The sequence below is a fragment of the Streptomyces sp. NPDC005931 genome (assembly GCF_042871235.1).
In the GTDB taxonomy this organism is placed as follows: domain Bacteria; phylum Actinomycetota; class Actinomycetes; order Streptomycetales; family Streptomycetaceae; genus Streptomyces.
The window spans coordinates 1-57,671 of record NZ_JBIAIG010000014.1 but is presented as its reverse complement, the minus strand read 5'-3'; the positions used below and the strand labels follow the sequence as shown (position 1 = coordinate 57,671).

The following is a 57,671-nucleotide window of genomic DNA, read 5'->3' as shown; positions in this document are numbered from 1 at the left end:
CAACACACAGCCCTGGTTCTTCGTCGCCCACAGCAGGGACCGGTGCATCGAACTGCACGCCGATCCGGCCCGGCGGCTGCCGCTGACCGACCCGTACGGCCGGGAGATGGTCATCAGTTGCGGCGCGGCCCTGTTCAACATCCGGCTGGCCATGCGGCACCTCGGCTTCAACCCGCTCGTCGAGCCCTTCCCCCGCCCCACGGACCCGGCGTTCCTCGCCCGGGTGACCTGGGGCTCCCACCTGCGGCCCACCGAGGACGAGGAGCGGATGTACGGGGCGCTGCGCCAACGGCACACCGTGCGCGGGCCGTTCCTCACCGAGCCGGTGCCCGCGGCGCTCGTCCAGTCGCTGCGCGAGCACGCCCGCTACGAGGGCGCCGTCGTGCAGACCGTCGACGAGGGCCCGAGCCGCCGGCACCTGGCCGCCCTGGTGCACGCCGCCGAGGACAGTCACCGCGCCCACTACGGCTACGCCGCCGAAGAGGCCCACTGGACGCGCCGGTTCGCCCGACCACGGGCCGGGATCCCACGCGGCGACGTCGGTCTCCTGCACCCGTACCACACCGACGTCGCGGTGCGGGAGCGCCCGGGTGCGGCCCGCCGGTTCCCCACCCCCACGCAGCGCTGGTCGGCCCGCACCGGGCGCATTGTGCTGCTGACGACCGAGCGTGACGGCCCGTCGGACTGGCTGCGCGCCGGCCAGGCCCTCGAACGGATCCTGCTGTACGCGGCGGCACAGGACGTCAGGGCCGCCTTCCACACCGAGCCGCTGGAGATCCCGCGCCTGCGCACCGAGATCCGCACCGGGCTGAGCGCCGGACAGTACCCGCAGATGATCCTGCGCCTCGGATACGCGCCCTCCCCGCCGGCCCCGCCCCGCCGCCCGGTCGCGGACGTGCTCACCAGGATCGGCTCCCGCCCACCCGCCGAACCGGCCGCCGAACCGGCCGGTGGGGACCGCCGGTCCTGACGGGCCCCGCACCGCCCGACCGCCCTTCCTTCACCGACCGCCCTTCCCGAACAGGCCCGTCACCGACCGGCCTGCCGAGCCGGCCCCGTCCCGGGACCGGCTCCGACGGGTTCCCGCCGCTTCCGTCGCCTCCACCGGATCCGCCCGGGTGCCCCGACCGCCCCCACCGCCCGGCGCCGGCAGCCCCGCACGGCTCCCCCGTACGTGAAGGACCGAAAAGGATGCGCATCGTCATCTCCCTCGGCGGCAACGCCTTCCTGCTCAGGGGCGACCGCCCCGACGCGGAGGTCCAGCGGGCGAACGTCGTCCGGGTGGCCACCGCGATCGCCCCGCTCGCCCACGACCACGACATCGTGATCACCCACGGCAACGGCCCCCAGCTCGGCCTGCTCGCCGGCGAGGGGGCGACCGGCCCCGATACGGCCGGCCCGTCCCCGCTGGACCTGCTCGGCGCCCAGACCCAGGGCATGATCGGCTCCCTGCTGGTCCGCGCCCTGCGCGACGCCCTGCCCGGCCGCCGGGTCGCCGCGCTGCTCACCCACACCCTGGTACGGGAGGACGACCCCGCCTTCACCCGCCCCACCACCCCGGTCGGGCCGGCCTACCCCCGCAAGGTCGCGCAGCACCTCGCCCGCACCCACGGCTGGCACCTGGCCCAGGATCCCGGCGGCGGCTGGCGCCGCATGGTGCCCTCGCCGGTCCCCGAGGACGTCCTGGAGACGGACACCGTCCAGGCGCTGCTGGACAGCGGCACCCTGGTCGTCTGCTCGGGCGGGGGAGGCATCCCGGTGACCACCGACGCCGGGGTCCTGCACGGCGTCGAGGCGGTCGTCGACAAGGACCTCGCCGCGGCCCTGCTGGCCGAGGACCTCAAGGCCGACTTCCTGCTGATCCTCACCGACGTCCCCAACGTCTACGCCCACTTCGGCACCCGGGACCAACGGCCCGTCCACGACGCCACCCCCGCCGAACTGCGCAACGGCCACCGCCCCGGCGGCCCCATGCGGGCCAAGGCCGAGGCCGCCGCACGCTTCGTGGACCACACCGGGGGCCTCGCGGCGATCGGCGCCCTCGACGCGGCCTACGACATCGTCCACGGCAGGTCGGGCACGCTCGTACGCCCCGACTTCGCCCTCGGCTGAGGCCGCCCGGCGCGCCACGGCAGGCCGATGGTCCCCCCGGAACGGGGCCGGGCGGAAGGACCGCGTGCCCGGTCGGCACTGCCCGCGCCCGCCCGGACGGACGATGATCGATCGTGGAGAAACACTCACGGAGAGGACCTGTGATGACCGCGACGGTGACAGCAGGCAGCAGGACCGCCGAAGCCTGGCGGGGATTCGCCGGAACCCAGTGGCGCGAGGGCATCGACGTCCGTGACTTCGTCCAGTCCAACTACACGCCCTACGAGGGCACCGCGGACTTCCTGGCCGGCCCGACGGAGCGCACCCGCGCCGTCTGGGAGAAGGTCAGCGCGCTGTTCCCCGAGGAGCGCCGCAAGGGCATCTACGACGTGGACGCCGCCACCCCCTCGACGATCACCTCGCACGCCCCCGGCTACATCGACCGCGACCGGGAACTGATCGTCGGCCTGCAGACCGACGCCCCGCTGAAGCGCGCGATCATGCCCAACGGCGGCCTGCGCATGGTGGAGAACGGACTGCGGGCCTACGGCTACGAGCCGGACCCATTCGTCACCAAGGTCTTCGGCACCTACCGCAAGACCCACAACGACGGCGTCTTCGACGCCTACACCCCCGAGATGCGCGCCGCCCGCAAGGCCGGCATCATCACCGGCCTGCCGGACGCCTACGGCCGCGGCCGGATCATCGGCGACTACCGGCGCGTGGCGCTGTACGGCACCGAGCGGCTGATCGAGGCCAAGCTCGCCGACCGCGCCCGGCTGGACGCCGTCCCGTCCACCGCGGACGTCATCCGGGACCGCGAGGAACTCGCCGAGCAGATCAAGGCGCTGGGTGAGCTGACCCGGATGGCGGCCTCCTACGGCTGCGACGTCACCCGGCCCGCGGCCACCGCGCACGAGGCCGTACAGTGGCTCTACCTCGGCTACCTCGCCGCGGTGAAGGAGCAGAACGGCGCCGCGATGTCGCTGGGCCGCACCTCCACCTTCCTGGACGTCTACCTCCAGCGCGACCTGGACGAGGGCCTCCTCGACGAGACGCGGGCCCAGGAACTCGTCGACGACTTCGTCATCAAGCTGCGGATCGTGCGGTTCCTGCGCACCCCCGAGTACGACGCCCTGTTCTCCGGCGACCCGACCTGGGTGACCGAGTCCATCGGTGGCATCGGCCTGGACGGGCGCCCGCTGGTCACCCGCACCTCCTTCCGCTTCCTGCAGACCCTGTACAACCTCGGTCCCGCGCCCGAGCCCAACCTGACGGTGCTGTGGTCGCCGCGGCTGCCCGCCGGGTTCAAGGAGTTCTGCGCCCAGGTCTCGATCGACACCAGCGCCGTCCAGTACGAGTCCGACGACCTGATGCGCCCGCGCACCGGCGACGACACGGCGATCGCCTGCTGCGTGTCCGCCATGGCGGTGGGCAAGCAGATGCAGTTCTTCGGGGCGCGGGTCAACCTCGCCAAGGCGCTGCTGTACGCGGTCAACGGAGGCCGGGACGAGATGACCGGCGAGCAGATCACCCCCGAGATGCCCGCCCTCACCGGCGACTACCTCGACTACGAGGAGCTGGCGGCGGCCTACGACCGCGTGCTGGACTGGCTCGCCAGGACCTACGTCGACGCGCTCAACGTCATCCACTACATGCACGACAAGTACGCCTACGAGCGCGTCGAGATGGCGCTCCACGACTACCCCGTGCACCGCTTCATGGCCTGCGGCATCGCCGGTCTCTCGGTCGCCGCGGACAGCCTGTCCGCCGCCAAGTACGCGAAGGTCAAGGTGTTCAGGGACGCGACGGGAGTGGCCGTCGACTACCGCACCGAGGGCGAGTTCCCGGCCTACGGCAACAACGACGACCGCGCCGACGCCATCGCAGTCGACCTGGTGGAGTCGTTCATGGCGAAGGTGCGCCGGCAGCCGACCTACCGCAACGCCGAGCACACCCAATCGGTGCTGACCATCACCTCCAACGTGGTCTACGGCAAGCACACCGGCAACACCCCCGACGGCCGCCGCGCCGGACAGCCCTTCGCACCGGGCGCCAACCCGATGAACGGCCGCGACCGGCACGGGGTGGTCGCCTCCGCCCTGTCGGTGGCGAAGCTGCCGTACGAGCAGGCGAGCGACGGCATCTCGCTGACCACGACGATCACCCCCGAGGGCCTGGGCCACGTCCCGCAGGAGCGGGCGGGCCACCTGGTCGGCATCCTCGACGGCTACACGGCCGCCGGCGGCTTCCACATGAACGTCAACGTGCTCAACCGGGCCGTGCTGGAGGACGCCATGGAACACCCGGAGAAGTACCCCGAACTGACCATCCGGGTCTCCGGATACGCGGTCAACTTCGTCCGGCTGACCCGTGAGCAGCAGCTCGACGTGATCAGCCGCACCTTCCACGGAACCCTGTGAGCGACACGATGAACGATGCGGTGAACGGCACGGTGGGCGCCGCGGTGAACGGCGTGGTGAGCGGTCCGGCGAACGCCGCCGCGAACGGCGCGGTGACCGGCGACGGGCACCGCGCCGTCACCGGCCGGATCCACTCCTGGGACCTGTCCACCGGCGTGGACGGTCCCGGGACCCGGTTCGTGCTCTTCGTCAGCGGCTGCCCGCTGCGCTGCCTGTACTGCGCCAACCCCGACACCTGGCACATGCGCGACGGCAGGCCCGTCACCGTCGACGAGGTGATGGCCGAGATCGAGAAGTACCGGCCCTTCATCGCCTCCGCCGGCGGGGGAGTGACGATCACCGGCGGCGAGCCCCTGCTGCAGTCCGCGTTCACCGGGGCGGTGCTGCGCCGCTGCAAGGAGGCCGGACTGCACACCGCCCTGGACACCTCCGGTGCCCTCGGCATCCGCGCCACCGAGGAGATCCTGGCCGACACCGACCTGGTGCTGCTGGACATCAAGTCCTTCGACGTCGCCACCTACCGGAGGCTGACCGGCGGCGACCTGACCCCCACGCTCAACTTCGCCACCCGCCTGGACCGGCTGGGCGTCCCGGTGTGGCTCCGCTACGTCCTGGTCCCCGGCTGGACCGACGACCCGAAGGCGGTGGACGGCCTGGCCCGCTTCGCCGCCGGCCTGACCAACGTCCGGCGCGTCGACGTCCTGCCCCTGCACAAGCTGGGCACGGCCAAGTACGACGCCCTCGGCATCCCCTACCCCCTGCGCGACACCCCGGTCCCGGACCACGCCCTCATCGAGCGGGTACGGGAGCAGTTCCGCGAGCGGGGCCTCACGGCGTACTGAGGACCGTACGCGTCAGGCCCCGGGACGGCCGTGCCGCCGAGCCGCCGAGGAAGCCCGACAGGGCGTCGCGGCGCCACCGCTGCCGAACGTTCGCCCCGGCTCCGGCACGTGATCCGTCAAGGTCGAGATCTTCGGGGGTGTCGGCCCCCGGAGTCCACGAGGCGACCGTTCCTGATGACGCGTCATGCATCAACTGGTCACGCCGATGCCGCTGTGCACGAGGCGCGGCGTCTGCCCGCTGCCGATGTCTCGCGAGGACACGAGCCGCTGTGGTGGACCGTCGGGCCGACCGGGGAACTGGCGGTCATGCTGGTCCACCGGCGGTACTTGAGGCGCAGCCCCTCCGTGAAGGGGCGGGTCGGACGGAGCCCGAAGGGCCACCGTACCGGTGAGCTGGTGACCGTCACGGAGCTGGGGGAGCGGCGCGTCCCGGTGGAGGACGTACGGATCCGGCCGAGTCACCTGGCCCCGCTTCCGGACTCGCGTCTCCTGCTGGTGAGCGGTCGTAGTCCTGGACGGTCACGGACCGCCGCACCCTCGACGTCCCCGGCCGGGTCCCCATGCGCTGCGGCCAGGGCCGGGACGGCATCCTCTGGCTCCGCACCGGCGACACCTGGCTCCGCATCGAGGCGTGAACCTCCCGTGCCGTCGGGGACGGCCTGCACGATCACCGAGGGCGTGCCACACCGCTTCCCGCACCGCACCCCGAAGGGCGGGCCGCGTGCCCGCACCCGGTGCTGCGGGCACGCGGCCCGGCGGCGAAATCCCGTCGAGGTCGACGGTGTCGCCCGCCTACCCTGGTGGCATGCCTCCCGCGAAGACCTCCTTCGTCTGCCTGCCCTGCCGGGCTGCGTACAAGCAGCCGTACCCGTCGTACGAGCCGCACGGCGGGGACGGGCGGCGGATCTGTCCGCGGTGCGCGGAGCCGCTGATCCACGTGGGGTCGGCCTTCGCCGCGCCGCCGCGCCGGGACACCGAGGCATGGAGGGTGCTGTCGGTCCTGCTGCACGCGGGCATCCGCTTCCACAAGAGCTGCTGCGGCGGGCCCGGGTACCGTCCGCGCACGCTGAGGGAGGTGCGCGAGCGGATGGCGTACGCCCGCCGTACCGGCGAACCCCTCGCCCGGGCGCTCGTGCGCCGCGAGGTGTCGTGACGTGGGACGCGGCGGGGCTGTGTAGGCCGCGAGGGCCGCGGTCGCGGGCGCTCCGGCGGGCCGGACGCCCAGCGCGGTACGGCTGCCGGCAGGCCGGTGCCCCAGCGTCGTCCGGTCGGGCAGGTCGAGGGTGTGCGGGGCGCAGCGCCCGTGTCGCCGGGCAGTGAATAGGCGCCCTCCGGCGTCACGGTGCCGCCGGAAGGCCCCCTCATGCCGTGCGGGTCAGGACGCCGTGCAGGTGCCGACCACCGGATCGGCGTTGCTGCCGTTCTTGTTCACAGTGCAGCCGAAACCGGTCGAGGCACCGGCGCCCAGCGCGCTGTTCCAGCCGACCGGCCGCACGGTCACGACCTGGCCGCTCGTACTGGGCGTGCCGTTCCAGACGGCGGCCACCTGCCGGCCGGAGGGCAGGGTCAGGGTGACCGTCCGGGAACTGATGGCGCAGTCGCCCGCCTTGACGGTCACCCGGCCGTTGTAGCCGGTGCTCCAGTCCGCGGTGCGGGCGTACGTGGCGGTGCAGGCGCCGGTGCCGCCGCTGTCGTCCGGGGTGCCGCCGAGCGCGGCGATGACCGCGTCGTACTCCGGCCTCTTGTCGTAGTCGCCGTCGAACAGCAGCCGTGTGCCGCTCGCCCGCCACGAGTACGTGTCGGTGACGCCCAGACGGTGACACCCCAGACGGTTTCGAAGCCGCCCTGCACGTGGAAGTCGCCGAAGCGCACCAGGCGCGGGTCGTTCTCCAGGCCCGCCGTCGCCATGGCCGAGCGGTAGCCGTCGAGGCGGGCGAGCGAGCACAGCATGTCCTCGGGACCGGTGATGATCGCAACCCGCTCGTGCCCCTGTTCGGTGAGGTGGCGGGTGGCGGCGAGACCGTCGGACCAGATCGCCGAACCGACCGACGGCACATCCGGGCCGGGGCCGCCCGCCGGGTCGATGACGACGAAGGGGAGGGCGCGCGATCCGAGTTGGTGCTCGACGTCCTACGGGAGCGAGGAGAAGACCAGCACGACACCCAACGGCCTGCGCCGAGCACACCCTCGAGCCACTCCGGCGCCGGCGCGTGCCGGGTACCGCTCCCGGTGAGCGCCACCGTCGCCCGGTTCTCCTCGGCGACGTTCTCCACGCCCCGAACCAGCTCCACCGCCCAGATGCTGTCCAACTCGTGGAGGACGAGCTCGATGAGCGAGGAGCGGGACGCGTGCCCGGGGCCCTGCGGCGACAGCCGTGGACCTCCGGGAGCCGCTCGACCTTGGCGCCGGTGGCGTCCGAGACATCGAACGGCCATTGAGCACCTTCGAAACTGTCGGGAGGGAAACCCCCGCGTCTTTCGCCACCTCTGTCGGCGTCACTCGCGCTCTCACCTCGTCTTCATCATGCATGCCCGCAGGAATGGCCCGCGCGGCCCGGTAACGGTTCGGGCGAGTGCCTGCACGACCGTTGACCGAAACTCCCGTAGCCCACCGTCTCGATGGTGCGCTACCTGCCGGACGGCGTGATCCGCCTCTACGCCAACGCCTCCTTCATCGGCACGATCCTGAAGGACGCGGGCGTCCCGCGCCCGAAGAACCAGGACATCAACGACCTGGCCGCCGAGGTCAGCGCCGAGAACATCGACCAGGCCGACGCCGACTACATCTTCACCGGCGTCTACGGCGACCCGAGGGCCACCGACAAGTCCAAGGCCCAGGGCAACCCGCTGTGGAAGAACCTGAAGGCGGTGAAGGCCGGCCAGGCCTACGACGTGCCGGACGAGACCTGGTACCTCGGCCTCGGCGTGACCGCCGCCGAGGAGGTCGTCGCCGACCTCGAGCGCTACCTCACCCAGTAGGCCGCTCCGGCGTCCCCGCGCGGACCGGCGATCCGGGCCGGTCCTCGCGAAGTGGCTGCGGGGTCGCTCACAGGCCGAGCGCCAGACGGGGGTACGCCTGGTTCCACCGCAGGTCCCGCCGGAACCCGCGGGTGGCGGTCACCGCGTCGATGAGGGCGAGTTCCACCTTCAGCATCTCGGCGAGGTCGTGCAGGTGCTCCGAGGAGAGCGCCGTGCTCAGGACGGTGCAGTGGGGTTCGCCGGCCGTCAGCCGACACTCGGTCGACGTACGCAGGTCGGGCCCGGGCCGCCACACGGCGCGGGCCACCGGCAGCGCGGGCAGCGGCTGCGGCACCACCCCGACCTCGTTGGCCACCATCCGGAAGCGGTCACCGAGGTCGCTCGGGCCGATGACGACGGCCGGCGAGGAGGTGCCCGGGGCGCTCGTCTCCCGGCACGGTCCGTTCACCTGGGGGGCGACCGCGACCGCTTCGCCCGAGAACGCCGTCGTCTGCGAGGCGGTCGCCGAGATGGCTCTGCACATGCTCGCCCCGCGCTCGCCCCACGACCTCGGCGGGCCCCCGCGACACCTGCTCGACCGGCACTTCACCCGCAAGCACGGTCCGGACGCGTACGACGGCCCGCCCGACGCCGGCGACCCGGTCGCCGAGGGTCCCCCCGATTCGGTTGCCGCCGTACCGGCTTCCCTGTCCGTACGGTCGGCCACGGTCTCACGGCGTAGGAAGAACGCCGAGTTGCCCCAGTACGCCGGCGAGGTCCCAGTACAGCGCTTCACGCTGGATACGGCCGTCCGCGGAGAACCGGTAGAGCGTCGCCCCCTGCATGGAGAACTGCTTTCCCACCGCGAGCGCGGCGATCTCCGGCGGCAGGCCCTCGACAGCGCCGTGCAGGGTTCCGGACATGGTCCACTCACACGATCCGAAGTGGTCGTTCGTGTGCAGGGAGAGGATGTCCATCCGGGTGTCCGGGATGGCCTTCAACCAGGACCGCACACCGTCCTCGAGTGCGGTCCTGCCCTTCCAGACGGACCTGAACGGCACGTCCTCGGACACGGCGTCCGCGGCGTAGCAGGACAGCCAGGTCTCCACGTCACCGGAGCTGATGGCGGTGAGGCAGGTGCGAACGAGCTTTTCATGTGGATGCATCGGGGCTCCGCAGGATGGAGGAGAGGGTGCGGTCGAGGATGTCGGGCACGTTCTTGGTCTTGAGGTGACGGGCGTCGGCTTCCGCCGCCGCGGCGTGCAGCAGGCTGTAGAAGGTGGTCACCAGCCAGCCCATGGGGAGGTCGGAGCGGAACACTCCTTCCTCCTGGCCGCGGGCCAGGATGCGCTCCACCCGCCCCAGCACCTTCTCGTGGTGCCGGCGGCGGCGGGCCGGGGCGATGACACCCTCGGACGCGGCGAGCAGGAACGCGTGGCGTTCGAGGATGCGCCAGCTGGACCGGATCAGGCGCGAGAAGGCTTCGTCGGCCCGCCCCTCGTCGAGGCGCTGGCCCTGGAGGACGGCGTCCGCCTGCTCGACCGAGTGCGCGAGCACGGCGTCCAGCAGTGCTTCGCGGGACGGGAAATGGGCGTACAGGGTGACGCGGCTGACCCCGGCCTCACTGGCGATCTTGGTCATGCTGACGTGCGGGTCGTGGATGAAGCAGTTCAGCGCGGCGGCCACGATGGTCGCGATGCTGCGCTCTGCGTCGGCGCGGCGGATCCTCTGAGGCTGCGTGGGCATGATGGGAGCGTAGGTCACCTCCTTCACGTGGTGCCACGTCGGCCGAGACCGTGTGGCACCACGGGTTTCGTATGGTCAGCGGGGGGAGCGGGCGCCGGCCGGCTGGGTGGGGACGCTGTCGGTCCCCCCGGTTCCGGTGGTGGTCCGGTCACCCACCTTTCCCTTGGGGAAGAGGAACAGCGACACGAGGATGCCGGCGGCGGCGACAGCGGCGCCCGTCAGCATGGAGGGCGCCATGCCGGAGACGTACGCCGAGCGCGCAGCCGCGGCGAGCGCCTGACCGGCCTCCTGGGGGAGGTGCTCCGCGACGGCGAGCGCCGCCCCGACGGAGTCGTCCGCCGTGTCCATGGCCGAGTCCGGCAGCGCGGCGCCGGGTGCGCTCGCCGCGAGGTCGTCCCGGTACGCGCCGGACAGCAGGCTGCCGAGCACCGCGACACCGAGGGCGGAACCGAGCTGCACGGCGGCGCTGTTGGTGGCGGAGCCGACACCGAGGTCGTCCTCCGGGAGCGAGCCGACGATGGCGTCACTGGTCGGGCCGATGATGAAGCCGGCTCCGAAGCCCAGGAAGAGCATGGCGGCCAGCACGCGTCCGTAACCGTCGCCGCTCTCGGTGGTGGCCAGCAGGAGCAGGGACACCACGGCGAACGCGAGCCCGACGGCGGTCAGCCACCGTGTACCCACGTGCTGGCCGAGGAAGGAGGCCAGGGGTGCGGCGACGAGAATGATGAGAGCGGTGGGCGCGATGCGCATGCCGGTTTCGCCGGCGTCGTACCCGAGGACGAACTGGAGGTACTGGACGAGCACGAACAGCGCCCCGAGGAGGGACAGCAGGCCGAGGAACACCAGGATGTTGCCTACGGCCAGGCGCCGGTGGGCGAAGATGCCCAGGGGCAGCATCGGCTCCCTGGCCGTGCGCTGCCGCCCGAGGAAGCCTGCGAGCAGTGCCGCCGCGACGGCGAAGGCGGCGAGGACCGGGGTGCTGGTCCAGCCCTTGGCCGGGCCCTCGATGATCGCCCACAGCAGCGTGCCGATGCCGAGGACCGAGAGTGTCGCGCCCGCCAGGTCCAGACGCCGGGCGACGGCCGCGCGTGAGTCCGGCACCATCTTGAGCGCCGCGGCCAGGGCGAGGATCCCGATGGGGACGTTGATGAGGAAGACCGATCCCCACCAGAACTCGCCGAGGAGCCAGCCGCCGACCAGCGGACCCATGGCGAGACCGACGCCGATCATGGCGGACCACAGGCCGATGGCCTTCATGCGTTCCGCGGGGTCGGTGAAGACCGTGCCGATGATCGACAGCGTCGCCGGCATGATCAGGGCCTCGCCGACCCCCATGACGCCTCGGGCGGTCATCAGTGAGGCCGTGCTGTCCGAGAAGGCGGCGACGGCCGAGGCGCCGGTGAACAGGACCAGCCCGGACAGGAAGACGGGCTTGCGTCCGAACCGGTCGGCGAGGCTGCCGGCGAAGAGCATCAGACCGGCGGCCATGAGGCTGTAGATGTCCACCAGCCACTGCAACTCACTGGTCGAGGCGCCCAGTTCGTCGACCAGCGTGGGAAGGGCCACGTTGAGAATGGTGACGTCGAGCCCCACGATCAGCAGGCTCAGGCACAGTACGGCCAGGATGGGCCAGCGCAGAGGGTGGCCTTCCCCGCGTGCAGCGGCGGTGCCTGGGGAGGGCGACGGGACGGAGGGCACGGACGTACTCCTTAAGTTGAACACTACTGTTCGGGTTCAGGGTAGTGCCGGGCCCCGCGCAAGTCGAACAGTGCTGTAAAGAAAATGAGTTCGGGCTAGCGGCCGGACAGCGGCACGAGCGTCCGGGAGATGCTGCGCAGCTTCTCGCAGGTCTCCTCGAACTCCCGCTCCGGCGACGACTGCTCCACGATTCCGGCGCCCGCCCGCAGCCAGGTCCGCCCCTGCTGCCGGAAGACCGTGCGGAGCACGAGCGCGGCATCCAGGAAGCCGTCGCTGCCGGCGGTCAGGACGGCGCCACTGTAGAGCCCCCGAGGGCCGGCCTCGAGATCACGGATGGTCCGGTACGCGGCGTCCTTGGGTACGCCGGAGGCGGTCACCGCCGGGAAGACCGCGGCGAGCGCCGGCCACGGCCCGCGGTCGGTGACTCTCAGCTCCCCGGTCACGCGGGAGGCGATGTGCTGCACGCTCCCACGCTCCTTGACGGTCATGAACTCCTCCGCGCGCACCGATCCCTCACGGCACACCGTGGTCATCTCGTCCCAGGCGACCTGCACCGATATGGCGTGCTCGTAGATCTCCTTGGCATCCGTAAGCAACTCGGCCCGGCGGGACGCGTCCTCGGCCGGGTCCCCGCTCAGCGCACGGGTGCCCGCCAGCGGCTGCGTGGAGACCCGGCCGTTCGCGGACACCTCCACGACCGTCTCGGGGCTGAAGCCGACCGCCTCCACCCCGCCCAGTTTCAGGAGGAAGGAGCGGGCAGGGGAGTTGGCCGAACGGCCGGCGACGTAGGTCGCGGGGAAGTCCAGTTCCCGCTCCACGGGCACGGTGCGCGAGAGGATCACTTTCTGGAGATCCCCGCGGCGGATGCCCTCCACCGCGCGTGCGACGGACCCGTGATAGGCCCCCTCGCTCCGCTCCCTCAGGTCGACGTGCAGCAGTTCCCGCTCGCCGCCGTCCCCGTACGCCGGCGCCCCCCGCAGTAAGGCCCCTATCGCCTCCCGGTCGTCCGGGTGACCGCACCGGATCTCGGCGCTGCCGGGCGACAGGCGCACCTCGGTCTCGGGGACGACCAGGTGGATCAGTGGCTCCTCGCCGAGTCTCCCCGCATCCCCGGCGAGGGCGTACGACAGCTCGAAGGCCGCCCAGCCGTAGGCGCGCCAGTCGCCGAACGGAAGTGACGACAGCAACTGGTGGAGCGTCTCCAGGGGGTCCTGGTGCCACGGGGTGCGCGTGCGGGCACCGCCGTGGTCCAGCGTCACGTGGGATCGGTCCACGACCAGAGTCGCCCGTGCGCCACCCGCGTACCACCACGAGCCACTGCGCTCGTAGACCAGGTACTGCTCGTGGGGTCCCTCGGCCGCCAGCCGGGCGGCGGCCCGGGACGGACTGCCGTCGAAGGGGACGAGGGTGGTCCCCGCCGACACGGTGGAGGTGGGCATGTGCGGTCTCCTTACCTCAGGATTCGATGGCTGACGCAGGGTGCGGGCGTCGGTCATGTCTCGCGGGGGGCGGGCTCGGCCGCGCGCTGCGCGAGGGCCCGTTTGTCGACCTTCCCCACTCCGGTGAGGGGGAGGGCGTCGACCACCCGGACCAGGTCCGGCTTCTTGTACGAGGCGACGCCGCGCTCGTCGAGGAAGGTGTCGAGGCTCGGGTCGCCGAGGCCGGCGTGCCCCTCGCGGAGGACCACCCAGGCACAGGTGCGCTCGCCGAGGTACTCGTCGGGCACGGGCACCACGGCCGCGTCGAGCACGGCCGGGTGCGCCCGCAGATGCCCCTCGAGTTCGTCGGAGGAGACCTTGTCGCCACCCCTGTTGACCAGGTCCTTCTTGCGGCCCTCGATCACGATGTCCCCGCCGGGGAGCACCCGCACGAGGTCACCGGTGCGGTAGAAGCCGTCGTCGGTGAACGCAGTCTTGTTGTATTCCTCGGCCCGGTAGTAGCCGCGCAGGGTGTACGGCCCTCTGGTCAGCAGCTCCCCCACGGTGCCGGGCGGCACGTCCGCCCCTTCGGCGTCGACCACCCGTATTTCGTCGTCGGGACTCAGCGGCCGGCCCTGGGTCGTCGCCGTGCGCTCCTCGTCGTCCCCGGGCCTCGTCATGCTGAGCAGCCCCTCGGCCATGCCGAAGACCTGTTGCAGCTCGCATCCCAGGGCGGAGCGCACTCGGCGGGCCACCTCGGGAGCGAGACGCGCGCCGCCCACCTGAAGCAGCGTCAGGCTGCCGAGGTTCTCGGTGGCCCACTCGGCGGCCTGTGACCACAGTGCCGCCAGCGGCGGCACCACGGCCGTCGTGGTCACGCCGTGCCGCTCGATCAGGGGGAAGACGGTGTCCGGGTCCGGGGACGGACTCAGGACGACGGTGCCGCCCGCCTGGAGGGTGCCGAGCACACCGGGGCAGCCGAGCGCGAAGTTGTGGGCGACGGGCAGCGCCGCGAGATAGACGGTGTCACGGCCCAGGCCGCACAGTTCCGCGCTCGCCCGGATGTTGTACGCGTAGTCGTCGTGGGTCCGCGGGATGAGTTTCGGAAGCCCCGTCGTACCGCCGGACACGAGCAGGATCGCGGCGTCCTGCGGATCCGGCGCGGCGAACGTCGTGGGACCGGGCCTGTCGCGTCCGGTCCTCTCCACATCGGCCAGTGAGGTGTACGGGCCGGCCTCGCCGGCCACCAGGACGTGACGGAGGTCCGGCGCCTGTGCCACCACCTCGGCGGCGAGCCCGCGGTAGTCGAAACCGGACGCCGGGTCGGTGGCGGGCACCGCGTAGGCCACGGCCCCACTGTGGCCGCAGAGGTGAACCGCCTCGCTGCGGCGGTAGGCGGGCAGGCCCAGCACGGGTGTCGCGCCGGCCCGCAGGGCGGCGACGAGAAGGACGAAGAAGTCCGTGGTGTTCGGCAGCTGGAAGACGATCCGGTCACCCGGCGCGATGCCGAGGTCGGTCAGCCCGGCGGCCATGTGCAGGGACCGCTGGTCCAGCTCACGGTAGGAAAGCCGCCGATCGCCCTCCACGACGGCGGTGTCCGCACCGAGTGCCCCGGCGCGCTCGACGAGGAGGTCGCCCAGCGCCCGTCCCTGCCAGTACCCGGCCTTCCGGTACCGCTCCTCGTCCTGCGCCGGCCATCGAACCATGTCCACGTGAATCCCCGCTCCCGTCCCCAGTGCGCTCGTGGGAAGTATTTATGACGCACCCACAGCCTTGACGCCGCCGTAAAGACTCCCTTGTTCGAAAAGGCGAGGGCAATCGGGATTAGATCACCGTTTCACAAAATCCGGGAGAGCGGACGGCGGAAATCCGTACGCTGATGTCTGTATTAATACCCTTATGTCTCCCGTGTTCGAGGCGGGTATTGCCCCTTCGGCTACGCACCTTCCGGTGGCGGTGCCTTTCACGTACGTTCGAATCCGTCACCGCTGGATATGTGAGATCGACGCATCGGTGGTGGCGTGGAATTGGCGCTCGACATATCTTCTCGTTCGCTCGAGTCCGGGCATGCTGTGAAAGGGCGACCCCCTTGGTCAGGAACGGGCTGACGCCGCACGACCCGGCGACGGGGCCGGCGCGGTCCGGGTTGCGCATCCCGCGGCCCCGGCGGAACCCCGCCCTGCGCCTGGTGTGCTTTCCGCCCGCCGGGACCACGGCACGCTTCTTCCACCCGTGGCAGGCCGACCTGACGGACCACATCGAACTGGCCGTCGTGCAGTACCCGGGGCGGGACGACCGCTCCGGTGAGCCGATGCCCGACCACGTCGAAGGACTGGCACAACCGGTCGCCCGTGCCCTGGCAGGGCCGACGGAGGTTCCGTTCGTGCTGTTCGGACACGGGCTGGGTGCGGCGGTCGCCTTCGAGACCGCTCGGTCACTGGCCCGGATGCGGGCGCCCTCGCCGCGTGCCCTGTTCGTGTCGGCCCATCCCGCCCCGATGGAGAGCCCGCGCGGCACACCGCTGCCGCACGCCGACGAACCCGTCATGGCACCCCGGCACCTGAACGGGTTACGTCCGCAGGCCGTGGCGCCGAGCACCGTCCACGCCGATCTCCGGCTCGCGGACCGCTACCGCTACCGTCCGGGCCCGCCCCTGGACTGCCCGCTCACCGCGATCGTCGGCACCCGCGACACGACCGTCGCCGCACGACACGCCGAGGGCTGGCGCTACTGCACCACCGGCCCGTTCACGCTGCGGGCGATGCCGGGTGACCACTTCTACCTCGTACCGCGCCGTTCCGACCTCGTGGCCTTCCTGCTCACCAGCCTCGGGGCACGCGAGGGACTGACGGCCGAGCCGTCCCGGCGCACCGCCCCTTGACCGCCCCGACCTGCTAGGAGATCACTCCATGGCGGCTCCCGCCCCCACCGACCCGGACGTCGAGGTCCTCCAGGACGTCCACACCAAGGTCCTGACCGAGGTCCCCTACAACAGCGCCGCCCAGTACCACGTGCACTACGGGACGGGGACGTCGCCCGAGCGGTTCGGCACGGCGTGCGCCTGGCAGACCTTCAGCGCGGGCGAGCAGGTGGCCCGGCGCACCGGTGTCCAGGCCGAGTACCGGGTCGGCGGCCGGCACGTCTGCGCGCTGTACGACGACGGTGAGACGCTCACGGTCCTCGACCCGTACCTGATGCACCGGACGCCCCTGCGGCTCTCGCGCACCGACGCCGTCGACGGCACCGTACGGGTCGACGCCGATGCCTACCCGCTGCGCCGGCGCCCGGACGGTACGCCCGCGCCGTCCACGCTGCGAGCCGTCTGGAACACCGGCGACGGGGTGCTGAGGCTGCGCTACCTCCGCTACAGCCCCCGCCTCGACGAGACCGTCACGTATCGCGCCTACACCATGCGCCCGCAGGACACGGTCCGCGAACTGCCGGTGCCCGCACCCCTCGTACGGCAACTGCTGCTGCACCCCGAGCAGAACAACCTGTCGCTGCGCGCCGTACACCCCGCAGACGAGGGACTGGCGGAGGTCGCCCTGCCCTTCTCGGGGCGCCCCCGCGGCACCCTGGCCGACCGCCGGGCGCTCATCGGCCGCGACAACCAGGGAGCGGTGAGCACCTGGGGCAGTGCCGCATTCGACCGCGAGCTCGAACGCGTGGCCGAGGCCGTACGTGCCGCGCCCCAGGACGTGGTCGACCACCTGGTGGAGGCGGCCGCGCTGTACGACGCGGCGGCCCCGGCCTCCGTCGTGGTCCCCGAGTACTCGCTGGAGGACGCGTGACCGCGGCCCGCCCCCGCTCGTACTTCCTGGCCGGCGTCATGCAGGGCGCGCGTCCCGGGGCCCGACTCGCCGACCAGAGCTATCGGGACCGGCTGCGCCGCGGCATTCTCGAGCGGCACCCGGATGCCGTGGTCCACGACCCGCACGCACTGATGCGGGAGTGGATCGGCGCACACGAACAGGCCATCAGGCAGCAGCACGCCGCGCTGGCCGACGCCTCCGTGGTGTACCGGAGCGCCCACGATCCGGCCGTCACGGCACTCGTCGACACCTTCCACCGACTGACCCGGGTCGCGGCGGACAGCGATGTGTGCGTCGCCTGGCTGCCGGACCACGAGCCCAGCATGGGCACGGCCGCGGAGATGCTCAGCGCGCACCGCGCGGGCACCACGGTGGTCGCCGTCACCGCGATGCGCCAGAACCTGGCCGTGCTGGCCTGCTCCGACGTCATCCTGCCCGACATCGCGGCGTTCGAGCGGTGGTTGTGGGAGGAGGAGGACGCCGGTGCCCTCGGCCCCTCCACCGCATCGAACCACAGGAGAGACCTGCCTTGACGACGACCGTGGACGACAACGCTCGGCTCGAGAGCCGCAGTGGGAAGTTCTTCGCCCGCTACTACGACGCGATGACACAGCGGGCGGAGGAGAAGTGGGGGCGCCCCTTGCGCACCCTGATGTTCGGCGAACTGACCGGCCGCGTCCTGGAGGTCGGTGCGGGATCCGGCGCCAACCTGCCCTACTACGCCAAGGCCGACTCGCTGGTCGCCGTGGAACCCGCGAGCGAGATGCGCAAGAAGCTCGTCCGCCGCGCGGAGGACGTACCCCTCGACGTGCAGGTGGTGGACGCCCGGGCGGAACGGCTCCCGCTGCCCGACGACGCCTTCGACACCGTCGTGTGCACACTCGTGCTCTGCACAGTCACCGATCTGCCGGCCGCGCTCGACGAGATCCGGCGCGTCCTCAGGCCGTCCGGGCAGCTCGTCTTCTTCGAGCACGTCAGGTCACCGGGTGCGGTCGGACTGGTCCAGGACGTCCTGGCTCCGCTGTGGCGGCGGGCAGCGGGCGGGTGCCATGCCAACCGGCGCCTTCTCACCGCCTTTCGGGACGCCGGCTACCAGGTCCGGATCCACGAGGTCGTCCGCCCCTGGCCGCGCTACCCCACCAACACGCCGTACGTGCGCGGCACCGCCGTGCCCCTGCCCCGGCCGGCCACCCGCGACTGATCGGAAGCACCATGCCTGTGAACCCCTCGCCCGAACCCGTCGGCCCCGCCGCCGCACTCCGTGACGCCGCGCGCCGCCACCCGGACCGTACCGCCCTGACCTTCGTCGACTACTCGGTCGACCGCGCCGGAGTCGCCAGGACAGTGACGTCCGGGCAACTGCACAGCAGGGCGAGGGCGGTGGCCGCGGAGCTGTGCCGGGTCACCGTGCCCGGCGACCGCGTGGCGATCCTGTGCCCGCACACGGCCGACTACGTCGCCGCGCTGCTCGGCTGCCTCCACACCGGCGTGCTGGCCGTTCCGCTCTACGCTCCGGAGGCGTTCCGCACGGACGAACGGCTGCGGGTCACCATGGCCGACTGCTCCCCGAGCGTCGTCCTCACGACCACCCCCTTCCAGCAGTCGGTGAGGCACCTGCTCGCCGAGGCGCCCGAACTGGGAGAACCCGGCATCGTCTGCGTGGACGCGCTGGATCCGGCACTGGGCCGCAACGTCGTGCTGCCCCCCGTGGAACGGCCGCACGACGTCGCGTATCTCCAGTACACCTCCGGGTCCACCCGCACGCCGGCGGGAGTCGAGGTCACCCACCGCAACCTCGCCGTGGCGGCGGACCAGTTGCGGGCGGCGCTCGACGTCGGCGAGGACTCGCGGATCGTCGGATGGCTCCCCTTCTTCCACGACATGGGGCTGGTGATGATGATCGCCCTGCCGCTCGCCACGCAGACCCCCGCGGTGCTCATGTCACCGTTCTCCTTCGTGCAGCAGCCCGTTCGCTGGCTCCGCGCGATCGGCGAGCACGGGGCCACGCACACCGTGTCGCCCAACTTCGGCCTCGACCTCTGTGCCGACCGGATCCCCGAGCGCGCCCGCGAGGGTCTCGACCTGTCGTCCCTGCGCGTCCTGGTGAACGGATCGGAGCCGGTACGCCCGGCCACCCTCGACCGCTTCACGGCCGAATTCGGCCCGCACGGCTTCCGTCACGAGGCCCACCGCCCCGGCTACGGGCTGGCCGAGGCGACGCTCGCGGTCACCGTCTCCGCGTCGGCCCCCCGCGTCCTCACCCTGGACAGGGAGGAACTGGCCGCCGACCGCGTGCGGTTGCTGCCCGAGGGAGCCACCGGCGGTTACCGGGTCGTGGGCTGTGGCACCCCGGTCGAGCAGGAGGTATGCATCGTCGACCCGGCCGGTGCCCGTGTACTGCCCGAGAACCGCACGGGTGAGGTGTGGGTCCGGGGGGCGAACGTGTGCGCCGGGTACTGGGACCGGCCGGAGCGCACGGCCGAGGTCTTCGGCGCCCGGCTCGCCGGGGCGGGCGAGGGCGACCGGCCCTGGTTGCGCACCGGGGACCTGGGGTTCCTCCGTGACGGTGAGCTCCACCTGACCGGGAGGCTCAAGGACCTGATCGTCGTCGACGGCCGCAATCACTACGCCTCCGACCTCGAACTGACCGCGCAGGAAGCCGATCCCCTCGTACGGCACGGCCATGTCGCCGCCTTCCCCGTCGGGCTCCTCGACGACAACGGCGAGCGCGCGGTCGTCGTCGCCGAACTCGAGCGGCGCTGCGACGGCGCCCGACTCGAGACGATCCGCACCGCGATCCGCTCGGCGCTCCTCGCCCACCATTCCCTCGATGTACGGGACGTGGTGCTGATCCGGCGCGGGACCCTGCCGAAGACGACCAGCGGGAAGATCAGGCGCTCCGCCTGCCGCGACCTCCACCTCGCCGGTGCGCTGGCCGTGGTGCGGACCGATGCCGTGGGTGCGCGGTGAGTGAGGACCTGCACGCGCTGCTCGTCGGCCGAGTCGCCGAACGGGCCGGGATCCCCGAGGACCGGGTCGACACGGACCAGCCGTTCCAGGCGTACGGCTTCACGTCCCGTGATGCCGTCGCTCTCTCCGGCGAGCTCGAGGAACTCCTCGACCGGACGCTGTCACCCACCATGCTGTTCGAGCACCCCACCGTCCGGCAGCTCGTCGCCCATCTCACCGGCGAGCCACCGGCGCCGTCGACCGCACCACCGGCCGCGGCCGGGCACGACACGACACGGCAGCCGGACGTCGCGGTCGTGGGGATCGGCTGCCGGCTGCCCGGAGGGGCGCACTCACCCGACGCCTTCTGGGAGTTGCTGCGCTCCGGCGCGGACGCCGTGGGAACCCTCCCCGCCGGGCGCTGGAACGACTACCGGCAGGCCTCACCCGCGCACGCGGCGGTCGTCGACCGGGTGATCCGGCACGGCGGCTTCCTCGACGACGTGGAAGGGTTCGACGCCGAGTTCTTCGGCATCTCTCCCGCGGAGGCCGCCGAGATGGACCCGCAACAGCGGATCCTGCTCGAGGTCGCCTGGGAGGCACTGGAGCACGCGGGGCTGCCGGCCGACCGGCTGGCCGGCACGCGAGCGGGCGTCTACGTGGGGGCGTGCGCCGACGATCACGGCCGGGCAGCCCTCGAGGACCTGCCGTCGATCGGCGCCCGCACGGGCACCGGCGCGGCCATGAGCATCATCGCGAACCGCCTGTCGTACGTGCTCGACCTGCGCGGGCCCAGCATGACCGTGGACACCGCCTGCTCCTCGTCACTCGTGGCGCTGCACCTGGCCCGCCGCGGGCTCGTCACGGGGGAGTGCGACACCGCGCTGGTGGGCGGCGTGAACCTGCTGCTCTCACCAGGTGTGACGATCAACTTCGGCGAGAGCGGGGTGCTGTCGCCCGACGGCAGGTGCAAGCCCTTCTCGGCCGCCGCGAACGGATACGTACGCAGCGAGGGCTGCCTTGTCGTCGTCCTGCGCAGACTCGACGACGCACTGCGCGACGGGGACCGTGTCCTCGCCGTGGTGCGCTCCTCCGGCACCAACCAGGACGGCCGCTCCAACGGCCTGATGGCACCGAACCCCGCAGCCCAGGAGGCACTGATCCGCGAGGTGTGGGACGACTCGGGACTCGACCCGGCCGCGGCGGGCTACCTGGAGGCGCACGGCACCGGCACCCCGCTGGGCGATCCCATCGAAGCCACCGCACTCGGTGCCGCCCTGGGCCGCCGCAGGCCCTCCGGCTCCCCGCTCACCATCGGATCGGTCAAGTCCAACCTCGGGCACCTGGAAGGGGCGGCGGGACTGGCAGGGCTGGTCAAGTGCGCCCTGTCCCTGCACCACGGGCTGATCCCCGCGACACTGCACCACGCTGCCCCCCATCCCCGCATCCCGTTCGCGGAACTGGGCCTGGCCGTGGCCGACCAACCCCTGACCTGGTCACGCGGCGACCGGCCGCGGACCGCCGGCGTCAGCTCCTTCGGATTCGGCGGGACCAACGCCCACGCGGTGCTCGTCGAGGCCCCCGTGCACCACACCGCGACGATCACCGACTGAGAGTGGAATACCGCACATGAAGCACGGAGAAATGCACTTCGCGCTCTCCGCCCGCACACCTGCGGCTCTCCGGGAGAACGCCGGCCGGCTCGCCCGCTGGCTGACCGCCGAGGGCGCCGCAACCCCGCTGGCGGACGTGGCGCACACCCTCGCCCACCGCCGCGCCCACCTCGGTGAGCGCCTCGTGGTACGCGCCGCGGACCGTGAGACGCTCACGCGGCTGCTCCGCATCGTGGCCGACGGCGGAGAACCGGGCCCGCTCGCCGCTCGGGGCAGCGTGCGGGACCCCAAGGGCACGCAGCCGGTGTTCGTCTTCTCCGGACACGGCTCGCAGTGGGACGGCATGGGTGCCCGGCTCCTGGCCGAGGAACCCGCCTTCGCCTCGGTCGTCGACGCGCTCGAGCCCGTTGTCCGGCAGGAGACCGGCCTGTCCCTGCGGGCGCTCATCAGTGAGGACGGTCTCGCCGCGTCCGGAATGGACCGCGTGCAGCCCGCCATCTACGCCCTCCAGGTCGGCCTTGCCGCAGTGTGGCGTGGTCGGGGGATCCGCCCGGGCGCCGTGATCGGTCACTCGCTGGGAGAAGTGGCCGCGGCCGTGGTCGCAGGGGCGCTGACGCCCGAGGCCGGAGCCCGCGTCGTGTGCCGGCGCTCGCGGTTGATGGAGGAACGGCTCGCCGGGAGCGGCGCCACCGCGCTCGTCGGCCTGAACGCCGCCGAGGTCCGCCGGCGCCTGGACGAAAGACCCGGTGTCTCCGTGGCCGTGCACTCCTCCCCGCGCGCCTGCGTGGTGGCGGGCGTGCCAGCGGCGGTGGAGGAGTTCGTTGCCGAGTGCCTTGAACAGGAGCTGATCGCACGGCTGGTGCCGGGCGTGCGCATCGGCGCGCACAGCCCGCTGGTCGACCCCCTGCTCGACGAGGTGCGTGCCGCGCTCGCCGATGTCACCCCCGGGCCGCTGGACCTCCCGTACTACAGCTGCACCCTCGACGATCCCCGGGAACGCCCCGCGTTGGACGCCGACTACTGGGCGGTGAGCGTGCGCCGCCCGGTCCGGCTCGCGGAGGCGGTGCGAGCCGCCGCGCAGGACGGACGGCATGTCTTCCTGGAGGTCTCACCCCACCCCGTCGTCGCCCAGTCGGTCCTGGAGACCGTCATGGAGGCGGACGGCGCCCACCGGGGGCGCAGCACGGTACTGGGCACGCTCGGCCGGGGTGCGGAGAGCGCAGACGCGCTGGCAGAGACGCTGGCCGCGCTGCACTGCGCCGGAGTCACCCTGCCGCGGGAGGCGCTGCCCGACGGCGGACACGCCGATCTGCCCGTGTACGCCTGGCAGCGCCGGCGCTTCCCCAGGCCCCGGCGCACGGCCGTCGCCGCTCCCGGCCACCCCCTGCTCGGCTCCCGCATCACGCTGCCCGGCACGCCCGTCCGGCACGTGTGGCAGAACCAGGTGGGCGCCGACGCGCTGCCGTGGCTCACCGACCACCGCGTCCACGGCACCGCCGTGCTGCCCGGCACGGCGTACGCGGACATCGTGCTGACCGCCACCTGCCAGGCGTTCGACGCCGCACCCGAGGACGTGGTGATCTCCGACCTTGCGCTCTCCCGGCTGCTGCCCCTGACCGAGAGCGCGACCCTCACCACGACGCTGGAGGAGGACGCGGAAGGAGCCGGCGGCGGGATCCGCGTCGTCCTCGGGTCCGGTGCCACGACCACGGTCCTGGCCACCGCCGCGGTGACCGTCGGACAGGAGTCCTTCCCGGCCGGGCCCCCCGGTTCCGCGGAGACACCGGATTCCCCGGACGCCCCCGCCGACGGCACACCGCGCGAGCCGGGCGACGTGTACGCGGCCCTGCGCGCCCTGGGCCAGGAGCACGGCCCGGCCTTCGCGGGCCTCACGGAGGTGCGGGTGTCCGGCGACACCGCCGTCAGCCGGGTGTCCCGTCCCGCCTCACTGCCCCCGGACGGGCGTTTCGCCGTCGAGCCGGCACTGCTGGACGCCTGCCTGCACGGACTCGGGGCCCTGGTCCCGGAAGGAACGGTGGGGACGTACCTGCCGACCGGCGTGGACAGGCTGCGCTTCACGGGACGGCCACCGGGAGCGTCGCTGCTCTGCCGGGCCCGGCTGCGCGCCGCGTCACCGGAGCGCGGACTGAGGGCCGACGTGAGGATCACGGACGACACCGGCGCGCCCGTCGCCGAACTGACCGGGGTGCGCCTCGACCGCGTCGGGGAGGAGGCGCTGCCCCTGGACGTCACGCCCCTGCTGCACCGCCTGGACTGGGAACCCGTCCCCGCTCCGGCGCACCAGCGGGGCGACGGACGGCGCCTGCTCGTCATCGGCGGATGCGAGGGCGACGTCAGGCGTACGGCGGTCGTCGACGCCCTGTCGATGGCCGGCGTCGCCTGTGACACCGCGGGCCGGGACGAGCCCTGGGACTCCCGCTCGTTGCCGAGCGGTGTGGTGCTGGTGGCCTGGGAGGGGCCGATCGAGCCGGCCGACGTCGTGGAGTGCGCCGAGCGGCGGGTGCGATCGGTGCTCCTGTCCGTGTCCGGTCTGCTGCGCGCCTGCGACGCGGCGAGGACGTCCCCGCCGCCGTTGACCGTCGTGACGGTCCGGGGCCGGTCGACGCGCGACGACGAGGCCCCCGATCCCGTGCAGACGGCGCTGCGCGGGCTGGTGCGTGCGGTGCGGATGGAGCGCCCCGAGCTGCGTGCCCGCATCGTCGATCTGGACGGGACGGGCGGCGGCGTTCCGCTCGCCGACGAGATCCTCGCGACCGACGGCCCCGACGAGGTGGCGTGGCGGGACGGAGTCCGCCTCGCGGCCGCACTCGTCCCCGGGGCACCGGCCGCTCCCACACGCGAGCGGGTGGTCGTGCGGCCCGGAGGCGGCTACATCGTCAGTGGGGGCACCCGCGGCCTGGGGCTCGCCACCGCACGCTGGCTCGCCGAGAAGGGCGCGGGGGCCGTGGTGCTGGGAGGGCGGGGAGAGCCCGCACCGGAGGCCCTGGAAGAGCTGGCGCGCGTACGGGCGTTGGGCATCCGCGTCGAGCTGGTGCGCGGAGACGTCGCGGAGCCCGGCACCGCCGAGCGGATGGTCGCCGCGCTGGCCGCCACGGGAGCGACGCTGCGCGGGGTGCTGCACACGGCCGCGGTGATCGAGGACGCCCTGGTGACCGACGCCGACCCCGGACGCCTCCACCGCGTCTGGGCCCCCAAGGCGGCAGGCGCCTGGAGACTGCACCGAGCCACGGCGGGCATGGCTCTGGACTGGTGGGTCGGCTACTCCTCGCTGGCCTCGCTCGTGGGGTCCCCGGGCCAGAGCGAGTACGCGGCCGCCAACGCCTTCCTCGACGGTGTGGTGGCGCTGCGGCGGGCGCGGGGGATGCCCGCCCTCACGGTCAACTGGGGCCCCTGGGGCGAGGTGGGGGCGGTACGCGGACGGACCGTTCCCGGCCTCGGCATGCTCACCGTCAAGGAAGGGTTCGCGGCCCTGGAGACGCTCCTGGCGCGCGGAGCCGGGCGGAGCGGTGTCGCCCGGCTCAGCGCCCGCGACTTCCTGCACGCCCATCCCGCGGTTCGCCACTCCTCGTTCTTCTCGGCCCTCGTAAGCGAGGAGCGGCAGGACGACACCTTCGACCGTGCGGTGCTCGCCGGTATGCCGAGGGACGCGCGGAACGAGGTGGTCAGGGCCAGGACCCTGCTGAGCGTGGGCCGGGTACTGGGTTTTGCCGATATGAGCCCGGTCGCTGACCGGCCGCTGGTCCACCTGGGTCTGGACTCACTGGCCGCCGTACGCATCAAGAGCGCGCTGTACGACGACTTCGCGGTGGACGTCGCCGTGGCCGGGCTGCTCCAGGGCGCGAGCGCCATGGAATTGGTGGAGCAGGTGACGCAGGCACTGGAGTGCGGCGACGAGCCGCGGCGGGGCGGCGCGGCGGACGTCGTGCGTGAGGCCGCCCGCAGGGCCGCGTCCCGCACCGCAGTCGCACGGCCGCGCCGACGCGGCGTACACGGGAGGAAGGCATGACCCACGACGGCGCAACGGACGGGGCCGGCGAGGCGGTGGCGGTCGTCGGACTCGCCGGGCGGTTCCCCAAAGCGCGGGACACGACGGAACTCTGGGACAACCTCGAGGCCGGTCGGGACTGTCTGGACGACCTCGAGGACGAGGAGCTCCTGCGCGCCGGTGTCCCCAAGTCCGCTCTGCAGCACCCGGGTTACATCCGCAGAGCCGCCGTCGTCGACGGGTACCAGGAGTTCGACGCCGACTTCTTCGCCCTGCCACCGGCGACGGCGGCCGCGATGGACCCGCAAGCGCGGCTGTTCCTCCAGAGCTGCTGGCACGCCCTGGAGGACGCGGGGCACGATCCGGCCCGCCGGGACGGCGCGGTCGGGGTGTTCGCCGCGCCCTCGTTCAGTGGCTACTTCGGCTACAACCTGATGTCGCACCACGACCCGAGGACGTTCCTCGGCGCGGGTACGTCGACGGCGCTGATCCACTCCCTGACGTTGACCGACCCGAACTTCTTCGCCACCCGGGTCGCCCACGCTCTCGACCTGCGCGGCCCGGCCCTGACGGTGCAGACGGCATGTTCCGGTTCCCTCGTGGCCGTGCACCTCGCCTGCCAGAGCCTGCTGAGCGGAGAGAGCGATCTCGCGCTCGCCGGTGGCATGACGGTGAAGGTGCCGCACCGGGTCGGCTACCTCCACGAGCCACAGTCGATGATGTCGGCCGACGGTTACTGCCGCCCGTTCGACGCGGCGGCGAACGGCACCGTCTTCGGCAGTGGTGGGGGAGTGGTCGCGCTCAAGCGCCTGTCCGACGCGCTCGCCGACGGCGACCGGATCCGTGCCGTCGTACGCGGAACCGCCGTCAACAACGACGGTTCGCTGAAGATGGGCTTCACGGCGCCCAGCGTGGAGATGCAGGCCGCCGTCGTCGCGGAAGCACTGGCGGTGGCGGGTGTCGACCCGCATCACGTCGGGTACGTCGAGGCACACGGCACGGGCACGGCCCTGGGGGACCCCGTCGAACTGGCGGCCCTGAAGCAGGCTCTCGACCCGGACGCGGAGCGCACGACCCCCTGCCTCATCGGGTCGGCGAAGGGCAACGTCGGACACCTGGAAGCGGCGTCCGGAGTGGTGGGCCTGATCAAGACCGTGCTCGCCCTGGAGCACCGGACGCTGCCGGCGACGGCCCACTACCGGGAACCGAATCGCGAACTGCGCTTGGAGGGAACCCCCTTCCGGATCGTCGACGGGACCCGTGCGTGGACCTCCTCGGGACCACGGGTCGCCGGCGTCAGTTCCCTGGGGGTGGGCGGCACCAACGCTCATGTCGTGGTGACCGAGGCGCCGTCACCTCCTCCGCGGCAGCAGTCACCCGCACCGCTCCCGGCAGCGCCGGTACTGCTGGTCAGCGCCCGTACGGCCGAGGCGCTGCGGGACGCCCGCCGACGGCTCGCCGACGCTCTTCGGCCGGACACCGACCTCGCGGACGTCGCCCACTCGCTCGAGCGGGGACGCAGAGCCTTCGCGTACCGCACGGCGGTCGCCGCCCGTGACCCGCGTGAGGCGGCACAACTGCTGCGCCGCGACGTGACACCGCCCGCGGCGCGGGAGACCCCGCCCGCGATCGCGTTGCTCATGCCGGGACAGGGTGCGCAGCACCCGAGGATGGGCATGGGGCTCCACCACGGCGGTGACGGTGTCTTCGGCCGGGAACTCGACCGCTGTGCGCGGCTGTTCCTGGCCGAGACCGGCACGGACGTCCGCGCGGCGCTCCTGGGGGACGACGACATCGCGCTCCGCCGTACGGACGTCGCTCAGCCCGCCCTCTTCGCCGTCGAGTACGCGATGGCACGTACGTTGCACGAGTACGGCGTACGCGCCACGGCACTCGGCGGACACAGCGTCGGCGAGTTCACCGCGGCGTGCCTGGCCGGGGTCGTGGAACTCGGCGACGCCGTACGCCTGGTGGCGGCACGGGGCCGGCTGATGCACCAGGCACCCGCCGGAGCGATGCTGCACGTGCGGCTGGGGGAGGACCGGGTGCGGGAGAGCCTCGCCGGCACCGGCCTGGACGTGGCCGTCGTGAACGAGCCCGAGGCGTGCGTGGTGGCCGGCGCTCCGCAAGCCGTCGGCGATTTCGCGGCCCGCATGACAGCACTGGGAGTCGAGACGGCCCTCCTGCGCACCGCGCACGCCTTCCACAGCGCGGCGATGGAGCAGGCGGCCGAACGCTTCGCCACCGTGGTCGCCGCTGTCCGGCTGTCCGCGCCGAAGATTCCGCTGGTCTCGAACGTTACCGGTGGATGGATGACGGACGCCGAGGCGACCGACCCGGACCGCTGGGCGGTCCAGATGCGTGCCACCGTGCGGTGGGCGGACTGCGTCCGGACGTTGCTGGGGGACCCCCGGCGCGTGCTGGTCGAGACGGGACCGGGGCGCTCCCTGGGTTCGGCCGCCCGCCGAAGTGACGCCTGGTCGCCCGGGCATCGGGCGGTGAGCGCCATGCGGCACCCGGAGGAGCCGCCGGACGACGGAGAGGCCCTGTCCGGAGCGTTGGGAGCGCTGTGGGAGACGGGTACCGACGTCGACTGGTCCGGTACGCGGCACGGCGGCGAGCGGTGGGTGTCCCTGCCCGGCTACCCATTCCGCCGGGACCGGCACTGGACGGACCCTGCTCACCAGGAGCCGTCCGCAGCGGCGCCGGCGGCGCCGTCGCCTCCGTCCGCGGCGCCCCGTGCGGCGGACACGGTGACGATGCTGACCGGGATCTGGTCGGAGGTACTGGGCGTGGTGCCGGTGCGGCCGGACGACGACTTCTTCGACCTGGGCGGTGACTCGATGCTGGCCTCCCGGGTGGCGGCACGGGCGTTGGAGCGCGGTCTGCAGTTCCGGCCGAAGGACGTCTTCGAGAACCCGACCGTGTCACGGCTGGCGGCCAGAGTGACCCCCGACCTCTGAGCAACCTGAACAGCGCTGTTCAAATTAAACAAGGGATGCCCTATGGTGAACCTTGACAGTGTTGTTCAAGTTAAGGAGTTCGGGTGAGCTCGGAGAGTCACACCCACGCGGAGTCGGCCGGGGCGGGGCAGCACCACGCCACGCGATCCGATTCCGGCCCGCACCGGACCGCTCCCCACGGCGACGCGCACGGCCCCGGGAGCGGTCACGGTCACGAACATGGGCATGGGCACGGGCACGGGCACCACGGTGAAGGGCCCGCCGGCCCGCCGGACCCGCGCCGGTGGCTGATCCTGACGCTGCTGTGCATGGCGCAGTTCATGCTGATCGTCGACGTGACCGTGGTGAACGTGGCGCTCCCCACGATCGGTGAGGAACTCGCGCTCGGCGCCGGTGCGCTGACCTGGGTCGTCACCGCGTACACCCTCTTCTTCGGCAGCCTTCTGCTGCTCGGTGGCCGGGTGGCCGATCTGCTCGGTCGTCGGCGCATGTTCCTGGTCGGCCTGTCCGTGTTCACCGCCGCCTCGCTGGTGTCCGGGTTCGCGGAGAGCGGCGGTGTGCTGATCACCGCCCGTGCCGCCCAGGGTGTGGGCGCCGCGATCATGTCCCCGGCGGCCATGGCCCTGATCGTGTCGGTCTTCCACGGTGCGGAGCGCAACCGCGCCCTCGGTGTCTGGGCGGCGATCGGCAGCACGGGTGCCGCCTTCGGTGTCCTTCTCGGCGGCGTACTCACCTCCGGCCCGGGCTGGGAGTGGGTGTTCTACATCAACGTCCCGATCGGAGTCCTGGTCCTCGTCGCGGTCCCGGCCCTGCTCAAGGAGCAGACCGTCGGCCACGGGCACGGCCACGGGGCGGCGCCCGGGGTGGACATTCCCGGTGCGCTCACGATGACCGCCACGCCCGCCCTGCTCATCTACGGCCTGGTCCAGGCACGAGATCACGGGTTCGGCGACGCGTCCGCGTGGATTCCCCTCGTCGGCGCGCTGGTCGGAGCCGCGCTGTTCTTCGCCGTCGAGCGGTCCGCGACGGCCCCGCTGGTACGGCTGCCGTTCCTGGCCCGCCGCTCGCTGCTGGGGGGCTGTCTCGTCATGCTCGCCGCGTCGGGCGTGCTGATCTCGGCCTTCTTCCTGTGTTCGTTCTACCTCCAGCACGTGCTCGGTTTCTCCGCGCTGAAGACGGGACTGGTGTTCCTGCCGGTCGCCGTGGTCACCACGATGGGCGCCCACCTCGGTGGCCAGGCGGTTGCCCGACTGGGCTGGCGGGCGACGGCCGCGGGTGGGCTGGCGGTCGCCGCGGCCGGTGCGCTCCTGCTGACGGGGCTGGAGCGGGACAGCGACGCGTGGACCCAACTGCTGCCCGGCTTCCTGCTGCTGGCCTTCGGACTGGGCGCCGGCTTCGTCTGCGCGATCACCAGCGCCATGCACGGCGTGGAGCACGCCGACGCGGGCCTGGGCTCCGGCCTGGTGAACACCAGTCACGAACTGGGGGCCGCCCTCGGCATCGCGGTCGTCGCGGCCGTCGCCGGTGCGAGCCTGGAGGGAGGCGGTGGAGCGGGTGTCCCGTCGGTCGACGGCTTCGGAGCCGCATTCCTGACCTGCGCGGCCATTTCCCTCGTCGCTGCCCTGGCGAGTCTCGTGCTGCTGCCCAAGGGACGACCGGACCCGTCCGCAGGACCGGTGTTCGCACACTGAGACGCCGGTTGCCCGATGGGTGAGACCGGGTGCCCCTCCCAGAGGACCTCCTGCCGGGGTCCCCGGTCGCCCACTGTGAGTTCTCATAAGCAAATTTTGGCAACTCTTAACGAAAAAACATTGCTTGACTCCCTCGCTACGATGGTCAATAGTAGGCGCGGTTCTTGGCTGAAGTTGCCGACCTAGGGGGAGGAATCGTGCAAGGTGAACGCCAAGGTGCGGAAGAGGACTGTAGTAACGTTCTGATTGTCGATCCGGATCCGGTGTCCCGGGCTTTGGTCCACCGGTTTGCGGAATCCGGTGCGAATACGGTGAGCGTGGTGTCGGCTGCGGCTGCGGCGGATATTCCGCTCGATCGGACGGCCCGGCCGCTCGGCATCTTCCTTTCTTCGGACGTCGGTGTACGGGATCTGTCGCTGCTGGGCCCATTGCTCGCCGACCCGTCCACTCACGTGATCCTTATCGTGCGCTCCCTGATGCACGGGCAACTGGACACGGCGCAGTGGGTCCTCGCCGACGTCGTACTGCGCCTGGAGGATCTTCAGCGCTCGAAGCCGGACGACGTGCTGAGCAGGCAGTGCCGGGGGACGGTCGCGGTCTCGCCCGAGGCGCTGCGTCAGGTGGTCCGCATGGCCTCCACCGCGGCGGAGGCGGAACCGCGGCCTCCCAGGCTCACCGAACGGGAGACCGAGACGCTGTGGGGAGTGGCGCAGGGGCTGAGCAACCGCCAGATCGCCCGCGGCATGGGCATCACCGAGCACGGCGTCAAGCGCCACCTCGCCAACGCGATGGGCAAGCTGAATTGCCAGAATCGCGCTTCGGCGGTTGCCGTGGCGCTGCGCAGCGGTCTGCTGCGACTCAGCGACGTCGCAACCGGCGTCTCCTGACGTCCACGGGACCGGCGGTGCGCAATTCGCGGTCACGAGCCGGGTGGCTCGACATCCAGAACAATCATGCGTCGGCGTCAAGAAGCGCCGGACGCGAGGAACAGTAGGGGGCAGGTTCCAAGATGGCACGGAATAGCTTTTCTGAAATGCGTGGTGGAGAAGGAGTCCGGCTGTGGCTGGACATCCGTCCCTCGGCTCCCGAAATTCCCACCCTGACCCAGGCGGACCCGACGGTTGCCGGTGAGCTCACGCATCTCCTGAGCGAGGTTCGCGACCGTGACTGGGAATCCTTTGTGAACATATCGTGCGGGCGGGATGCCGATCCCGTGGCCGCCGTCACCGCGGCCGTCGCCGATGTACTGCGGCTGTGGTCCAAGCGCCCCGACTTCTCGCTCGGCATCGCCCTCCCGGGCCGTGCCCCCGCGACGCTCGGCTTCGACGTGCAGCCCCCGGACTCCTTCGCGGTCCGTGCTCGGCGGGTTCGCCGCCGGCTGGACGAGGAGCCCCCGGCGGCGCCGGACGCGTCCGCCCCCGCCCCACGGCTCATGAGCTGCCTCATCACCGAGAAGGACGGCGGCCTCACGGTGACGTGGGAGGTACCGCGAGGGGCCCTTCCCGCCGGCCTGCCGGAGGACCTCGCGGGCGTCTGTACGGACGTGCTCACCCGGCTCGCCCGCGAGCCGGAGTTGTGGGACGCGCGGGGACGGATCGTCGCGCTGCCGCGGTGGCAGAGGGACGAACGCGACCGGGTCAACGACACCGCGGCCGAGATCCCCGCGGAGACCCTGTGCGGCCTGGTGGAGGCCCGGGCGGCCGAGGCGCCGGACGCCGTGGCCGTCCTGACGGAGGACGGCCGCCTCACCTACCGCGAGGCCGTGACCGGCGCCCGGAAACTGGCCCGCCGCCTCGTCGAGCTCGGCGCCGCGCCGGGCCGCCTCGTCGCCGTGGTCGTCGAGAAGAGCCTTGCGCAGGTTCCCGCCGTCCTCGGCGTCACGCTGTCCCGCGCCGCCTACCTGCCCATCGACGCGCAGTGGCCCGCCGCCCGCCGCGCCCAGCTGATCGAACAGGGCGAGGTCCGCATTGTCGTCACCACGGCGAAACTCCGCGACGAACTCGACTGGCCCGCCGGCCTCCACGTCGTCACGCCGGACGACCCCGAGGTACGCGACGCCGACGCGGGACCGCTGGACCTGGCGCCCACGCCCGACGACCTGGCCTACGTCATCTTCACCTCCGGCTCGACCGGACAGCCCAAGGGCGTGGTCATCGACCACCGCGGAGCGGCCAACACCGTCCAGGACATCAACAGGCGGTTCGGCGTCGGCCCCGTCGACCGCGTGCTCGCCCTGTCGTCCCTCAGCTTCGACCTCTCCGTGTACGACATCTTCGGCGCACTCGCCGCCGGTGCCGCGGTGGTCATGCCCACCCCCGGCCGAGTCCACGACCCGGAATACTGGTCCCAGCTGGTCGAGCGGCACGGCGTCACGGTCTGGAACTCCGTACCGGCACTCATGCGTGTCTGGCTGGAGGCCCCCACCCCGCCGCCCGCCAACGCGCCCCTGCGCCTGGTGATGCTCAGCGGCGACTGGATCCCGGTGTCCCTGCCGGACGCGATCCGCGCCCCCTACCCCGACGCCCGGGTCATCAGCCTCGGCGGTGCGACCGAGGCGTCGATCTGGTCCGTCCACCACCCCGTCGCCGAGGTCCCCGCCGACTGGAGCCGCATCCCGTACGGCAAGCCGCTCGCCAACCAGACCCTCCACGTGCTCGACCACGCGCTGGACCCCTGCCCCGTATGGACCACCGGCGAGATCTACATCGGTGGTGTCGGCGTGGCCAAGGGCTACTGGGCCGATCCGGTGCGCACGGCCGAGCGGTTCATCGTGCACCCCGCGACCGGGGAAACGCTCTACCGCACCGGAGACCTCGGCCGCTATCTGCCCGGTGGCGACATCGAGTTCCTCGGACGGGAGGACACCCAGGTCAAGGTCAACGGCTATCGGATCGAACTCGACGAGATCGCTGCCGTGCTCCGCCGGCAACCCGGAGTGCGCGAGGCCGTCGTCACCGTCGACACCAACCCCGCGACCCGGCGCGGCCAGCTGGTGGCCTACGTGCTCCCCGAGGACGGTACGGCCGAGCCGCAGACCGGACCCGATGCCGCGCACGCCTGGCCGGCGGTGCTCGAGGCGGCCCAGGACGAACTGCGGCAGGCCACCGGAGACCTTGCACCGGCCATCGAGTCGTTCCGCGATCTGTGGCACCGCCTGGAGGCCGTCGCCCCGTCCGTCATGGCGCGCAACCTCGCCCGCCTCGGCGTCTTCACCACCGCGGGGGAAGCCGCCACCGCGGACGACGTCGTCGAGCGGTGCGGCGTACGGCCCCTGTACCGCGGACTCCTCGACCAGTGGATGACCCTGCTCGCCGGCCGGGGGGATCTGCGCGCGACGGAGCAGCCCGGGCGGTACCGCACCGAGCGGGCGCTCGACGCCGCAGCGCTGGACCGGGAGATCGACACGGCGCTCGGCGACATCAAGGCCGACGGCGCCGACCAGGTGCTGCTGGAGTACTTCACCGCGTGCATCGAGCGGCAGCTGCCCCTGCTGCGCGGCGAGATACGGCCGCTCCAGCTCCTCCTGCCGGACGGGGACTGGCGCGTCACCGAGGCGCTGTACGCGGCGAACCCGGCCGCGCAGGTGCAGAACCGCATCGCGGCGCGGGCGGTCCGCCGCTTCGTCGAGCAGTTCCCGGCCGGCCGGAAGGCACGCATCCTGGAGGTGGGCGCCGGCACCGGCTCCACCACGGACCGCGTCCTGCGCGAACTGCCGGCGGATCGGGCGGAGTACCACTTCACCGATCTGTCGACCGCCTTCACCGAGTCCGCGAAGAGGCGCTACCGGGACGCCTATCCCTTCGTCACCTACGGGCTGTTCGACATCGACGACGACCCGGGAACACAGGGGCTCGCCCCTGGGTGCGCCGACGTCGTCGTGGCGGCGAACGTGCTGCACGACGCCAAGAACCTCACCCGCAGCCTGGCCGCCCTCCGACGGCTCATCGCGCCGGGAGGCATCGCCGTTCTGATCGAGGGGACGTTCAACTCGCCCCTCAACATGATCAGTTTCGCCTTCCTCGAGGGCTTCGGGAACTACCAGGACCAGCGTGAGGCCACGCTGCTCTCGGTGCCCGAGTGGCGGGAGCACCTGACGACGGCAGGCTTCTCCCGGACCGTCCCGGTGCCCGACGGCGATCCCGCGGTGGACGCCCTGATCCAGCACGTCCTGATCGCCGGTACCACGTCCGGCGGCGGGCCCCTGGACCTGACGCTCCTGGGCAAGGTCCTGGGCGACCTGCTGCCCGACTACATGGTCCCCAACCACTACCTGGTCATCGACGAACTGCCGCTGAGCGCCAACGGCAAGGTCGACCGTTCCGCGCTTCCCTCACCCTGGCGGGAGTCGGCACCCGACGAGCGGACCGAACCGCGCACCGAGCTGGAGGAGCGCCTGTTCGAGATCTGGCGCGACGCACTGGGGCACGACGGCTTCGGTGTCGAGGACAACTTCTTCGACCTGGGCGGCGACTCGCTGCACGCCGTACGCATGGCCGCCCAATTCCGTACCGAACTCGGCGTCGAGAAGACGGGCGACGAGGCCATCGACATGCTCTTCGAGGCACCCACGATCAAGGAACTCGCGGCGCTCCTGTCCCGCGACGCGGAGGCCAACGGATGACCACCGCCCACGCACCGTTCCCACTGACGCCTCTTCAGGAGGCGTACATGGTCGGCATGTCCCGCATGGTGGAGCTGGGCGGCTTCCGTCCCGGCTACTACGTCGAACTCGACATGGTCGACCTCGACCCGTCCCGCGCTGAGCGGGCCGTCGACCAGTTGCTGCGTCGCCACGACCACCTGCGGACGGTGGTCGACGGAGCGGGTCGGCAACGAGTCCTCGACGAGCGCGGGACCACGCGGTACCGGATCCCGGTCGTCGATCTGACGGGCCTTCGCCGGGACGATCAGGAGAGCGAGATCCTCGCGACCAGGCGGCGCATGTGCGAGTCGGGCGTCGACCCCGCCCACTGGCCGCTCTTCGACGTCGTCGTCCACCGCGTCAGGCCCCGGCGGTTCCGCGTCCACATCGCGATGAGTCTGCTGCTGCTGGACGGCCGTGGCATCCGCCAGGTCATGGACGAGTGGCGGGCGTACTACCACGATCCGGACACCGAGCTGCCGCGGCCCGGGCTCACCTATCGCGACTGCCGGATGAAGCTGCTCGAGCACGAGAGCACGCCGGAGTACCAGGCGCAGTGGCAGTACTGGGAGGAACGGCTGGAGAGCCTTCCGGACGCCCCCCGGCTCCCCCTGGCCGTACAGCCGTCGGCGATCACCACCGTACGGTTCACCCGGCGCACACACCGGCTCACCCCGGCCCAGTGGCAGCGGCTGTGCACCGCGTTCCGCAGGCACCGCATCCTGCCGACGACCGCGCTGCTGCACGTGTTCGCGGAGGTCCTCGGCGCGTGGGCCGACACCCCCCGCTTCGCCCTGAACATGCTGCACCAGAACTGGGCGACGACCCGTCCGGAGATGGCGGGTGTCATGGGGCAGTTCGGCGCCACATTGCCGCTGGAGGTGGACCTCGCGCAGCCGGGTGACTTCTGGCAGCGGGGCCGGAACCTCCAGAAGCAGGTCCTGCGCGACCTGCAGAACGCCGATGTCGCCGGCGTACGGATCACACGGGAACTGGCCGCCCGCCGCGGCTGGTCCTCGCGGGCGGCACTGCCCTACGTCTTCACCAGCATGCTCAAGGCACAGGCCCGCCCGGGCGGAGGGGCGGAGCAGCCGCAGCAAGGTGCACGCCCGGCCTGCCGGGAGGTTCACAGCGACCTGCGCACGCCGCAGGTCCTCATCGACAACCAGCTCCACGACGGCGTCTACGGAGGAGTGAACTGCGTCTGGGACGTCGTCGACGACGCGTTCCCGCCGGGCCTGCCGGACCTCATGTTCGAGGCGTACGGGCGCATGCTCGACGTCCTCGCGGGCCCGGACGGCGCACAGCGCGAGCCGGATCCGGTGCCCAGCACGCACCGCGCCGTGGTCGCCGCGCTCAACGACGACGTGCGGCCCGCCCCCGACGAGCGCCTGGAGGACGGCTTCCTCCGCCGGGCGGCGGCGCGACCGGACGCCCCGGCCGTCATCTCCGCCGAACGCGTCCTCACCTACGGGGAGGTGGAGGCCCTCTCCAGGAGCGTGGCCGCGTGGCTCTCGGGCCGGGGAGTGGGACGCGGCGACGTCGTGCCCGTGGTCATGAGCAAGGGCTGGGAGCAGGTGGTAGCCGTCCTCGGCGTGCTGCGCTCGGGAGCGGCGTACTGCCCCGTCGACGCCGCGTTGCCCGGTGAGCGCATCCGGCACCTGATGGAGTCGTGTTCCGCACGGGTGGTTCTGGTGCAGTCCCACACCGGTCCGGACGGTGAGCCGCTCGGTCACCGGCCGACCCTGGCCGTGGACCTGGCCCGGCCGGCCGAGGAGCCCCTCGGCGCCCCCGCGGGTGACCCGGGAGACCTCGCCTACATCATCCACACCTCGGGATCGACGGGCCGGCCCAAGGGCGTCATGATCGAGCACCGGGCGGCGGTCAACACCGTCGCCGACATCAACCAGCGTCTCGCGCTGGGACCCGAGGACCGTGTCTTCGGCATCTCGTCCCTGAGCTTCGACCTGTCGGTGTGGGACGTCTTCGGGTCGCTCGCCGCCGGCGCGGCCCTCGTGCTGCCGACGGCGACGTCCCGGCCCGACCCCGTGGGCTGGGCGCGGGCCGCGGTCACCCACGGGGCGACGGTGTGGAACTCGGTGCCGGCGCTGGCCCAGATGCTCGCCGAAGTCGTGGAGAAGTGGCCGACGGGGGCCCCGCCCGTGCGGGCCTTCATGATGAGCGGCGACTGGATCCCGCTCGCCCTGCCCGACCAGCTGCGTGCCGTGTGGCCCGGCGCGCGGCTTATCGCCATGGGCGGGGCGACGGAAGCGTCCATCTGGTCGAACATCCACGAGATAGGGAAGGTCGAAGAGGGCTGGCAGAGCATCCCTTACGGCGTTCCCCTGCGGAACCAGACCATGCGGGTGCTCGATCACCGCATGGGCCTGCGTCCTCCCTGGGCCGTCGGCCGCATCCACATCGGTGGGGCCGGCCTGGGCAAGGGGTACTGGCGGGACGAGGAGCGCACGACGGAGCGCTTCGTGCGGCACCCGGAGACCGGTGAACGCCTCTACTGGACGGGCGACCTCGGTCGCTACCGCCCCGACGGCACCATCGAGTTCCTCGGCCGGGAGGACCGGCAGCTGAAGATCCAGGGCTTCCGCGTCGAGCCCGGAGAGGTGGAAGCGGCGGCCCGCGAACACCCCGCCGTGCGGGAGTGCGTGGTGAGCGCGGTGGAGAGCTCCGGGGGCCAGCTGCGCCTGGTCGCGCTTGTCGTGCCCCACGAGGACGGTGGGCTCGACCACCGGGCGGTACGCACACACCTGGCCGCACGACTGCCGCACTATCTGGTTCCGGGCCAGATCCATGTGGTGAGCCGACTGCCGCTGACACCGAACGGCAAGGTGGACGTCGCCGCGGCACTGGCCGCCGTCGCCCGGCAGCCGCAGTCCGCGCCGGACGCGACCGGGAGGGCCGGCGACGGCACCCCCTCCGGCGAGCACCTCACACGGCTCAGGGCGATGTGGGCCGAGCTGCTGGACCTTCCGGCCGTGGAACCGGACGACGACTTCTTCGCCCTGGGCGGCAATTCCCTGCTCGCCCTGCGGCTGATCGGCAGGATGGAAGCGGAGCTCGGGGTCGAGTTGCGGTTCGGTGAGATCTTCGAGGCGCCGACCGTACGGGCGCTCGCCGAGCGCATCGGGGACAGGGACCGGATCGCGTCCTGCCGCGTGACGCTGGCCGGCGGCCACGATGCGGACGGCGGCACCGAACTCTTCCTCTTCCACCCCGTGGGCGGCTCGGTGACCAGCTACACACCACTGGCCCGCGTGTGGCAGGGACCTGTTCACGCCTTCCAGAGCCGGGCCCTCGCCGAAGGGACGACGACGGCTCTGGAACCGGATCTCAAGTCCATGGCCGCGGCCTACCGGGAGGAAGTGCAACGCGTTCGGCCCCACGGCCCGTACGTGCTGGGCGGCTGGTCGATGGGTGGAGTACTCGCCCACGAGGTCGCCGGGCAGCTCGCCGAGCAGGGGCACGAGGCCGCCGTCGTCATGATCGACAGTGATCTCACCGAAGTACGGGCGCCGGCCACCGAAGCGGACCGGCACCTTGAGTTCCTCGCGGATCTCGCCGGCGGGCGCCTTCCCGAGGCCGTGCGGGACGCCGTCCGCAACGCCGGTCCGGACCGGCTCGTGGCAACCGGGACGAGGATCGCCGTCGAGTCCGGCTGGCTCCCCCCGGAGACGGCGGCCCGTCAGTACGAGCGGCTGATGCGCGTCCACGCACACAACCTGGCCGTCCTCGCCGATCACCAGGTGGGCCCGTCGCCGGTGCCCACCCTCCTGCTGGTGGCCGGTGAGGTGGACCGTGCCGATCCGATTCCGGCCTGGCGCGCCGTCTGCTCCTCCCTCGACGCGGAGATCTGGCCGCACGATCACTACTCGATCGTCGGTCCCGGACTGCTGCCGTCCATTGCGGAGCGGGTCACCGCGTGGCTCGGGGACCTGGGGTCACGGCGGGCGCCCACGAGCCGTTCCGCTCACGGCCTCCCTCACGCAACGGCAAGGACTGCCCATGAATGACACCACGAAGGACGACATCCGGCGCGCGGTCGCCGAGGTACTCGATGTGGACGCCGCATCGATCTCCGACTCGGCCGATCTGATCGGGCACGGCATGGACTCGATCCGGATGATGAAGCTGGCGGGGGAGTGGCGGCGGACCGGAGCCGCCGTGACGTTCCGCGCACTGGCCGAACAGCCCACGGTGGAGCACTGGCACGCGTTGCTCACGGCCACGGCCGTCGCCGGCCCTCGGACGCAGCCGGCCGGGCGGCCCGGGGAGCAGCGCCGGACGGTCGACGCGTCGGCCGCGTTCGATCTCACACCGGTTCAGCGGGCGTACTGGATCGGGCGCCGCGAGGGAATGGCCCTCGGCGGCGTCGGCTGCCACGCCTATCTGGAGCTCGACGGCGACGCTGTCTCCCCGGACCGGCTGGAGACCGCCGTGCGGCGGATTCTCGGGCGGCACGACATGTTGCGCGCCCGGTTCCTGGACGACGGCCGGCAGATGATCCTCGAGAAGAGCCCGTGGAATGGCCTCGTGGTGCACGACTTCACCGGCGCGGACGACGTCGACAGGAGCCTCGCGGACCTGCGGTCACGGCTGTCCCACCGGGTGCTCGACGTCGCCACCGGTGAGGTGTTCGACGTCCAGTTGTCACTGCTTCCCGGCGGCCGGACGCGGATCCACGTCAACATCGACCTCCTCGTCGCCGATGTGGCCAGCATCGAAATCGTACTGGCCGATCTGGCGCGGGCCTACCGGGATCCGGAGGACCTGCCCCCGGCACCCGCCTACGGGTTCGCCCAGTACCTCCAGGATTACCGTGCCTCGTGCGGAGCGTTGAGCAACCCGGACAGTCCGCTGGCAACGGCCCGCGCCTACTGGCGCGGCCGGCTCGACCGGCTCCCCCTCTCGGGTCCGAAGCTGCCCCTGGCCGTGCCGCCGGAGCAGATCACCAGGCCCGTCTTCTCCCGGCGCGGCTTCCGGGTCGGGGCGCGCGACTGGGAGCGCGTCACCGCACGTGCGCGCCGGCTCGGTCTCACGCCCGCCATGGTGCTGGCGACCGCCTACGCCGAGGTGCTGGGCGCGTGGAGCGAGGAGCAGCACTTCCTGCTCAACGTGCCGTTGTTCGACCGGCAGCCACTGGACCCGGCCGTCCACGACATGGTCGCCGACTTCACCAGTCTGGTGCTCCTGGCCGTGGACCTGCGGCAGCCTGCTCCCTTCGCACAGCGGGTCAAGGACCTCCAACGGCAGATCCAGCAGAACGTCTCGCACGCCCAGTACTCCACCCTGAACGTGCTCCAGGACCTGCGCCGGGCCAACGGTGGCCGACGCGTCGGCGCACCCGTGGTGTTCGCATGCAACCTGCACTCGGCGTTCGTCCGTCCCGAGGTCCGTGCCGAGCTGGGCGAGTGGACGGGGATGCTCTCCCAGACCCCCCAGGTCTGGCTGGACCACCAGGTCTACACGGTGGACGGTGCGGTGCTGCTGGCCTGGGACGCCGTGGACGAACTGTTCCCCGACGGGCTGATGGACGACATGCTCCGCTCCTACGAGGGCCTCCTGAACCGGCTGGCGGCCGAGGACGACGCCTGGTCGCGGCCGGCGGCGGTGCGGTGACCCGGGTGATCGACGAGACGACGGAGATTCGGACATGAACGCATCCGCCCCGACCGACACCCGCTGGCTGCGGCGATTCCATGCCGCGGACCGGGCACCCGTCCGCCTGGTGTGCTTCCCGCACGCCGGTGGCGCGGCGGGCTTCTACCACTCGTTCTCCAGGGCGCTCTCGCCGGCCGTCGAGGTGGTCGCGGTGCAGTATCCGGGGCGCCAGGACCGCAGATCCGAGCCGGCGCTCGACGACATCGCCGCGCTGACCGACGGCATCATCGACGCGCTCGGTCCGATCCTCGACGAACGGCCGTTGGCGCTGTTCGGCCACAGCATGGGCGCCGTGCTCGCCTACGAGACGGCCAGGCGGCTCGAACACGAGGTGCAGACGCCCTGCGCCCTGCTGTTCGCCTCCGGCCGGCGCGCCCCCTCGCGGCGGCGGGAGGAGTACACACACCTGAAGGACGACGACGGGCTCGTGGAGGAACTCCGGTCGCTGGACGGCACCGACGCGGAGCTGCTGGACGACGCCGACGTGCTGCGCCTGGTGCTTCCCGCCGTACGCGTCGACTACCGGGCCGTCGAGACGTACCGCCACCGTGCCGGTCCCGAACCGAGCTGCCCCGTCGCCGTGTTGAGGGGCGCCGACGATCCCAAGGTGACCCGCGAGGAGGCCGAGGCGTGGCGCGACCACACGACGGGCCTTTGCACGCTCGACACCTTCCCCGGCGGGCACTTCTTCCTGCGGGAGGCGCAGGCGGACGTCGTCGGCGTCGTCCGGGCGCGCCTGCGTCCGTTGTCGCCGCTCGGGGTCGGTCGCACCCGTCCCCAAGGGGCAACCGGACGGCCTCGTGGGGTGTGAGTCGTGCAACGGTTCCTTCTGACACCCCGCTGGTGGGGGATCAACCTCTTCGTCCTGGTCTCCGTGTCCTTCTGCCTCTTCATGGGCAGTTGGCAGCTCGACCGCTTCGCGGCGCGGGTCGAGGCCCATGAGGCGAGGGAACGCACCGAGGGCGTGTTCCCCACCGGCCAGGCCACTTCGTCCGTGGACGCCCTGGTGCCGGTCACCACGCGCACGACGGGGCGCCTCGCGGTCGTCACCGGCCGCTACGACGAGCAATTCCTGGTACCCGACCGATGGTTGGGCGACAGGCGTGGTTTCTACGTCGTCACCCTGTTGCGCCCGGAACGCGGCGACGCGGTGCCCGTCGTCCGAGGCTGGCTGCCCGGTGACGCCCACGGCGCCCGCGTCCCGGCTGCGCCGCGCGGCGAGGTGACCGTCACCGGTGCCGTCCAGCCCCCGGAAACCCGGGGGACCAGGGGCGCCCACGAGGAGGGCGGGTTGCCCGCCGGCCGGCTCGGTGTCCTCAACGCCGGTTCCTTGGTGAATCTCGTGCCGTACCCGGTGCACGATGCCTGGCTCACACTTCCCGACGCGCCGGGGGACCTGCGTCCCGTCCCTCCGGCCGGTGCGCCGGGCACCGGACTGGACCTCAAGGCCTTCCAGAACCTGGGCTACACCGGAGAGTGGTTCGCCTTCGCGGGCTTCGTCGTCTTCATGTGGTCCCGCTTCTACCGCCGTGAATCAGAGCTCCACCGCGCCCGGCAGGGCGACGCCCCGGTGGGCACACCGCGGCCCGTGCCCGCTGCGGCCGTTGCCACGGTCCGGCACGACCCGACCGCCGACGCGCGCAAGGACCGCGTCCTGAAGGTCTCGGGAGCGGTCCTGGGCGCGGGGCTGCTGGCCCTGATCGTCTGGAGCGGCACCGCGTACGTCGCGGGTGAGGACGTCAACAGCAGACTGGTCGCCTTCGACGTCGTCTCCGACCGGGCGGTCGAGGCCAGGATCGAGGTCGAAAGGGCCTCCAGTGCGTCCCCCGTGGTCTGTACGCTGCGCTCCCTCGCGCAGACGGGCCAGGAGGCCGGCCGCAAGGACGTGCGGATCACGGAGAGCGGTCGGCGGGTCGAGGCCCGGGTGACACTGCGCACCGCGCAACGGGCCACCTCCGTGGAACTGGTCGGCTGCCGTTAGCGGTGGTGCCGGCGGCGGCCGAGGACCGCCGTCGTGCCGGTTTCCGATGGTGGACGTGGTGGCAGTGCACCATCCCCGGACCGGGACGGTCCGCGTCGAAGTCGACGACGAGGATCCTGCCGGGCGGGACGACGGCGGTGTCCTCGCGGGGACCGTGGTCCGGGAGGGCGAAGGGTGTGGCCGCGCAACGGCACGGGGTGCCACAACTGCGTCGTGTTCGTGGACACCAGGCGCGCAGGTTCGCCGCCCGGTGCGAGTGCGGGCGTGTCGGGGTGCCCCGGGTGACCCCCGCGGCCCGCGGCGCCGGAACGGGCTCCCAGCAGGTTCACTCCTGCTGCGACGGCTCCCGCGCGGAGTGCGGCGCGGCATGTGGCGGCCGCGCGCACGGCGCATCACCCCGTGTCGACGCAGAACAGAGAGCCCCGGCACCGCTGTGCGTGCCCCGGTCGTGATCGGGGGGCGGTGCACCGGGAGACGGGCATCCAGCTCCCTGCCCGGTGCCGGGCCCGTCCGCGCAGCGTTCGGAGGAGTGCCCGGCCGAGGAGTAGAAGTCCAGCAGCAGCCAGCCCGCGACGAGGAGCAGCACAAGCGCGGCGGCGATCAGAAGCCATGCGGGAGCTGTCCGGCTGGATCTCCTGCGAGTAAGTGGTGACCAGGGCACCTCGGCGTGCCTCCCATGAAGCGGACTGGGGGATCGCCGCCCACATTAAGCGGTGGCTGTGCAATGGCCGGACAGTGGTGGTGCAGGAAAGTGCGAACCGGCGAAGTGGTCCGTTCGCCGCTTGTCAGCCGGAGTGCAGGGCTTTTCAAAGATTCCGCTTCCCGAGTTTCCTGTCCGGAACCCTCTTGTAGGCCGGTTGTACGGTCGAACGAAGTCATGGCGTGGTGTCGTGTACAGGAGGAGAAAGTGATGGGAATCGGAAGGCGTGGGGCCCTGTGGGTGGGCGGAACCGTTCTCGTGGTGGGCGGTGCGACGGCCGCGGGAGTCGTGGTGGTCACGGGTGGGGATTCCTCCGCCCGGCAGGAGGCGATTGCCGAGAAGGGCCGGTCGGTCATGCCCTTCGACCTGGAACGGACGACGCACCGATTCACGGAAACGGCGACGGGCGGAACCCAGGACGTGGTCGCAGACCGGGAACAGGATGCGGAACAAGTGCGCCTGATCCGTTCACACTTGAAGAAGGAGGCTGCCGCGTTCGCTCGCGGTGACTTCGCGGATCCCGCAAAAATCCACGGCTCCGCCATGCCCGGCTTGAAAGAGTTGTCCGACGGGCACGAGAACATCGAGGTGCGGTACTCCGAACGGCCCGACGGGGCCACGCTGACCTACACGACGACCGACCGGGCCCTGGTGAACGCGCTGCACCGCTGGTTCGGGGCACAACTCGGCGATCACGGTGCCCACGCGCAGCACGGCGCCGGGTGACGACGCCCGGACGTCCGACCTGTGACCATTAGTGCGCAAGCGGCGGACGCACAGTCACGTTCAGCGGTTTTCATCTAAGATCCACGCGGTGGAGGCGGGGGCCTCCGAAGGGGATTCGGTGGACGTTCGTGCGCATACTTCTGGTGGAGGACGACGAGCACGTGGCTGACGCGCTCTCCGAGGCTCTCCGGCAACACGGCCACGCCGTCAGCTGGGTGCCCTCGGGGACCCGTGCGGTGAACATGGCCCCGGAGACCGAGTTCGTCCTGCTGGACCTCAACCTCCCGGACCTCGACGGGTACGAGGTGTGCCGCCGGATCCGGACCTTCTCCGCGGTGCCCATCATCGCGGTGACCGCGCGCTCCGAGGAACTGGACCGGGTACTGCTCCTGAAGGCCGGCGCCGACGACTACGTCGTCAAGCCGTACGGCATCCGTGAACTCCTGGCGCGGATAGAAGCGGTGACGAGACGCAGCGGACCCTCAACGCCCGTGGCCGGCCCTACTCCGCCGCTGATGGAGGTGGGGCCGCTGTCGATCGACGTCCGGGCGCGCCAGGTGACCCTTGCCGGACGGCCGCTTTCCCTCACCGCCAAGGAATTCGACCTGCTCACGATGCTGATGGAGGAAAGCGGAGCCGTACTGACCAGGGAGTCGATCATCGAACGGGTGTGGGACGAGAACTGGTACGGCTCCACTCGCACCCTGGACGTCCACATCTCCGCCCTGCGCGCCAAACTCGGGGACAGGAGGTGGATCGAGACGGTCCGCGGTGTGGGTTTCCGCCTCACCGACCCGAACCAGTGAGGCGCACGGCGTGCAGATACGGCTTCTGATCACGTACCTGTCACTCACCCTCCTGATCCTGCTCATGCTGGGCGCTCCCCTGGCGCTCAGCTACTCGATGAACGAGTACCACCACCTGGTGACCGTGCGGCACCAGGCCGTGCAGGAGTTCGCCAAGGACGCGGGCCAGGTACTCACCGGAGGGTCCCCGGACGACCTCGAGGACCGGATGCGCGCGTACGACAGGCGCTACGACACCACCATCGTCGTCGTCGACCACGACGGCCGCACCGTCCTGTCGTCCCGGGACGGCGCCGACCGCGTGGCCAAGAGGCTGAGCGCGCGCCTCGTGAACGCGGTGCGCGGCTCCGCCACCGGCGTACCGCACCGCCCCAGCCCCACCCTCCGCCCGGAGCCGGTGATCTTCGCCGAGCCGGCCTACCGGGGTGAGACGGTGGTGGGCGCCGTCGGTGCCGTCGCCTCCACCACCGCCCTGCGGCACGACATCGTCCAGCGCCTCCTCGTGCTTCTGGTCGTGGGAGCCCTGGCCCTCACCGCCGTGGGCCTCGCCGGCATTCCGCTCAGTCGCTGGCTGCTTCGGCCCATCGAGCGACTGAACAGGACGGCTCAGGCCATAGCCGACGGGGCGTACGACGCCCGGGCACAGTGCGCGGGGGGCCCACCGGAGATACGAAGGCTCTTCCACGCGTTCGACCTGATGGCGGACCGGCTCGTCACACTGCTGAATGCCCAGAAGGCCTTCGCCGCCGACGCCTCGCACCAGATGCGCAATCCCCTGACGGCCCTGAGACTGCGGGTGGAGGCACTCGAGCCGTGGATCAGGCCTGAAGGGGCCCGGCAGTTGGAACAGGCCGTCACGGAGGCCGAGCGACTGTCCTCCATCCTCGACCAGATGCTCCGCCTGGCACGAGCCCAGGGCCTGGACCAGCCCGCGGAGCCCGTCGACGTGCGGACGGTGGTGTCGGGACGGATCACCGCCTGGAGCGAGGCGGCCGTTCGCAAGGGCGTGAAGCTCGTCGGCCCCGAGGGGAACGCCGCCGTGTGCGCCTGCGTCCCCGGACACCTGGAACAGATCCTCGACGTCCTCATCGACAACGCCCTGCACGTGTCCGACGCGGACACCCGCGTCGTCATCCGGCTCGAGACCTCCGGCGACACCGTCCGGATACATGTCCGGGACGAGGGACCGGGCATGAGTGCGGAGGAGTGCCGGCGTGCCCTCGACCGGTTCTGGCGGGGCAGCAACTCCGCCGGCCGTGAGGGGTCCGGTCTCGGCCTGGCGATCGCCGACGCCCTGGCGCAGTCCAACAGCGGATCGCTGTGTCTGGTACCGGTCCCGGCACCCGCCCACGGCGTGGACGCCCGGCTCACCCTGCCGCTGTGGGCTCACCGCGAAGCGAAGTGAAGCGGACGCCTGCCAGTTCCTTGAAGTTTCTTAACGCTGCTCTGCGCCCCTGCTGACCTACGCGCCCATACGGTCGGTTCGCCATCGAACAACGAGGCGATCTCGTCAACACACGGGGGTAGCGTTGACTTTGCAGGCACCTGACTTCACTCAGTTCCAGCTCGAGAGATACTCGCGGCAGATCCGCCAGGACGGCTTCGGCATCGAGGGGCAGCGGCGGCTGCGGGACGCGCACGTCGTGATCTCACGCGGCGGCGGCGTCGGCGGAACGGTCGCCGCACACCTGGCCATGGCCGGTGTGGGCCGCCTGACGGTCGCTCACGGAGGCACCGTCGTCCCTGAGTTCCTCAACCGCTGGCTTCTCGCCACGGCGGACGACCTGGGGCGGCCGTGCGCGGACGCGTTCGCCGACACCCTCCGGCGCATCAACCCCGAGGCCGACGTGGCGACCGTCCCCGAGTACGTCAATCCGGACAACGTCCGTTCCATCGTCGGCGACGCCGACCTCATCGTGGACGGCGCCCCCCTCTTCGAGGAGCGCTACGCCCTCAACCAGGCCGCGGTCGACCTGGGCATCCCCCTCGTCTCCGGAGCGATGTACGACACCGAGGGCTACGTCCTGACCGTCCGGCCCGGCCGCACGCCCTGCCTCGCCTGTGTCTACCCGCAGAAGCCGGACTACTGGAACGACATCAGCGTCTTCCCGGTCATGAGTCCGGCGTCCGGCTTCGTCGGAACGATGGCCGCCATGGAGGCGATCAAGGTGATCACCGGCTTCGCCGAGCCCCTCGCGTCGCAGCTCATGTACTTCGACCTGCGCACGAACATGACCCGACTGCTCAACGTGGTACGGCGACCCGACTGCCGGACCTGCGGCAGCCTCGTCGACGCCCGCTCCTGAACCGAACGGAAGACTGGTCATGCCCAAACTCTTCATTCCGACCATCATGCGACGCCACACCGACGGCAAGGCCGTGGCCGAGGTCTCCGGTGTGACGGTGGCCGAGGCGTTCGCCGACTTCGCGGCCCGTTACCCGGGTGTCGAGAGCATGCTGCGCGACTCTTCCGGACGGATGCTTCCGCACATCAATGTGTTCGTGAACGGTGACGACATCCGAGTGCTCGACGGTGAACAGACCGCTGTCGCCGCTCGCGACGAGGTCCACGTCATCCCCGCGATGGCCGGGGGTGCGCTATAGCCGGCATCACGCGGCGAGGCATCCTCATTGCCGTTGCCACAAGTGTCCTGGGTTCGTCCCTCACGGCGTGCTCGAACACGGCCTCCGCGGGGGACGGGAAGACCGTCACGGTCTTCGCGGCCGCTTCCCTGGGGAGCGCCCTGGAAGAGGTGAAGCAAGGCTTCCGCAAGGAGCATCCCGACCTCGAGGTCCGGCTGAACCTCGGCAGTTCCTCCACACTCGTGACGCAGTTGGCGAACGGAGCCCCCGGTGACGTCTTCGCCTCCGCCGACGAGCACACCATGCAGAAGGCCGTCGACGGAAAGCTGACCGAGGACAAGCCCGAAGTCTTCGCCCGCAACACGCTCGCCCTCCTCGTCCAGAAGGGAAACCCCGAGAAGATCAAGGGACTCGAGGATCTCGACCGGCCCGGCCTGACCGTATCGATGTGCGGACCGCAGGTCCCCGTCGGCCGCTATGCGCGACAGGCCCTGCAACGATCGGGAGTGTCCGTACCGAAGGGCGGCGAGGAACTCGACGTCAAGCAGGTCGTGAGCCGCGTCACCATGGGTGAGGCCGACGTGGGCGTGGTGTACGCCACCGAGGTGCTGGGCGCCAGGGGAAAGGCCGACGGAATCGCCGTGCCTCCCGCCCGGAACGTCGAGGCACGGTACCCGGTCGGTCTCCTCAACACCGGAAGGAACACGGCCGGTGGCCGGCTGTTCGTGGACTACCTGCTGTCCGCGGAAGCCCAGAAGGTCCTGCGTCGTCACGGCTTCCTGGCGCCGGCATGACCGACACCTCGATCAAGCACCCGATCGACGTGATGCAGCAGGGAGCGCCGTTGCAGCCACCGCGAGCGCGCCGCTCGCGGTGGCTGCCGGCCGCCTTCATGACGTTGGGCGGGCTCGGCATCCTCATGTTCGCCGCTCCGCTCGCGGCGCTCCTGCTGCGCGTTCCGTGGGCCGACGCCATGGAGCAGTTGGGGGCGCCCGAGACCCGAGCCGCGCTGAGCGTGTCGCTCCTGTGCTCCGTCAGCGCCACCGTGCTGTGCCTGGTCCTCGGTGTGCCCGTCGCGTGGATCCTGGTCCGCACCGAGCTGCCCGGACGCTCCGTCCTCCGGGCCATCACCACTCTTCCCGTGGTGCTCCCGCCCGTGGTGGGGGGTGTGGCCCTCCTGCTCGCCTTCGGACGCGACGGCGTCTTCGGCCGGTTCCTCGACGAAGCCTTCGGAATACGGCTGGCCTTCTCGACGCACGGTGTGATTCTCGCCGAGGCGTTCGTCGCCATGCCGTTCCTGGTGCTCACCGTGTGCGGCGCCCTGCAGTCGGCCGACACACGCATGGAAGAAGCCGCCCGTACGCTGGGCGCCAGTCCCTGGACGGTCTTCCGACGGGTCACGCTCCCGCAGATCCGGCCGTCGCTGCTGTACGGCGGGGTGCTCTGCTGGGCACGTGCCCTGGGCGAGTTCGGCGCCACGATCACCTTCGCGGGGAACCTGCCGGGCACCACGCAGACGCTGCCGCTGGCGGTCTACGTCGCCCTCGAACGCAGTCCGGAGGCGGCGATCGTGCTGAGCCTGCTGCTCCTTGCGGTGTCGCTCAGCATCCTGATCGGTCTGCGCAAGCAATGGGCAGGTGGACTGTGAGTCTCCAGGCAGCGATCCAGGCGTCGGCCGGCACCTTCTCGATCGACGTCGGCCTCGACATCCCCGAGGGGCAGACGGTGGCCGTCCTCGGCCCCAACGGCGCGGGCAAGAGCACACTGCTGCGAGCGCTGTGCGGGCTGCTCCCGCTCGGTGGCGGCAGGCTCACCCTCAACGGACGGGTGCTCGACGACCCGGCCGCCGGTACCTTCGTGCCGCCGGAATGCCGTCCGGTCGGAGTCGTGTTCCAGGACCTCCGGCTCATCCCGCACCTGAACGCCGTCGACAATGTGGCGTTCGGCCTGCGGTGCCGCGGTGTCTCCCGGGCCGAATGCCGCCGCAGGGCGGCCCAATGGCTCGACCGGCTCGGTCTGGACGACCGGGCCGCGGCCCGTCCCCGGGAGCTGTCGGGCGGGCAGGCCCAACGGGTCGCCCTGGCACGAGCCCTGGCCATCACCCCGGATCTGCTCCTCCTCGACGAACCGCTCTCGGCGCTCGACGTGGGCCTCCGCGCCGACATGCGCAGGGACCTGCAACGGGCCCTGGCGTCGTTCCCGGGGGTGCGGCTGGTGGTCACGCACGATCCCACGGAGGCCTTCACGCTGGCGGACCAGTTGCTGATCATCGAAGACGGCAGGGTGGTGCAGTCCGGCAGCCCCGCAGAGGTGACGGCCCGGCCACGATCTCCCTACGTGGCCCGCTTCGTGGGCATCAACCTGCTCCGCGGCTGGGCGGAAGGGGACCGTCTCACGGTGGAAGGGGGCCGGAGTCTCGTCATACCGAAGGGCGCGAGCGGAGACGTGTGGGCCGGCATTCACCCGCGCGCGATCGCGCTCCATCGCGACGAACCCGACGGCTCACCGCGCAACACCTGGCGTTGCCGCGTGGAGAGTCTCGATGTCGAACGCGACGTGCTGCGCGTCTCACTGGCCGGCAAGCCCGCCGTGGTCGCGGAGGTGACCACGGCAGCCTTCGCCGAGCTCGGACTGGAACCGGGCGACGACGTCTGGGTCTCCGTCAAGGCCACCGAGATCGAGGTCTTCGGAGCATGACGGAGGCACAGCGCCGCGTGGGGGGTCGCGCCGCGGGAGAGGTCTTCTGGGCCTTCTTCCGCATCGGCGGCCTCTCGTTCGGCGGACCGGCGGCCAACATGGCGCTGGTGCACAGCAAGGTGGTCCTGGGCCTGAAATGGCTCGACGAGCGCGAGTTCCTGGATCTCGTCGGCATGGTCACCGTGCTGCCCGGTCCCAATGCCGTCGAGATGGCCATGCACATCGGGCACCGACGGGCCGGCCGCGTCGGGTTCGTCCTCGGCGGGGTGGCATTCGTCCTGCCCGGCGCGCTGCTGGCCGCGGTGCTCGGCGCGCTCTACTTGCGCTACGGGAGCACGTCCGCGGCGGCCGGGATCCTGTACGGCATCAAACCCGTGGTCATCGCCGTCACCGGCTGGTCGGTCGTCCGCCTCGCCAAGGGCGCGCGGCCGCAACGGGGCAGGATCGCCCTGATCGCCTGTGTGGCAGGGCTGTACCTCCTGGGCGTCGACGAGCTGGCCCTGCTCGCGATCGCCGGTGCCGTCATGCTCGGCGCCCACCTGTGGCGCGTCCGTCGAACGGGCAGGTCCCCGCTCCTGCTCGTGCCCCTCGCGGTCCCCGCCGAGCACCCCGACCTCCCCGCCCTCGCGGGAGTGTTCCTCAAGGCGGGAGCCCTCCTCTTCGGCGGCGGCGCGGTCCTCCTCGCCGTACTGCGCGGTGAACTCGTGGTCGACAGAGGATGGATCACCGAGGACCAGCTCCTGGACGCCATCATGGTCGGACAGGTGACACCCGGGCCGGTGCTCAACACGGCCACCTTCCTCGGTTACACCCTCGCCGGTCCGCTCGGCGCCCTCGTCGTGACGATCGCCGTGGTTCTGCCGTCCTTCGTCCTCATGGCGGCCGCCGGTCCTGCTCTGCGCGTGATCAGGAAGCACGCCTCGACACGTGCGGCACTGGACGGGGTGACGCTCGGTGCCATCGGCGTCCTCGCGGGATTCACCGTCGAGCTGGGACGCAGCGCACTCGTCGATCCGCTCACCGTCGTCGTCGCGGCCACCGCGGGGCTCGTCCTGTGGCGGCGTCCGTCGTCCGCCCTGCCTCTGGTGGGCGCGGGGGCCGTCTTCGGGTTGCTGCGCCTCCTCATCCACCATCTCCTCTGAAGGAGCAGGGCACGTGCACCGCCACTTCCTCAGCGCCGAACTGCGGGGCCGCCCCGCCCGCACGCTCACCGGCGCCATAAGCTTCGCCATCGGGCTGGCGCTGTTCCTCAGCCTGCAGGCATACGGCAACGGTTACCGTGAGGCAGCCCGGACACCCCTGACCGAGATCGGCACCGACATCGTCGCCCAGCGCGAGGGCGACCGTCCGGACGCCTTCGAGGGGGTGGTCTTCCCTCATTCCGCCGCGCCCATCAGCGCGGACGAGGTCGAGAAGATCAGGCGCGTCGAGGGTGTGGAAGAGGTCGGCCGTGCGCTGTTCCTCTGGTCGTTCCAGAACGACGACCTCGTCGTCGCCCTCGGGGTCGATCCAGCGACGGGCACCGGCCCGGGACGCCTGCGCGCCGGCGTGCGTGAAGGGCGCTTCCTCACCGCCGGGGACTCCGGCGCTGCGGTGGTCGACCTGAGTTACGCCGAGCAGAAGAAGATCCGGGTCGGCGGATCGGTCACCGTGGACGGGCGGGACCACACCGTGGTCGGTCTGGTGGACAGCAGCCGCGCCGGCCAGATAGCCAACGCCAACGTCTACATACCGCTGCCGGACGCACAGGACATGTCCACCCGGGCGGGGCTGACGAAGCCGGCCGACGTCAACATGGTGTTCGTCACCAGCCGGCCGTCCCGCAGCTCCGCCGTCGCAAAGGACATGAAGTCACTGCTCGGTGAGGACGGACTGATCACGACCCCGCAGTCGTTCGACAAGGTGCTCGGGCCCACGTTCGGCCTCATCGACCGGCTGGGCCTGCTGGTCGGCGTCGCGGCCCTGCTGGTCGCGGCGGCGGGTCTGGCCCGCACGGTGATGTCCAATCTCGCCGAGCGCCGGCGTGACGTCGCCGTGCTGCGCGCGGTCGGCTGGTCCCGCCGCTCGGTGACCTCCCAACTCACCGCCGAGACAACGGCGGTCACCCTTCTCGGCCTCGGCCTCGGAGTTCTGGTGGCCGGAGCGGTGACATGGGCACTGAGCCGTACGCAGGTGACCGTTCCCGTGCCCTGGGAACTCAGCCCGACCCCTCACTTCCTGCCCGGGGGAGCGCGTCGGCTGTCACTCACGGTTCCGTTGGACGCCTCGCTGGGCCCGGCCATGATCGCGGTGGCCGCGGTGGTCAGCCTGGGGACGGCGGGACTGGTCAGCGTCATCGCCGCGCGACGCGCGGCAGGGATCAAGCCGATGGAGGCATGGCGTGCCTGATGAGGTCCTGCGGGCCGAGGGAGTACGGAAGTCCTTCGGATCCGTCACCGCCGTCGCCGGAGTGGACCTGAGCGTCCACGCCGGTGAGTTCCTGGCCATCGTCGGAAGATCGGGGTCGGGCAAGAGCACCCTGCTCAACCTGCTCGCCGGACTCGACTCGCCGGACACCGGAGAGATCACCAGCCTCGGCGAGCGCCTGCCCACGGAGGAGGACGCCCTGGCGACGTGGCGACGCGACCACGTGGGGCTCGTCTTCCAGGCGTTCCACCTGATCCCCACCCTCTCCGCGGTGGAGAACGTCGCCGTGCCCCTGTATCCCCGGCGCATGAGCGCCGCCGAGCGCAGGGAGCGGGCCGAGGGCCGCCTCGACCAGGTCGGCCTCGGCCATCGTGTGGCGCACCGGCCCGGACAGTTGTCCGGGGGAGAACAGCAACGTGTCGCGATCGCGCGAGCGTTGGTCGGTGAGCCGTCCCTGGTGCTCGCGGACGAACCGACCGGCAATCTCGACAGCACGACGGGCAAGGAGATCCTCGACATGTTCCAACACCTGCGGAAGGAAACGGGTTTCGCGCTCGTCGTGGTGACCCACGACGAAAAGGTGGCCGCCGCGGCCGACCGGCGGATCCGGCTGCGCGACGGCGAGGTAGTGGGATGAAGCGCCTCGGCACGGCCCTGGCGGTCGCGGTGGTTCTCGCGGTCGGAGGCTGTTCGCAGGACAAGGACACGGACGAGGACGCGTCCCCGCCCACCGCAGGGGCGAGCCTGGATCTGGTGTACCTCGACCACCCGCCCGTACAGCCGGTTCTCGAGGACATCGACAAGGTCCTCACCGCCTACGAGGGCGAGGTCGAGGTCTCCAGGCACGACGCGGACACGCCCGAGGGCCAGGATTTCGCGGAGAAGCACGACCTGACGGGCCACGTCATGATCGCCGTGCTCATCGACGGCAAGGTCCGCTTCAAGGGCTTTCCCGTCGGCCGGGCTCCCATGAAGGCGGCCGAGGGGGACTGGCGTATCGAGGACCTCGACACCGCGCTGCGGGAGCGCACCAGGAGTGAAGCTCCGTGACGCGCACCTATGTATGGTCCCAACTGCGCCACCGTGGCCGGCGAGCCCTCGCCGTGGTCGGTGCGGTGGCTCTCGGCTCGGCCCTCTTCATCGCCCTCACCTCGCTGGGCGCGGGATTCCGCGAGGCGGCGCGCGAGCCGCTCGACGGAGTCGCCGCCGACGTGGTCCTCACGCGCCCGGACGACGGCACACCGTCCCAGCAGGCCACCCGAGGCGTGCGGTTGCCCTTCGGCCTGTCGACCTTCAACTCCGAGGAGCTGCGCGACATCGAGTCGGTCGAGGGGGTCAGCGTGGCCGTGGGGTCGCTCCAGATCTGGGACTTCGGGCCGCGATCCACCGTCACCATCGCGGGGGTCGACCCGGCGCAGCACGCCGTCGGCCCGGGACGGGTGCTGGACCGGAACATGGTGCGCGGCCGGCCCCTGCGCACCGGGGAACGCGACGTGGCCGTACTCGACCAGCACTACGCGGCCTTCTACGGAACCGGGGTCGGGGATCAGGTCACCGTCGGCACCCGTGACTTCACGGTGGTGGGCCTTCTCGAGGTCAAGGATTCCAGCCAGGCCGCCGCTGCGAACATCTACGTCTCACTGGCCGATGCCCAGCAACTCGCCGGGCTGCGCGTCGGGCAGGTGAACCAGGTCCACGTGCAGGTCGGCAGTTCGGCCGACACCGAGGCGGTCACCCGTCGTATCACCGATCGTGTCGGCACGGTCAGCGCGATCACGCCGGACAGCCTCGTCCAGATCATGGGCGCCGTGGGGCGGATCTCCGCGCGCTTTTCCACGGTCGCGGCCGTTGTCGGCGCCGCGGGCGGGCTGCTGCTGAGCTGGACCGCTCTCCGGGGCCTGGTCGCGGAACGCACCCGCGAGATCGGCGTGCTGATGGCCGTGGGATGGAGCCGCCGCGACGTCGTGCGCACGTTCGGGCTCGAGGCCCTGGTCCTCAGCGCCGCCGGTGCGGCCGTCGGCATCCTCGTCGGTATGGCCCTCGCCGGTCTCCTGTCCTACCTGCCGACACCGGAGATCGTCACCGGCCCACCAGGGGCCGAGGGGCACGCGCCGGCCCCGGCGGAGCAGGCCGGTCTGCCGGTCGGCTTCAGCACGACGGCCCTCGCCACCGCCGGCCTCACCTCCGTGGTGGGAGCAACAGCCGCGGGCATGCTGGCAGCCCGCCGCGCGACGTCGCTCAAGCCGGCGCTGAACCTGGTGTCGTCCTAGGAGGGCGGACCGGCAGGAGGCCGAGACGGCCGAGTTCGCCGCCGTGGGGAGCAGGCCAGGCGGCGTCGGATCTCGAAGCCGTCCAGAATCCGCCCCCTGCCGGTCAGACCGGTCGTACGTTCCTGCCATGACGACCGTTGGCGACACCGACTACGAGTTCCGCACGGCCCGGCCCGAGGACACCGAGGCCATCGAGGCACTCGACGGGTCCTTCACCACGCACACCGTCTTCCATGTGGCCGTCACGGAGCACGGGTTCGCCCTCCGGGAGATCCCGGTGAACCCTCCCGTCCACAAGGTCTTCCCGGCCGTGACCACCGACGGCACCGATTCCCCCGTGGCCGAGGCGGATCCGAACAGCCGTACCTTCGTCGCCGTCGGCACCGACGGGGGGCTGGCGGGCTTCGCCACCGTTTCCTACGCTTCGTGGAACCGGCGGCTGGTCATCGAGGACATCGAAATCGCTCCGGCACATCGGGGCCGGGGCGTCGGCCGCGCCCTGATCGGCCACGCCGCCGGGTTCGCCCGAGAGTCCGGTGCGGGGCACCTCTGGCTGGAAGTCACCAACATCAACGCCCCGGCGATCCATGCCTACCAGCGGATGGGATTCACCTTCTGCGGGCTGGACACGACGCTCTACGACGGCACCCCCTCATCGGGCGAACGGGCCCTTTACATGAGCATGCCCTGCCCCTGAGCAGCTGACCGGGGCTGAGAGCGGTTCCGATGCGCCGGCCGGCGCCACCGTCGGGCCGACCGGTGGCGGGCCGAAGGGCACCGGGCCGCCACCGGAGGGGGCGTGACAGGGCCGCGACGTAACGGGCTCCAGCGGGCGGGTCAGGCCCGGTCCCGCTCCAGGCCCGTGACGAACCCGGACCATGCGCACCGCGTGAACGCGAGCCGAGGGCCGCCGCGCTCCTTGGAGTCCCGTACGTGTATGGCGGTCGCGTCGGAGGCCACCTCTACGCACTCGCCGCCTTCATCACCGCTGTAGCTGCTCTTGAACCAGTTGATCCGCGTGTACCGTTCGGTGTTCATAGGTCTCCCAGCATCTTCTCGAGCAGGCGAAAGGACTCGCGTGGGGTGAGTGCCTGCCCTCGGATGCTGCCATGCTTCGCGGCCAGGACACGCACCTCTTCCTGGTCAGTGACGAGGCGGCTGAAGTGCTGGACCTCCAGATAGGCGACCTGCGGCTTGCCCTTCGGGGTGAGCAATGCGAACGGGCCGCCCATGCCCGCATGGTCCTGGCTCGCGGTCGGCATGACCTGGATCTCGACGTGCCGCAACCGACCGATGCGGAGGAGCTGTTCCAACTGGCCACGCTGGACGGCCGGGCCGCCGAACGGCTGGCGCAGGATGCTCTCCTGGACTACAGCGCTCACGGTCGGCGGCGGCCATCGAGTCATCAAATCCTGCCGGGCCATCCGGGCGGCAACACGTTCCTCGATGGTCTCCTCGTCGAAGAAGGGCCGCCGGCTGGCGAACACGGCACGCGCGTACTCTTGGGTCTGGAACAGGCCCGGCACCGCCTGGTTGGCGAAGTAACAGAGCTCAACCGCCTCCCCCTCCAACCGCGCATAGTCCCGGAACCACTCCGGATGGCGCACCCTGCGCCTGGTCTTCGCCCGTTCCACGTCCTCCGCGGCCGACGCCAGCAGGCCGCCGCAGTCCAGCAACCGGTCCACCGCGACCAGCAGTTCGGGCTGGGGCGTCCGCCGCGCCCGCTCGACCGACGAGATCGTCTCCTCGCCGTACCCGATCCGGTCGCCCAACTCCTTCTGACTCAGCCCGGCCCGCTCCCGGGCGACCTTGATCTGCCGGCCCAAGGCCCGGAACAGGTCCGCGACGTCGTCCGCACCGTCCGCCTCGCCACCCGGGGGGACCCCCGTACCCGACTGCGCTGCCATGCCGTACCACCACCCTGTTTTCCCTGTACCGAGGACGAACCGGCGAGGGCCCGGCCGGGTCACGGCCGTACGCCCGTACACCACACGGTCCGCACCGGGACAGTCACCCTGGTACCGGCCGGAGTGCTCCCGACGGCAGGACGGCTCGGTCACCCTCGGTGGGGTGAATCAGGAAACCGTCACCGTTCCCGGTCGACCGATCGTCGGCGCGGCACACTTCCGCACCTTGTTCCCCGGCACCGCACACGGCGCGCACACCGCGCGCCACGCCGCCGAGCGCTGGCTGACCGCGCAGCAGGGCGGGCCGGAGGCCGCCGCCGACGACAGCACGGCCACGGCCTGTCTCCTCATCGCCGAACTGACCGCGAACGCCGCCCTGCACGGCAGCGCGAGAGGGAGGAACGCACGCCTCGCCCTCACCCTGACCCCCACCACCCTGCACATCGAGGTCACCGATGCGCGGGGCGATCGTCCGCCCGTGCCGGCCCCGGCCGCAGAGGCGGACGGCGAGTCCGGGCGGGGTCTGCTCCTGGTCGCTTCACTCGCGGACGCCTGGGGCTGCGTACCGTGCCCGCCGGGCGGCAAGACGGTGTGGGCGGAGTGCGCCCGTTGGGCGGCCCTCAGGACGTGCCCCGGCTCTCCCGGTGGTCCCGCAACCACGTCGGCGTCTCCATGAGCCGCGTGACATGTGGAGCAGGTCGAGCCGTTCCGCGCGGCCGTCCGGCAGGGCGGCGCCCCCGAGCCCGCGCTCACGGCGGATCCGATCATTGGGACGTCCTGGTGCGCCGCTGCCTCGTCCCGCCCGGCGGCACGGTCGAGGCACCGGAGGACGGTCACTGAACGTCTTTCACCGCCGGGGGGTTGAGGTGACCCGGGTCGTTCGGACGAGGGTGTGGCGGGGGGGGGGGGGGGGCCCGCCCCCCCCCCCCGACCCCCCCCCCCCCCCCGCCCCCCCCCCCCCCCCCCGCCCCCCCCCCCCCCCCCCCCCCCCCCCCCCCCCGGGGGGGGGGCCCCCCGCGGCGCCCCCCCCCCCCCCCCCCCCCCCCCCCCCCCCCCCCCCCGCCCCCC

Annotated in this window: 44 protein-coding genes and 4 pseudogenes (1 of these 48 running past the window's edge); 37 read left to right on the top strand and 11 right to left on the bottom strand. The window is 71.7% G+C overall.

The window, feature by feature from the left end; genetic code table 11:
- From ACFYOV_RS27205 to ACFYOV_RS27185, 5 genes are all read left to right on the top strand, one after another.
- On the top strand, positions 1 to 970 hold the 3' portion of the coding sequence (locus ACFYOV_RS27205) for an Acg family FMN-binding oxidoreductase (RefSeq protein ID WP_389091803.1). It extends 77 nt beyond the left edge of the window; the window shows 970 of its 1,047 coding nt (coding positions 78-1,047); the start codon falls outside the window, past its left edge; its stop codon occupies positions 968 to 970.
- A gap of 221 nt (positions 971 to 1,191) precedes the next feature.
- On the top strand, positions 1,192 to 2,112 hold the full coding sequence (locus tag ACFYOV_RS27200) for a carbamate kinase (RefSeq protein ID WP_389091801.1): 921 nt from the start codon (positions 1,192 to 1,194) through the stop codon (positions 2,110 to 2,112).
- Positions 2,113 to 2,255: 143 nt separating this feature from the next.
- Positions 2,256 to 4,514: a formate C-acetyltransferase gene (pflB, locus tag ACFYOV_RS27195; protein WP_389091798.1), complete on the top strand. Its 2,259-nt coding sequence runs from the start codon at positions 2,256 to 2,258 to the stop codon at positions 4,512 to 4,514.
- A gap of 8 nt (positions 4,515 to 4,522) precedes the next feature.
- Positions 4,523 to 5,356, top strand: coding sequence for a pyruvate formate-lyase-activating protein (gene pflA, locus ACFYOV_RS27190; protein WP_389091796.1), 834 nt, complete (start codon positions 4,523 to 4,525; stop codon positions 5,354 to 5,356).
- An 805-nt stretch (positions 5,357 to 6,161) separates the two neighbouring features.
- Entirely contained in the window at positions 6,162 to 6,509 is a 348-nt protein-coding gene (locus tag ACFYOV_RS27185; RefSeq protein WP_389091794.1) for a deoxyxylulose-5-phosphate synthase, read from the top strand.
- A 222-nt stretch (positions 6,510 to 6,731) separates the two neighbouring features.
- Here the strand turns inward: ACFYOV_RS27185 and ACFYOV_RS27180 are convergent, their stop codons facing one another.
- Positions 6,732 to 7,301, bottom strand: coding sequence for a cellulose binding domain-containing protein (locus ACFYOV_RS27180; RefSeq protein WP_389091791.1), 570 nt, complete (start codon positions 7,299 to 7,301; stop codon positions 6,732 to 6,734).
- Positions 7,190 to 7,885, bottom strand: a pseudogene (locus ACFYOV_RS27175) (LacI family DNA-binding transcriptional regulator); the annotation flags it as partial. The gene ACFYOV_RS27180 and the pseudogene ACFYOV_RS27175, both read right to left, overlap by 112 nt.
- Positions 7,886 to 7,962: 77 nt before the next feature.
- On the opposite strand from ACFYOV_RS27175, the pseudogene ACFYOV_RS27170 reads away from it, so the two are divergent.
- Positions 7,963 to 8,334 (top strand): annotated as a pseudogene (locus tag ACFYOV_RS27170) (ABC transporter substrate-binding protein); the annotation flags it as partial.
- 67 nt (positions 8,335 to 8,401) lie between these two features.
- Here the strand turns inward: ACFYOV_RS27170 and ACFYOV_RS27165 are convergent.
- Positions 8,402 to 8,740 (bottom strand): annotated as a pseudogene (locus ACFYOV_RS27165) (L-arabinose isomerase); the annotation flags it as partial.
- Between ACFYOV_RS27165 and araD the strand changes: the two are divergent.
- A pseudogene (gene araD / locus ACFYOV_RS27160) lies at positions 8,739 to 8,969 on the top strand (L-ribulose-5-phosphate 4-epimerase); the annotation flags it as partial. The pseudogenes ACFYOV_RS27165 and araD overlap by 2 nt on opposite strands.
- A 75-nt stretch (positions 8,970 to 9,044) precedes the next feature.
- Here araD and ACFYOV_RS27155 read toward each other — a convergent pair.
- The 5 genes from ACFYOV_RS27155 to ACFYOV_RS27135 form a co-directional block, all read right to left on the bottom strand.
- Entirely contained in the window at positions 9,045 to 9,479 is a 435-nt protein-coding gene (locus tag ACFYOV_RS27155) for an ester cyclase (protein WP_389091790.1), read from the bottom strand.
- Positions 9,466 to 10,059: a TetR/AcrR family transcriptional regulator gene (locus ACFYOV_RS27150; RefSeq protein ID WP_389091787.1), complete on the bottom strand. Its 594-nt coding sequence runs from the start codon at positions 10,057 to 10,059 to the stop codon at positions 9,466 to 9,468. Before ACFYOV_RS27150 ends, ACFYOV_RS27155 begins: the two co-directional genes overlap by 14 nt.
- Before the next feature lie 75 nt (positions 10,060 to 10,134).
- Complete coding sequence (locus tag ACFYOV_RS27145; protein WP_389091785.1) at positions 10,135 to 11,757, bottom strand: MFS transporter; 1,623 nt, start codon at positions 11,755 to 11,757, stop codon at positions 10,135 to 10,137.
- Positions 11,758 to 11,852: 95 nt separating this feature from the next.
- Entirely contained in the window at positions 11,853 to 13,196 is a 1,344-nt protein-coding gene (locus tag ACFYOV_RS27140; protein WP_389091782.1) for a salicylate synthase, read from the bottom strand.
- A 53-nt stretch (positions 13,197 to 13,249) separates the two neighbouring features.
- Positions 13,250 to 14,881 (bottom strand): (2,3-dihydroxybenzoyl)adenylate synthase, encoded by a 1,632-nt coding sequence (locus tag ACFYOV_RS27135; RefSeq protein WP_389091780.1) that lies wholly within the window; start codon positions 14,879 to 14,881, stop codon positions 13,250 to 13,252.
- A 383-nt stretch (positions 14,882 to 15,264) separates the two neighbouring features.
- Here ACFYOV_RS27135 and ACFYOV_RS27130 point away from each other — a divergent pair, with 383 nt between their 5' ends.
- The 15 genes from ACFYOV_RS27130 (at position 15,265) to ACFYOV_RS27060 (ending at position 42,508) form a co-directional block, all read left to right on the top strand.
- Positions 15,265 to 16,056 (top strand): thioesterase II family protein, encoded by a 792-nt coding sequence (locus ACFYOV_RS27130; protein WP_389091777.1) that lies wholly within the window; start codon positions 15,265 to 15,267, stop codon positions 16,054 to 16,056.
- A gap of 28 nt (positions 16,057 to 16,084) precedes the next feature.
- On the top strand, positions 16,085 to 16,966 hold the full coding sequence (locus ACFYOV_RS27125; protein WP_389091775.1) for a hypothetical protein: 882 nt from the start codon (positions 16,085 to 16,087) through the stop codon (positions 16,964 to 16,966).
- Positions 16,963 to 17,520, top strand: coding sequence for a hypothetical protein (locus tag ACFYOV_RS27120; protein WP_389091772.1), 558 nt, complete (start codon positions 16,963 to 16,965; stop codon positions 17,518 to 17,520). Before ACFYOV_RS27125 ends, ACFYOV_RS27120 begins: the two co-directional genes overlap by 4 nt.
- On the top strand, positions 17,517 to 18,188 hold the full coding sequence (locus ACFYOV_RS27115) for a class I SAM-dependent methyltransferase (RefSeq protein ID WP_389091770.1): 672 nt from the start codon (positions 17,517 to 17,519) through the stop codon (positions 18,186 to 18,188). Before ACFYOV_RS27120 ends, ACFYOV_RS27115 begins: the two co-directional genes overlap by 4 nt.
- A gap of 11 nt (positions 18,189 to 18,199) precedes the next feature.
- The gene (locus ACFYOV_RS27110; RefSeq protein WP_389091769.1) at positions 18,200 to 19,957 is read left to right on the top strand and encodes a fatty acyl-AMP ligase; all 1,758 of its coding nucleotides are present in this window, start codon (positions 18,200 to 18,202) and stop codon (positions 19,955 to 19,957) included.
- Entirely contained in the window at positions 19,954 to 21,549 is a 1,596-nt protein-coding gene (locus ACFYOV_RS27105) for a type I polyketide synthase (protein ID WP_389091767.1), read from the top strand. The genes ACFYOV_RS27110 and ACFYOV_RS27105 overlap by 4 nt, the downstream gene beginning before the upstream one ends.
- 16 nt (positions 21,550 to 21,565) lie before the next feature.
- Entirely contained in the window at positions 21,566 to 25,576 is a 4,011-nt protein-coding gene (locus tag ACFYOV_RS27100) for an SDR family oxidoreductase (RefSeq protein ID WP_389091766.1), read from the top strand.
- Positions 25,573 to 28,518 carry a type I polyketide synthase gene (locus tag ACFYOV_RS27095; protein ID WP_389091764.1) on the top strand — a complete coding sequence of 982 codons (2,946 nt, stop codon included), beginning with the start codon at positions 25,573 to 25,575 and terminating at the stop codon, positions 28,516 to 28,518. Before ACFYOV_RS27100 ends, ACFYOV_RS27095 begins: the two co-directional genes overlap by 4 nt.
- 308 nt (positions 28,519 to 28,826) lie before the next feature.
- A complete protein-coding gene (locus tag ACFYOV_RS27090; protein WP_389091763.1) occupies positions 28,827 to 30,209 on the top strand; it encodes an MFS transporter in 1,383 nt (460 codons plus the stop codon).
- 197 nt (positions 30,210 to 30,406) lie between these two features.
- The gene (locus ACFYOV_RS27085; protein ID WP_389091760.1) at positions 30,407 to 31,096 is read left to right on the top strand and encodes a LuxR C-terminal-related transcriptional regulator; all 690 of its coding nucleotides are present in this window, start codon (positions 30,407 to 30,409) and stop codon (positions 31,094 to 31,096) included.
- Between the two features lie 326 nt (positions 31,097 to 31,422).
- Positions 31,423 to 34,830, top strand: a complete 3,408-nt coding sequence (locus ACFYOV_RS27080) for an amino acid adenylation domain-containing protein (protein ID WP_389091759.1) — start codon at positions 31,423 to 31,425, stop codon at positions 34,828 to 34,830.
- Complete coding sequence (locus tag ACFYOV_RS27075; protein ID WP_389091756.1) at positions 34,827 to 38,879, top strand: amino acid adenylation domain-containing protein; 4,053 nt, start codon at positions 34,827 to 34,829, stop codon at positions 38,877 to 38,879. The genes ACFYOV_RS27080 and ACFYOV_RS27075 overlap by 4 nt, the downstream gene beginning before the upstream one ends.
- Positions 38,872 to 40,485, top strand: a complete 1,614-nt coding sequence (locus ACFYOV_RS27070) for a condensation domain-containing protein (protein ID WP_389091754.1) — start codon at positions 38,872 to 38,874, stop codon at positions 40,483 to 40,485. Before ACFYOV_RS27075 ends, ACFYOV_RS27070 begins: the two co-directional genes overlap by 8 nt.
- Positions 40,486 to 40,519: 34 nt before the next feature.
- Positions 40,520 to 41,338 carry a thioesterase II family protein gene (locus ACFYOV_RS27065; RefSeq protein WP_389091751.1) on the top strand — a complete coding sequence of 273 codons (819 nt, stop codon included), beginning with the start codon at positions 40,520 to 40,522 and terminating at the stop codon, positions 41,336 to 41,338.
- Positions 41,339 to 41,341: 3 nt separating this feature from the next.
- Positions 41,342 to 42,508: an SURF1 family cytochrome oxidase biogenesis protein gene (locus ACFYOV_RS27060; RefSeq protein WP_389091749.1), complete on the top strand. Its 1,167-nt coding sequence runs from the start codon at positions 41,342 to 41,344 to the stop codon at positions 42,506 to 42,508.
- On the opposite strand, the gene ACFYOV_RS27055 is transcribed toward ACFYOV_RS27060, so the two are convergent.
- A complete protein-coding gene (locus ACFYOV_RS27055; protein ID WP_389092037.1) occupies positions 42,420 to 42,746 on the bottom strand; it encodes a multicopper oxidase domain-containing protein in 327 nt (108 codons plus the stop codon). The two genes, ACFYOV_RS27060 and ACFYOV_RS27055, sit on opposite strands and share 89 nt — an antisense overlap.
- A 723-nt stretch (positions 42,747 to 43,469) precedes the next feature.
- Between ACFYOV_RS27055 and ACFYOV_RS27050 the strand changes: the two genes are divergently transcribed.
- The 14 genes from ACFYOV_RS27050 to ACFYOV_RS26985 all read left to right on the top strand — a co-directional run bounded on the left by ACFYOV_RS27050 (position 43,470) and on the right by ACFYOV_RS26985 (position 55,393).
- Positions 43,470 to 43,934 (top strand): aspartate carbamoyltransferase, encoded by a 465-nt coding sequence (locus tag ACFYOV_RS27050; RefSeq protein WP_389091747.1) that lies wholly within the window; start codon positions 43,470 to 43,472, stop codon positions 43,932 to 43,934.
- Positions 43,935 to 44,062: 128 nt separating this feature from the next.
- On the top strand, positions 44,063 to 44,740 hold the full coding sequence (locus ACFYOV_RS27045; RefSeq protein WP_389091745.1) for a response regulator transcription factor: 678 nt from the start codon (positions 44,063 to 44,065) through the stop codon (positions 44,738 to 44,740).
- Positions 44,741 to 44,750: 10 nt separating this feature from the next.
- A complete protein-coding gene (locus tag ACFYOV_RS27040) occupies positions 44,751 to 46,145 on the top strand; it encodes a sensor histidine kinase (protein WP_389091742.1) in 1,395 nt (464 codons plus the stop codon).
- 130 nt (positions 46,146 to 46,275) lie between these two features.
- A complete protein-coding gene (locus ACFYOV_RS27035; protein ID WP_389091740.1) occupies positions 46,276 to 47,046 on the top strand; it encodes a HesA/MoeB/ThiF family protein in 771 nt (256 codons plus the stop codon).
- Between the two features lie 19 nt (positions 47,047 to 47,065).
- The gene (locus tag ACFYOV_RS27030) at positions 47,066 to 47,344 is read left to right on the top strand and encodes a MoaD/ThiS family protein (protein WP_389091737.1); all 279 of its coding nucleotides are present in this window, start codon (positions 47,066 to 47,068) and stop codon (positions 47,342 to 47,344) included.
- 149 nt (positions 47,345 to 47,493) lie between these two features.
- Positions 47,494 to 48,117 carry a molybdate ABC transporter substrate-binding protein gene (modA, locus tag ACFYOV_RS27025; RefSeq protein WP_389091735.1) on the top strand — a complete coding sequence of 208 codons (624 nt, stop codon included), beginning with the start codon at positions 47,494 to 47,496 and terminating at the stop codon, positions 48,115 to 48,117.
- On the top strand, positions 48,114 to 48,971 hold the full coding sequence (locus ACFYOV_RS27020) for an ABC transporter permease (RefSeq protein WP_389091732.1): 858 nt from the start codon (positions 48,114 to 48,116) through the stop codon (positions 48,969 to 48,971). Before modA ends, ACFYOV_RS27020 begins: the two co-directional genes overlap by 4 nt.
- Positions 48,968 to 50,020: an ABC transporter ATP-binding protein gene (locus ACFYOV_RS27015; RefSeq protein ID WP_389091729.1), complete on the top strand. Its 1,053-nt coding sequence runs from the start codon at positions 48,968 to 48,970 to the stop codon at positions 50,018 to 50,020. The genes ACFYOV_RS27020 and ACFYOV_RS27015 overlap by 4 nt, the downstream gene beginning before the upstream one ends.
- Positions 50,017 to 51,162 carry a chromate efflux transporter gene (chrA, locus tag ACFYOV_RS27010; protein WP_389091727.1) on the top strand — a complete coding sequence of 382 codons (1,146 nt, stop codon included), beginning with the start codon at positions 50,017 to 50,019 and terminating at the stop codon, positions 51,160 to 51,162. Before ACFYOV_RS27015 ends, chrA begins: the two co-directional genes overlap by 4 nt.
- 13 nt (positions 51,163 to 51,175) lie before the next feature.
- Positions 51,176 to 52,408 (top strand): ABC transporter permease, encoded by a 1,233-nt coding sequence (locus tag ACFYOV_RS27005; RefSeq protein WP_389091724.1) that lies wholly within the window; start codon positions 51,176 to 51,178, stop codon positions 52,406 to 52,408.
- Positions 52,401 to 53,063, top strand: a complete 663-nt coding sequence (locus ACFYOV_RS27000; RefSeq protein ID WP_389091721.1) for an ABC transporter ATP-binding protein — start codon at positions 52,401 to 52,403, stop codon at positions 53,061 to 53,063. The genes ACFYOV_RS27005 and ACFYOV_RS27000 overlap by 8 nt, the downstream gene beginning before the upstream one ends.
- On the top strand, positions 53,060 to 53,476 hold the full coding sequence (locus ACFYOV_RS26995) for a hypothetical protein (protein WP_389091719.1): 417 nt from the start codon (positions 53,060 to 53,062) through the stop codon (positions 53,474 to 53,476). Before ACFYOV_RS27000 ends, ACFYOV_RS26995 begins: the two co-directional genes overlap by 4 nt.
- Positions 53,473 to 54,696, top strand: a complete 1,224-nt coding sequence (locus ACFYOV_RS26990; RefSeq protein WP_389091718.1) for an ABC transporter permease — start codon at positions 53,473 to 53,475, stop codon at positions 54,694 to 54,696. Before ACFYOV_RS26995 ends, ACFYOV_RS26990 begins: the two co-directional genes overlap by 4 nt.
- A 127-nt stretch (positions 54,697 to 54,823) precedes the next feature.
- Positions 54,824 to 55,393, top strand: a complete 570-nt coding sequence (locus tag ACFYOV_RS26985; protein ID WP_389091715.1) for a GNAT family N-acetyltransferase — start codon at positions 54,824 to 54,826, stop codon at positions 55,391 to 55,393.
- Between the two features lie 140 nt (positions 55,394 to 55,533).
- Here ACFYOV_RS26985 and ACFYOV_RS26980 read toward each other — a convergent pair whose 3' ends face one another.
- Both ACFYOV_RS26980 and ACFYOV_RS26975 read right to left on the bottom strand, forming a co-directional pair.
- Complete coding sequence (locus tag ACFYOV_RS26980; RefSeq protein ID WP_389091712.1) at positions 55,534 to 55,734, bottom strand: DUF397 domain-containing protein; 201 nt, start codon at positions 55,732 to 55,734, stop codon at positions 55,534 to 55,536.
- Positions 55,731 to 56,603 (bottom strand): Scr1 family TA system antitoxin-like transcriptional regulator, encoded by an 873-nt coding sequence (locus ACFYOV_RS26975; RefSeq protein ID WP_389091710.1) that lies wholly within the window; start codon positions 56,601 to 56,603, stop codon positions 55,731 to 55,733. Before ACFYOV_RS26975 ends, ACFYOV_RS26980 begins: the two co-directional genes overlap by 4 nt.
- Before the next feature lie 163 nt (positions 56,604 to 56,766).
- On the opposite strand from ACFYOV_RS26975, the gene ACFYOV_RS26970 reads away from it, so the two are divergent.
- Positions 56,767 to 57,279 (top strand): ATP-binding protein, encoded by a 513-nt coding sequence (locus ACFYOV_RS26970; RefSeq protein ID WP_389091707.1) that lies wholly within the window; start codon positions 56,767 to 56,769, stop codon positions 57,277 to 57,279.
- The last annotated feature ends 392 nt before the right edge of the window (positions 57,280 to 57,671 follow it).

Bases quoted from the DNA above. Each gene is read 5' to 3' on its own strand.
- ACFYOV_RS27095 (WP_389091764.1), top strand. From the start codon at position 25,573: ATGACCCACGACGGCGCAACGGACGGGGCCGGCGAGGCGGTGGCGGTC.
- pflA (WP_389091796.1), top strand. From the start codon at position 4,523: ATGAACGATGCGGTGAACGGCACGGTGGGCGCCGCGGTGAACGGCGTG.
- ACFYOV_RS26980 (WP_389091712.1), bottom strand. From the start codon at position 55,734: ATGAACACCGAACGGTACACGCGGATCAACTGGTTCAAGAGCAGCTAC.
- ACFYOV_RS27185 (WP_389091794.1), top strand. From the start codon at position 6,162: ATGCCTCCCGCGAAGACCTCCTTCGTCTGCCTGCCCTGCCGGGCTGCG.
- ACFYOV_RS27110 (WP_389091769.1), top strand. From the start codon at position 18,200: ATGCCTGTGAACCCCTCGCCCGAACCCGTCGGCCCCGCCGCCGCACTC.
- ACFYOV_RS27140 (WP_389091782.1), bottom strand. From the start codon at position 13,196: ATGCCCACCTCCACCGTGTCGGCGGGGACCACCCTCGTCCCCTTCGAC.
- ACFYOV_RS27065 (WP_389091751.1), top strand. From the start codon at position 40,520: ATGAACGCATCCGCCCCGACCGACACCCGCTGGCTGCGGCGATTCCAT.
- ACFYOV_RS27070 (WP_389091754.1), top strand. From the start codon at position 38,872: ATGAATGACACCACGAAGGACGACATCCGGCGCGCGGTCGCCGAGGTA.
- ACFYOV_RS27100 (WP_389091766.1), top strand. From the start codon at position 21,566: ATGAAGCACGGAGAAATGCACTTCGCGCTCTCCGCCCGCACACCTGCG.
- ACFYOV_RS26995 (WP_389091719.1), top strand. From the start codon at position 53,060: ATGAAGCGCCTCGGCACGGCCCTGGCGGTCGCGGTGGTTCTCGCGGTC.
- ACFYOV_RS26985 (WP_389091715.1), top strand. From the start codon at position 54,824: ATGACGACCGTTGGCGACACCGACTACGAGTTCCGCACGGCCCGGCCC.
- ACFYOV_RS27150 (WP_389091787.1), bottom strand. From the start codon at position 10,059: ATGCCCACGCAGCCTCAGAGGATCCGCCGCGCCGACGCAGAGCGCAGC.
- ACFYOV_RS27135 (WP_389091780.1), bottom strand. From the start codon at position 14,881: ATGGTTCGATGGCCGGCGCAGGACGAGGAGCGGTACCGGAAGGCCGGG.
- ACFYOV_RS27020 (WP_389091732.1), top strand. From the start codon at position 48,114: ATGACCGACACCTCGATCAAGCACCCGATCGACGTGATGCAGCAGGGA.
- ACFYOV_RS27030 (WP_389091737.1), top strand. From the start codon at position 47,066: ATGCCCAAACTCTTCATTCCGACCATCATGCGACGCCACACCGACGGC.
- ACFYOV_RS27090 (WP_389091763.1), top strand. From the start codon at position 28,827: ATGGCGCAGTTCATGCTGATCGTCGACGTGACCGTGGTGAACGTGGCG.
- ACFYOV_RS27125 (WP_389091775.1), top strand. From the start codon at position 16,085: ATGGCGGCTCCCGCCCCCACCGACCCGGACGTCGAGGTCCTCCAGGAC.
- ACFYOV_RS26975 (WP_389091710.1), bottom strand. From the start codon at position 56,603: ATGGCAGCGCAGTCGGGTACGGGGGTCCCCCCGGGTGGCGAGGCGGAC.
- ACFYOV_RS27155 (WP_389091790.1), bottom strand. From the start codon at position 9,479: ATGCATCCACATGAAAAGCTCGTTCGCACCTGCCTCACCGCCATCAGC.
- pflB (WP_389091798.1), top strand. From the start codon at position 2,256: ATGACCGCGACGGTGACAGCAGGCAGCAGGACCGCCGAAGCCTGGCGG.
- ACFYOV_RS27075 (WP_389091756.1), top strand. From the start codon at position 34,827: ATGACCACCGCCCACGCACCGTTCCCACTGACGCCTCTTCAGGAGGCG.
- ACFYOV_RS27200 (WP_389091801.1), top strand. From the start codon at position 1,192: ATGCGCATCGTCATCTCCCTCGGCGGCAACGCCTTCCTGCTCAGGGGC.
- chrA (WP_389091727.1), top strand. From the start codon at position 50,017: ATGACGGAGGCACAGCGCCGCGTGGGGGGTCGCGCCGCGGGAGAGGTC.